General features: G+C 36.3%; 54 protein-coding genes and 1 tRNA gene (1 of these 55 running past the window's edge). 27 read left to right on the forward strand and 28 right to left on the reverse strand.

The window, feature by feature from the left end:
- Positions 1 to 10: 10 nt before the first annotated feature.
- The gene (locus BUE24_RS21600) at positions 11 to 4,408 is read left to right on the forward strand and encodes a CBM96 family carbohydrate-binding protein (RefSeq protein WP_139242082.1); all 4,398 of its coding nucleotides are present in this window, start codon (positions 11 to 13) and stop codon (positions 4,406 to 4,408) included.
- A 68-nt stretch (positions 4,409 to 4,476) separates the two neighbouring features.
- Here BUE24_RS21600 and BUE24_RS21605 read toward each other — a convergent pair whose 3' ends face one another.
- Genes BUE24_RS21605 through BUE24_RS21615 form a run of 3 tightly spaced genes read right to left on the reverse strand, consistent with a single transcriptional unit; the run spans position 4,477 to position 8,051 of the window.
- Entirely contained in the window at positions 4,477 to 5,676 is a 1,200-nt protein-coding gene (locus BUE24_RS21605) for a tetratricopeptide repeat protein (protein ID WP_073321171.1), read from the reverse strand.
- Between the two features lie 16 nt (positions 5,677 to 5,692).
- A complete protein-coding gene (locus BUE24_RS21610) occupies positions 5,693 to 7,675 on the reverse strand; it encodes a M56 family metallopeptidase (RefSeq protein WP_073321174.1) in 1,983 nt (660 codons plus the stop codon).
- A 19-nt stretch (positions 7,676 to 7,694) separates the two neighbouring features.
- Positions 7,695 to 8,051, reverse strand: coding sequence for a BlaI/MecI/CopY family transcriptional regulator (locus BUE24_RS21615; RefSeq protein WP_073321177.1), 357 nt, complete (start codon positions 8,049 to 8,051; stop codon positions 7,695 to 7,697).
- Between the two features lie 214 nt (positions 8,052 to 8,265).
- On the opposite strand from BUE24_RS21615, the gene BUE24_RS21620 reads away from it, so the two are divergent.
- Positions 8,266 to 8,766: a DUF456 domain-containing protein gene (locus BUE24_RS21620; protein WP_073321180.1), complete on the forward strand. Its 501-nt coding sequence runs from the start codon at positions 8,266 to 8,268 to the stop codon at positions 8,764 to 8,766.
- A 157-nt stretch (positions 8,767 to 8,923) separates the two neighbouring features.
- On the opposite strand, the gene BUE24_RS21625 is transcribed toward BUE24_RS21620, so the two are convergent.
- The 3 genes from BUE24_RS21625 to trxA form a co-directional block, all read right to left on the reverse strand.
- Positions 8,924 to 8,997, reverse strand: a tRNA-Asp gene (locus BUE24_RS21625).
- A gap of 86 nt (positions 8,998 to 9,083) precedes the next feature.
- Complete coding sequence (locus BUE24_RS21630) at positions 9,084 to 10,013, reverse strand: DUF58 domain-containing protein (RefSeq protein ID WP_073321183.1); 930 nt, start codon at positions 10,011 to 10,013, stop codon at positions 9,084 to 9,086.
- A gap of 81 nt (positions 10,014 to 10,094) precedes the next feature.
- Positions 10,095 to 10,412, reverse strand: a complete 318-nt coding sequence (gene trxA, locus BUE24_RS21635) for a thioredoxin (RefSeq protein ID WP_073321186.1) — start codon at positions 10,410 to 10,412, stop codon at positions 10,095 to 10,097.
- 259 nt (positions 10,413 to 10,671) lie between these two features.
- Here trxA and BUE24_RS21640 point away from each other — a divergent pair, with 259 nt between their 5' ends.
- On the forward strand, positions 10,672 to 11,034 hold the full coding sequence (locus tag BUE24_RS21640) for a P-loop NTPase family protein (protein WP_073321189.1): 363 nt from the start codon (positions 10,672 to 10,674) through the stop codon (positions 11,032 to 11,034).
- On the opposite strand, the gene dnaE is transcribed toward BUE24_RS21640, so the two are convergent.
- The 3 genes from dnaE to BUE24_RS21655 all read right to left on the reverse strand — a co-directional run bounded on the left by dnaE (position 11,031) and on the right by BUE24_RS21655 (position 18,232).
- Entirely contained in the window at positions 11,031 to 15,416 is a 4,386-nt protein-coding gene (dnaE, locus tag BUE24_RS21645) for a DNA polymerase III subunit alpha (protein WP_073321192.1), read from the reverse strand. The genes BUE24_RS21640 and dnaE overlap by 4 nt on opposite strands.
- A gap of 197 nt (positions 15,417 to 15,613) precedes the next feature.
- The gene (locus tag BUE24_RS21650) at positions 15,614 to 16,918 is read right to left on the reverse strand and encodes a hypothetical protein (RefSeq protein WP_073321195.1); all 1,305 of its coding nucleotides are present in this window, start codon (positions 16,916 to 16,918) and stop codon (positions 15,614 to 15,616) included.
- Between the two features lie 474 nt (positions 16,919 to 17,392).
- Positions 17,393 to 18,232: a DUF6252 domain-containing protein gene (locus BUE24_RS21655; RefSeq protein ID WP_073321197.1), complete on the reverse strand. Its 840-nt coding sequence runs from the start codon at positions 18,230 to 18,232 to the stop codon at positions 17,393 to 17,395.
- A gap of 341 nt (positions 18,233 to 18,573) precedes the next feature.
- Between BUE24_RS21655 and BUE24_RS21660 the strand changes: the two genes are divergently transcribed.
- From BUE24_RS21660 to BUE24_RS21670, 3 genes are read left to right on the forward strand one after another with little or no spacing between them, the layout of a single operon-like run.
- A complete protein-coding gene (locus BUE24_RS21660) occupies positions 18,574 to 19,092 on the forward strand; it encodes a 30S ribosomal protein S16 (protein ID WP_073321200.1) in 519 nt (172 codons plus the stop codon).
- A 14-nt stretch (positions 19,093 to 19,106) separates the two neighbouring features.
- Positions 19,107 to 19,634, forward strand: coding sequence for a ribosome maturation factor RimM (gene rimM, locus BUE24_RS21665; protein ID WP_073321202.1), 528 nt, complete (start codon positions 19,107 to 19,109; stop codon positions 19,632 to 19,634).
- A 14-nt stretch (positions 19,635 to 19,648) separates the two neighbouring features.
- Positions 19,649 to 20,362 carry a tRNA1(Val) (adenine(37)-N6)-methyltransferase gene (locus tag BUE24_RS21670; RefSeq protein ID WP_073321206.1) on the forward strand — a complete coding sequence of 238 codons (714 nt, stop codon included), beginning with the start codon at positions 19,649 to 19,651 and terminating at the stop codon, positions 20,360 to 20,362.
- 105 nt (positions 20,363 to 20,467) lie between these two features.
- Here BUE24_RS21670 and BUE24_RS21675 read toward each other — a convergent pair whose 3' ends face one another.
- Positions 20,468 to 20,779, reverse strand: a complete 312-nt coding sequence (locus BUE24_RS21675; RefSeq protein ID WP_073321209.1) for a hypothetical protein — start codon at positions 20,777 to 20,779, stop codon at positions 20,468 to 20,470.
- Positions 20,780 to 21,194: 415 nt separating this feature from the next.
- On the opposite strand from BUE24_RS21675, the gene BUE24_RS21680 reads away from it, so the two are divergent.
- From BUE24_RS21680 to BUE24_RS21700, 5 genes are all read left to right on the forward strand, one after another.
- The gene (locus BUE24_RS21680; RefSeq protein ID WP_073321212.1) at positions 21,195 to 22,373 is read left to right on the forward strand and encodes an acyl-CoA dehydrogenase family protein; all 1,179 of its coding nucleotides are present in this window, start codon (positions 21,195 to 21,197) and stop codon (positions 22,371 to 22,373) included.
- 274 nt (positions 22,374 to 22,647) lie between these two features.
- On the forward strand, positions 22,648 to 23,328 hold the full coding sequence (locus tag BUE24_RS21685) for a glycerophosphodiester phosphodiesterase (protein ID WP_073321408.1): 681 nt from the start codon (positions 22,648 to 22,650) through the stop codon (positions 23,326 to 23,328).
- Positions 23,325 to 24,533, forward strand: coding sequence for a BaiN/RdsA family NAD(P)/FAD-dependent oxidoreductase (locus tag BUE24_RS21690; protein ID WP_073321215.1), 1,209 nt, complete (start codon positions 23,325 to 23,327; stop codon positions 24,531 to 24,533). The genes BUE24_RS21685 and BUE24_RS21690 overlap by 4 nt, the downstream gene beginning before the upstream one ends.
- A 61-nt stretch (positions 24,534 to 24,594) precedes the next feature.
- Positions 24,595 to 25,149 (forward strand): DUF1697 domain-containing protein, encoded by a 555-nt coding sequence (locus tag BUE24_RS21695; protein WP_073321219.1) that lies wholly within the window; start codon positions 24,595 to 24,597, stop codon positions 25,147 to 25,149.
- Positions 25,150 to 25,226: 77 nt separating this feature from the next.
- Positions 25,227 to 26,009, forward strand: coding sequence for a hypothetical protein (locus BUE24_RS21700; protein ID WP_073321222.1), 783 nt, complete (start codon positions 25,227 to 25,229; stop codon positions 26,007 to 26,009).
- A gap of 46 nt (positions 26,010 to 26,055) precedes the next feature.
- Here BUE24_RS21700 and BUE24_RS21705 read toward each other — a convergent pair whose 3' ends face one another.
- On the reverse strand, positions 26,056 to 26,628 hold the full coding sequence (locus BUE24_RS21705; protein WP_073321225.1) for a TetR/AcrR family transcriptional regulator: 573 nt from the start codon (positions 26,626 to 26,628) through the stop codon (positions 26,056 to 26,058).
- 26 nt (positions 26,629 to 26,654) lie between these two features.
- Positions 26,655 to 27,128, reverse strand: a complete 474-nt coding sequence (locus BUE24_RS21710) for a TspO/MBR family protein (protein WP_073321227.1) — start codon at positions 27,126 to 27,128, stop codon at positions 26,655 to 26,657.
- A gap of 96 nt (positions 27,129 to 27,224) precedes the next feature.
- Here BUE24_RS21710 and BUE24_RS21715 point away from each other — a divergent pair, with 96 nt between their 5' ends.
- The 3 genes from BUE24_RS21715 to BUE24_RS21725 are packed head-to-tail and all read left to right on the forward strand — an operon-like array spanning position 27,225 to position 30,216.
- Complete coding sequence (locus BUE24_RS21715) at positions 27,225 to 28,310, forward strand: diphosphomevalonate decarboxylase (RefSeq protein ID WP_073321230.1); 1,086 nt, start codon at positions 27,225 to 27,227, stop codon at positions 28,308 to 28,310.
- Positions 28,311 to 28,358: 48 nt separating this feature from the next.
- Positions 28,359 to 29,294: a mevalonate kinase family protein gene (locus tag BUE24_RS21720; RefSeq protein WP_073321232.1), complete on the forward strand. Its 936-nt coding sequence runs from the start codon at positions 28,359 to 28,361 to the stop codon at positions 29,292 to 29,294.
- 13 nt (positions 29,295 to 29,307) lie between these two features.
- On the forward strand, positions 29,308 to 30,216 hold the full coding sequence (locus BUE24_RS21725; protein WP_073321411.1) for a geranylgeranylglycerol-phosphate geranylgeranyltransferase: 909 nt from the start codon (positions 29,308 to 29,310) through the stop codon (positions 30,214 to 30,216).
- Positions 30,217 to 30,280: 64 nt separating this feature from the next.
- On the opposite strand, the gene BUE24_RS21730 is transcribed toward BUE24_RS21725, so the two are convergent.
- A complete protein-coding gene (locus BUE24_RS21730; RefSeq protein ID WP_073321235.1) occupies positions 30,281 to 30,628 on the reverse strand; it encodes a hypothetical protein in 348 nt (115 codons plus the stop codon).
- A gap of 477 nt (positions 30,629 to 31,105) precedes the next feature.
- Here BUE24_RS21730 and BUE24_RS21735 point away from each other — a divergent pair, with 477 nt between their 5' ends.
- Positions 31,106 to 32,062, forward strand: coding sequence for a carbon-nitrogen hydrolase family protein (locus tag BUE24_RS21735; protein ID WP_073321238.1), 957 nt, complete (start codon positions 31,106 to 31,108; stop codon positions 32,060 to 32,062).
- 47 nt (positions 32,063 to 32,109) lie between these two features.
- The gene (locus tag BUE24_RS21740) at positions 32,110 to 32,943 is read left to right on the forward strand and encodes a pseudouridine synthase (RefSeq protein ID WP_073321241.1); all 834 of its coding nucleotides are present in this window, start codon (positions 32,110 to 32,112) and stop codon (positions 32,941 to 32,943) included.
- Here the strand turns inward: BUE24_RS21740 and BUE24_RS21745 are convergent.
- From BUE24_RS21745 to BUE24_RS21770, 6 genes are all read right to left on the reverse strand, one after another.
- Entirely contained in the window at positions 32,924 to 34,321 is a 1,398-nt protein-coding gene (locus BUE24_RS21745) for an MptA/MptB family glycosyltransferase (RefSeq protein WP_073321245.1), read from the reverse strand. The two genes, BUE24_RS21740 and BUE24_RS21745, sit on opposite strands and share 20 nt — an antisense overlap.
- Positions 34,321 to 35,793: a cellulose synthase family protein gene (locus tag BUE24_RS21750; protein WP_073321248.1), complete on the reverse strand. Its 1,473-nt coding sequence runs from the start codon at positions 35,791 to 35,793 to the stop codon at positions 34,321 to 34,323. Before BUE24_RS21750 ends, BUE24_RS21745 begins: the two co-directional genes overlap by 1 nt.
- Entirely contained in the window at positions 35,793 to 36,485 is a 693-nt protein-coding gene (locus BUE24_RS21755; protein WP_073321252.1) for a glycosyltransferase family 2 protein, read from the reverse strand. Before BUE24_RS21755 ends, BUE24_RS21750 begins: the two co-directional genes overlap by 1 nt.
- A complete protein-coding gene (locus BUE24_RS21760) occupies positions 36,485 to 36,967 on the reverse strand; it encodes a toxin-antitoxin system YwqK family antitoxin (RefSeq protein WP_073321254.1) in 483 nt (160 codons plus the stop codon). Before BUE24_RS21760 ends, BUE24_RS21755 begins: the two co-directional genes overlap by 1 nt.
- Before the next feature lie 139 nt (positions 36,968 to 37,106).
- Positions 37,107 to 38,696: a 4Fe-4S binding protein gene (locus tag BUE24_RS21765; RefSeq protein WP_073321257.1), complete on the reverse strand. Its 1,590-nt coding sequence runs from the start codon at positions 38,694 to 38,696 to the stop codon at positions 37,107 to 37,109.
- 50 nt (positions 38,697 to 38,746) lie between these two features.
- Positions 38,747 to 40,048, reverse strand: a complete 1,302-nt coding sequence (locus BUE24_RS21770; RefSeq protein WP_073321260.1) for an NAD(P)/FAD-dependent oxidoreductase — start codon at positions 40,046 to 40,048, stop codon at positions 38,747 to 38,749.
- 318 nt (positions 40,049 to 40,366) lie between these two features.
- Here BUE24_RS21770 and BUE24_RS21775 point away from each other — a divergent pair, with 318 nt between their 5' ends.
- The 9 genes from BUE24_RS21775 to BUE24_RS21815 all read left to right on the forward strand — a co-directional run bounded on the left by BUE24_RS21775 (position 40,367) and on the right by BUE24_RS21815 (position 48,795).
- Entirely contained in the window at positions 40,367 to 41,077 is a 711-nt protein-coding gene (locus tag BUE24_RS21775; protein WP_073321263.1) for a DUF547 domain-containing protein, read from the forward strand.
- 85 nt (positions 41,078 to 41,162) lie between these two features.
- Entirely contained in the window at positions 41,163 to 42,041 is an 879-nt protein-coding gene (locus BUE24_RS21780) for a hypothetical protein (protein WP_073321266.1), read from the forward strand.
- Between the two features lie 31 nt (positions 42,042 to 42,072).
- A complete protein-coding gene (locus tag BUE24_RS21785) occupies positions 42,073 to 43,071 on the forward strand; it encodes a glycoside hydrolase family 113 (protein WP_073321269.1) in 999 nt (332 codons plus the stop codon).
- Entirely contained in the window at positions 43,064 to 43,801 is a 738-nt protein-coding gene (locus BUE24_RS21790) for a hypothetical protein (protein ID WP_244548195.1), read from the forward strand. The genes BUE24_RS21785 and BUE24_RS21790 overlap by 8 nt, the downstream gene beginning before the upstream one ends.
- A gap of 64 nt (positions 43,802 to 43,865) precedes the next feature.
- Positions 43,866 to 45,125 carry a POTRA domain-containing protein gene (locus tag BUE24_RS21795; protein WP_073321274.1) on the forward strand — a complete coding sequence of 420 codons (1,260 nt, stop codon included), beginning with the start codon at positions 43,866 to 43,868 and terminating at the stop codon, positions 45,123 to 45,125.
- 59 nt (positions 45,126 to 45,184) lie between these two features.
- Complete coding sequence (locus tag BUE24_RS21800) at positions 45,185 to 46,447, forward strand: POTRA domain-containing protein (protein WP_073321277.1); 1,263 nt, start codon at positions 45,185 to 45,187, stop codon at positions 46,445 to 46,447.
- A gap of 199 nt (positions 46,448 to 46,646) precedes the next feature.
- Positions 46,647 to 46,997 (forward strand): hypothetical protein, encoded by a 351-nt coding sequence (locus BUE24_RS21805; protein WP_073321280.1) that lies wholly within the window; start codon positions 46,647 to 46,649, stop codon positions 46,995 to 46,997.
- Positions 46,998 to 47,083: 86 nt separating this feature from the next.
- Complete coding sequence (locus BUE24_RS21810) at positions 47,084 to 47,842, forward strand: SDR family NAD(P)-dependent oxidoreductase (RefSeq protein WP_073321283.1); 759 nt, start codon at positions 47,084 to 47,086, stop codon at positions 47,840 to 47,842.
- 35 nt (positions 47,843 to 47,877) lie between these two features.
- Positions 47,878 to 48,795: a helix-turn-helix domain-containing protein gene (locus BUE24_RS21815; protein ID WP_073321286.1), complete on the forward strand. Its 918-nt coding sequence runs from the start codon at positions 47,878 to 47,880 to the stop codon at positions 48,793 to 48,795.
- On the opposite strand, the gene BUE24_RS21820 is transcribed toward BUE24_RS21815, so the two are convergent.
- The 3 genes from BUE24_RS21820 to BUE24_RS24300 form a co-directional block, all read right to left on the reverse strand.
- Positions 48,788 to 49,498, reverse strand: a complete 711-nt coding sequence (locus BUE24_RS21820; protein WP_073321289.1) for a TIGR04283 family arsenosugar biosynthesis glycosyltransferase — start codon at positions 49,496 to 49,498, stop codon at positions 48,788 to 48,790. The two genes, BUE24_RS21815 and BUE24_RS21820, sit on opposite strands and share 8 nt — an antisense overlap.
- Positions 49,499 to 49,569: 71 nt before the next feature.
- Positions 49,570 to 50,316 (reverse strand): DUF547 domain-containing protein, encoded by a 747-nt coding sequence (locus BUE24_RS21825; protein WP_084549653.1) that lies wholly within the window; start codon positions 50,314 to 50,316, stop codon positions 49,570 to 49,572.
- 360 nt (positions 50,317 to 50,676) lie between these two features.
- Positions 50,677 to 51,603, reverse strand: a complete 927-nt coding sequence (locus tag BUE24_RS24300) for a DUF547 domain-containing protein (RefSeq protein WP_073321292.1) — start codon at positions 51,601 to 51,603, stop codon at positions 50,677 to 50,679.
- 113 nt (positions 51,604 to 51,716) lie between these two features.
- Between BUE24_RS24300 and BUE24_RS21835 the strand changes: the two genes are divergently transcribed.
- The gene (locus tag BUE24_RS21835) at positions 51,717 to 51,866 is read left to right on the forward strand and encodes a hypothetical protein (protein ID WP_211483332.1); all 150 of its coding nucleotides are present in this window, start codon (positions 51,717 to 51,719) and stop codon (positions 51,864 to 51,866) included.
- Here the strand turns inward: BUE24_RS21835 and BUE24_RS21840 are convergent.
- The gene (locus tag BUE24_RS21840; protein ID WP_073321297.1) at positions 51,863 to 52,570 is read right to left on the reverse strand and encodes a DUF547 domain-containing protein; all 708 of its coding nucleotides are present in this window, start codon (positions 52,568 to 52,570) and stop codon (positions 51,863 to 51,865) included. The genes BUE24_RS21835 and BUE24_RS21840 overlap by 4 nt on opposite strands.
- 225 nt (positions 52,571 to 52,795) lie before the next feature.
- On the opposite strand from BUE24_RS21840, the gene BUE24_RS21845 reads away from it, so the two are divergent.
- Positions 52,796 to 54,016, forward strand: coding sequence for an NADH:flavin oxidoreductase/NADH oxidase family protein (locus tag BUE24_RS21845; protein ID WP_073321300.1), 1,221 nt, complete (start codon positions 52,796 to 52,798; stop codon positions 54,014 to 54,016).
- 65 nt (positions 54,017 to 54,081) lie between these two features.
- Here BUE24_RS21845 and arsM read toward each other — a convergent pair whose 3' ends face one another.
- The 5 genes from arsM to BUE24_RS21870 all read right to left on the reverse strand — a co-directional run.
- Positions 54,082 to 55,050 (reverse strand): arsenosugar biosynthesis arsenite methyltransferase ArsM, encoded by a 969-nt coding sequence (arsM, locus tag BUE24_RS21850; protein ID WP_073321303.1) that lies wholly within the window; start codon positions 55,048 to 55,050, stop codon positions 54,082 to 54,084.
- Positions 55,051 to 55,068: 18 nt separating this feature from the next.
- Positions 55,069 to 55,881, reverse strand: a complete 813-nt coding sequence (locus BUE24_RS21855) for a purine-nucleoside phosphorylase (RefSeq protein ID WP_073321306.1) — start codon at positions 55,879 to 55,881, stop codon at positions 55,069 to 55,071.
- On the reverse strand, positions 55,865 to 56,491 hold the full coding sequence (locus tag BUE24_RS21860; protein WP_073321309.1) for a TIGR04282 family arsenosugar biosynthesis glycosyltransferase: 627 nt from the start codon (positions 56,489 to 56,491) through the stop codon (positions 55,865 to 55,867). The genes BUE24_RS21855 and BUE24_RS21860 overlap by 17 nt, the downstream gene beginning before the upstream one ends.
- The gene (locus BUE24_RS21865; RefSeq protein WP_073321312.1) at positions 56,488 to 56,994 is read right to left on the reverse strand and encodes a rhodanese-like domain-containing protein; all 507 of its coding nucleotides are present in this window, start codon (positions 56,992 to 56,994) and stop codon (positions 56,488 to 56,490) included. Before BUE24_RS21865 ends, BUE24_RS21860 begins: the two co-directional genes overlap by 4 nt.
- Positions 56,995 to 57,149: 155 nt before the next feature.
- Positions 57,150 to 57,671, reverse strand: partial view of a TIGR04282 family arsenosugar biosynthesis glycosyltransferase gene (locus BUE24_RS21870; RefSeq protein WP_073321314.1) — the 3' portion only. The gene runs 153 nt beyond the window's last position; 522 of the gene's 675 nt are visible here — the last part of the coding sequence; its start codon lies off the right edge, out of view; its stop codon occupies positions 57,150 to 57,152.

Here is a 57,671-nt window from a genome sequence, read left to right on the forward strand (position 1 = left end):
CAATTTAATTATGAAACTTACTAAACTTAATTGCTTAATTGCATTTTTCGTTTTGGGGTTACTGGCACAAGCCCAAACCCCAGAAGGAGAATTAAAAAGGTGGCACAAAGTTACCTTGACATTTAATGGGCCAAACACCTCAGAAACGGCCAGCCCCAATCCATTTTCAGATTATAATCTGGAAGTAACCTTTACACATCAGGCAAGTAACCGTAGTTACAAAGTTCCTGGTTATTTTGCTGCTTGTGGGAATGCAGCAAATAATGGTTGTGCTTCAGGAAATAAATGGAGAGTACATTTTGCGCCAGATCAAACAGGGGCCTGGAACTGGTCGGTGTCTTTTAAACAGGGGTCCAACGTTGCTATCAACGGCGGAGGTTCTGGAGCAGGCTTTATGAACGGTGCTACTGGATCTTTCAACGTGGCAGAGTCTGATAAGTCTGGAAGAGATTTCAGAAGTAAAGAACTTGGAAGACTGAAATATGTAGGACAACACTATTTAAAGCATGTGGGAACCAATCCAGCAAATCCAAATGGACCTTGGTTTGTAAAAGCAGGAGCGGATTCTCCAGAAAACGCATTGAACTATGTGGATTTTGATGCTACGCCAAGTTTTAATAACAATTTGAATAAGATAGGAAGCAAAACCTGGCAGCCTCACCAAAGGGATTATGTAGCAGCAGATGCAAGCGCATATACCTGGGGAAATGGTAAAGGTACCGAAATGTTAGGGGTGATCAATTACCTTTCTGGCGAAGGAGCCAATGTGATGTCTTTCTTAACCTGGAACACCGATGGTGATGGAGGAGCAGTTTTTCCTCATGTGCTGAAAGTGTCTGAGCAGGAATATGGAAATACCTCCAGAGGTCAACAGTGGAACAAAGTACATCACGATCGTTTTGATGTTTCAAAAACGGATCAGTGGGAAAAGATCATGGAGTATGCAGATAAAAAGGGAATTTACCTGCATTTTAAAACCATGGAGACCGAGAACGACAATAAAATGGATGGGAATAACTTTGGAAGAGAACGCAAGTTATACTACAGAGAACTTATTGCACGTTTTGGGCACCACTTAGCTTTGAACTGGAATTTGACTGAGGAGACTACATTGACAGATAACGTGGCCAAAGCTACGGCAGCATATATCAAAAATGTAGATCCATATGATCACAATATCGTGATACATACTTACCCTAGAGAGCAAGATCAGCGTTACAATCCATTATTAGGAAACAATTCTGAACTAACCGGAGCATCGATACAAACCGGAAAGAACAATGTACATAACGATGTAAAAAGATGGTTAGAGAAATCGAGAAACGCAGGTAAAAAATGGGTAGTAGCCAATGATGAACAAGGCCCAGCTTCTACCGGAGTTAGAGTGTCTGACAAAGAAGTGAGACATAGAGTACTTTGGGGAACTCTTATGGCCGGAGGAACCGGAGTAGAGTACTATAGCGGATATACCAACGACGATGGTGATATCAACGGTAATGATCACAGAAAACGAGGGAAGAAATATAAAGAAGGTGGTTATGCTTTAAAATTCTTTAATGATCATTTGCAAAGCACCATGGTAGATATGGTTAGTGCAGATGGTGTTACCTCGGATAACAATGACTATGTATTGGCCAAAGCAGGAAATGTATACGCTGTATATCGTCCAAATGGAGGATCTACAGGACTAAGTTTACCTGCAGGGAACAATAAGTATGATGTACAATGGTACAATCCAAGAGCTGGTGGAAACCTTACCGCCAAAACAACCTTAGGTGGTAATCTGGTAGCTCCAGATAATAATGATTGGGTAGCTTTAATCACTAGCAAAGATGGAAATGGAAACGGCGGTGGATGTGATAATACCAAAGTAGCTATTGCTTCAGAAGACGCTTACTTGCAAGGAACCACTCGTTTTAACAACGGAGATCTTCGTGTAGAGAGCGGAAACAGAGTTTCATATCTTAAGTTTACCGTGCCTTCAGCTACTGAGACGGTTACTGCAGTGAAGTTAGAATTAGCAGTGTCTTCAGATAGTGGAAGTGGATTAATTGAAGTATTTAAAGGAACTTCGAACAACTGGACAGAGGCCAATCTTTCTAACAGCAATAAGCCGGGAGAAGGGGCTAAATTAGGATCATTGAATACTAGCTATGGAGTGAGTCAATCTTATCAATGGACACTATCAGGAGTGACTCCCGGAGAAACCATTTCTCTTATTGTAAAGCAAACTGGAGGAAATGATGTTTCTTTTTCGTCAAAAGAAGGAAGTGTTGCTCCAAAGATAATCCTTGAGCTTGAGTGTAACGACGGCGGCGGAGACGGCGGAGATGGCTCTGGCGGTGATTGTGTGGCTTTGGAAGAAAATGGAGTAGTAGCTGTAGAAGCAGAGCATTTTGTAGACCAAACTAAAACTACCAATAGAGAATGGTATGCTTTTGATGCCAGTACTACAGGAACACCAACACCAGATCCAGATCCAAATCACGCTAGTGGAGCTAGTGAAGGCGGATACTTAGAGATTTTACCAGATACCAGAGTTACACATTCGGATCCTTTGGAAAATGGAGTGAGTTTCTCAAACACAGCTGGGCAAGTAGCGATTATTAACTACAAGGTGAAATTTACAAATCCTGGGAAATACTTTGTATGGGTGCGAGCACATTCTACCGGATCTGAGGACAATGGAGTACACGTTGGTATCGACGGAACCTGGCCAGCTTCTGGACAAAGAATGCAATGGTGTTCTGGTAAAAACCAATGGACTTGGGAGAGTAAGCAACGTACTGGCGCAAATCACTGTGGAGAGCCAGAAAAGATCTTCATCAATGTACCTACAGCAGGAGTACACACCATATCTTTTTCGATGAGAGAAGATGGATTTGAGATGGATAAGTTTGTACTTTCTAAAGCGTATACCAAACCTACAGGCACTGGACCGGCTGAGGTATTAGTAGATTGTGGTGGAAATAACACTGCTCCACAGGTTAATCTTTCTTCTCCGGCAAATGGAGGTACTTATCAAACCGGAGCTACTATACCATTAACCGCAGAGGCTTCGGATAGTGATGGTACCATTGCGAAAGTAGAATTTTTCGTAAACGGGAACTTGGTGGCAACAGAGAACCAGGCTCCATACGATACAACTACAACAATTGCTGCACCAGGGAACTATACAGTAACAGCAAAAGCTACCGATAATCAAGGAGCTACTGCTACTTCTGGAGCTGTAGATATTACTGTAGAGGATAATACGCCTCCACCACCGCCACCTACAATCAATATTCCTGGTAGTTTTGAAGCAGAAGGCTTTGCAACCAAGTCAGGAAGTGTACGTATCGAGAGTACTCCTGGTACTTCGGGCCAAAACCTAGGGTTTATTAACGATGGAGATTATACAGAGTATGCAGTTAATGTGGCTTCTGCAGGAGAATACACCTTTGATTTCTATGGATCGAGTGCCGGTGCAGGAGGAACAATTGATATCGTTGATGGTAATAGTGTTATCGGAAGCGTTGCGATTCCTGTAAACGGACAGTGGCATAATTACCAAAAATATTCGGTAAATGTTTCATTATCTGCAGGAGACAAGACGTTAAAATTAGCTTATCGTGGAGGTGCAGGCTACTTATTTAATGTAGATAAGATTACGGCTTCAAAAATAGAGCCGGTAGAACAAACGACTACATTATCGCCAGTTCATGACGCGTATCTTCAAGGAGCAAGCAATTACAACGAGGTTATCGTTAGAATTGAGCAAAACAGCAGAACAGGATACCTCATGTTTGATCTGTCTTCTATTAGCGGAACCGTAATCGATGCGAAATTGAAATTTACAGTGGTTTCAGATCCAGGAAATGGTAACCTTACCATCCATAAAGGAGCGTCTGATACGTGGACCGAAACTAACTTATCTAATGCTAATAAACCTGCTACAGGTACGTTGTTAGGTAGTTTGAACACTACTTTTGGATTAGGGAATGAGAAAATCATAGATTTGGATCCTGCAGCAATAACGGGAGATCAAATTTCTTTGATATTGAACATGACTTCAGGGAATGATTTTGCGTTTGGTTCAAAAGAGAATAAGAACATTGCGCAACCAGAATTGATCCTTACGTATTCTTCTTCGCCTAATGTAGCGCAGAGGGGAATTGAGGCAGATAATAGCAATATCAAAACCTATCCTAACCCAATGACCAATATGATTCAGGTTTCTGGAGCGGCGGAAGGTGCTAGAATTAAGATATTTAATTCTATCGGGATTCTGCAGAAGGAAATGGTGATCAAAGATGGTTACAATACCATTGATGTTAGTGATCTACCTTCGGGATATTATATTTTGAATGTTTTGGAGCAACATAAATCCAATACGGTTATTTCAACCCAAAAAATAATCAAGCAATAATCCAAAGCATCATGTTATAAAAAAGGGTCGCTGTTTTAAGCGACCCTTTTCTTTTTGTAAAACAAGAATTACTTTTTTGCCCCAAGACTATCTGTAGCTATTTCCTGCTCTAACTGACGTATTCTTTTTTGAACTCTTTCCTGGATAAAACGTTTAAAGGCCACCTTTGTAGGTTTATCTGTGGAATCCTCTTTTTCTCCAAATTTATCTAAGTATTTGTTGTAGTAGGAAAGCTTGATTTCAGGATCCTTGTAATATGCATCAGCAAAAGCGGCTAGTTCATACTGTGCATTAATATTACCGGGGTTTTCTTTTATTGCTTTTTTCATGTAAGCCATCGCATCTTCCCATTTTTCTTGAAATCTGTAGGTCATTGCTAGTTTGTAATATTCCCCATCCAGATTGTAATCAAGTAACTCTATAGCAGTGAGATAGTATTTTTCTGCATCCTTATAGTTTTTTAGTTTACTACTTACCTCGGCAAGCGTGTTGTACAACCTTGGGTTTTCATCATCGTAGTTAAGCAATAATTTATAATACTGTAAAGCCTCTTTATATTCATACTCTTTGTAATATGATGTTGCTAGGTAGCGATAAACGAACTCATTGACGTAATTAAGCTCAACTAGTTGTAAGAAGTAGGGAATAGCCTTATCAAATCTTTCCATTTTATAATAGTTCTGCCCAAGGACGCTGATCAATTCTACATTGTTTTTGTAGTAAGACAATCCTGTTTGGGCATATTTTACTACACTATCAAATTCTCTGCGTACCAAAAAGTGCTTGGCTACTTTATAGCAACTTTTTTGGTGCGATTGATCAAGATCAAATGCCTTTTTGTAATGATAGATCGCTGCACTATCCTTTAGCGTTTCTTTGGTGAGCCCCAATTGATATTGAAAATCTGGATTTTTAGGATGTTTGACCACCAATCCTTCAAAAATGCCGTTCGCTTTTTGAAAATTTTTGGTAGTCATCAACAATTTACCGTATTCCATTTTTGCAATTAATGCTTTTGGATTGGTTTCGATAGCTTGTTGGTAAAATACCAGGGCATCATCATAAGTGCCTTTTGCCTTATGTGATCGAGCCATTTGGGCCAATATATGATCACTTTTTGGCGTAATCTCTGTATAGGTTTTTATCGCTGCAGAGTAGTCTCCAATGGTATAGAGGCTATCTGCAGCCTTTACAGAAGTTTGTGCATTAAGCAATGCAATTCCAGCAAAAAGAACAAGAAAGAAAAGCGATACAATTTTGTTATCCATGGGTTGCAGCATGTGTTTATTCTGTAATTACTTTTAAGATATAAGTGTCTCCAAAATATTGATCATTAAAATTACTACCTAATGCTGTTTTTGCGTCAACAAAATTGTCATAACGTTCCAGATATACATAAATATATTTGTCTTTAGGGTTATTGAATGCTTTGGCTGGGAGACCAATTTTTCTAAGATTATTTAATCCTCTCTCAGCATAAGATGGACGCTTGAAAATATTGGTAACCAAATAATATCCCGATTTAACATTATGATCTTTATAATCGCCTAAGTTCTCTGTTAGTAATTGTTTGTCAGACATGCTCGCAAGACTAGTTGCTCTGGCTTCCTGCTTTTCTTTTTCCATTTTGACCCCCGTTTCTTTTATCATGGCAACTATGGGTAAAGAGTATAATACACCTACTTTTTCTCCGTTCTGCTCGCCAGGAATCATCTGTGGAATCATGGTGATTGCTCTTTTGGCCTCAGCTTCTGCTGCTGGTATAGGACCACGGGCTTGAATATCTACAATGTTTCCAGTGGTGTCTATTTTAAATCGCACATATATATTATGAACTCCTTCTAATCCTTCTCTTGCCAAGACTTCAGTTTTAAAGTTGGTAGCTACAATTTTTTGAATTTTTTGTGATACACATTTTTTGATCTCACTATTGTCGGTAAATTCCTGGCAAGATTCAAAAGAAGGAACTTTGTCTAGTACTGCGAATGGAATATCTTTTTTTACGGTATCTTGTACTACCAAAGAAGGTCTTTCGTTTTGCTTCTTTTTACTGATTGATTTGTGATATTTTTCATAGGATCGATTAACGCTGTCTAATAGCTGTTGCGCCATAGCTTCTTCCTGATTCTGTAATTGATTGTTTGTTTTCTTTAGCTCTAAACGTTTCTGAATAACATATCCAAAATACACCTGATGTTTTATGTATTGTTCTCTTGACATTATGCCGCTAGGGCTGTAAGCAAAAGCAGCATCTGTTATTTCTTGAATAGAAGCATTATTGGTAATCATTTTAGTCAATTCTTTTTCGAATTTCTTTTTCAAAACATTATTCAGGGAGTCATTAGATGATGTATAAGTAAGATCCTTTTTTATAATAGTAGGGTATTCTTTGTCTGAGAATGAAGAGAAGACAATCATTAAGATAAGAATAGGAAGAATAGCTAGATATTTAAATTTTACAATTTCCTTTGATTTGGCTTTTTGTATCATTTGTAAACGTATTTTAAGTAAGGATGTGTTAAAAAATTGATTGATGAAAGTATTTTTTTCTGTATCAAAAACTACGGTTAAAAGTTGCTCATAGTACTTTCTTTTTCCTATTACAGAAATACTTTTGGCATCTGCGATAAATTCATGTAAAGTGTTTATTCTAGATTGATAGATGTACACCAAAGGGTTAAACCAGAAAATAATCTTTAGGAATTCAAACCATAACAGATCTAAACTATGTTTTTCTTTGAGATGTATTAATTCGTGAACGATAATCTGTTCTTTTTCATCTTCTGAAATGTATTCTCCTATATAAATGGTTTTTAAGAAAGAAAAAGCATCCTTACTATCTGGAATTGTGTAAAGTGTATATCCATTGATTAAGGTGCTGGTTGATTTTTTTCTAATGTTTCTTAATGCAAGATTTCTTTTAATAAAAAGAAAAGTCATAAATATCAAACCAATTACATACAAAAGAAATGGCCAATGAATATGATCAACAAAATTTGTCAATGAGAAAACTTGAGTCGATGGTGCGGTAACATTTTCAAGGGTTGGATCTCCTAAAATTAGTGGAGGTAAAGAAATTACATATTCATCTGGTACTGCTTCTCGTATGCTTCCAATTTTAATGAAAGGTAATAGGATTCCCAAAATAGAGGTGCCGATAAGATAAATTCTATTCAAAGAAAAGAAAGTGTCTTTTTTATGAAATAAGTCATATGCTATCAAAAATAGCATTTGAAAAATGATGATGTATATAATATCCTGTACCATGGTTTTGTGCTATTTATTATTAATCTTCATCCAATTCATTCAAAATCTTCTCTAGATCCTTGATATCCATGTCATTCTTTTTTACAAAAAAGGAAACCATATTTCTGAAAGACCCATTGAAATAGTTGTTCATTAGTTTTTTGAGTGATTGATCGCTATAATCCTCTTTCATCACCAAAGGGAAGTAGATATATCCTTTACCCTTTTTTCGATGGGATACAAAGGCTTTGTTTTCGAGAATTCTAACGATAGTAGAGATCGTATTATATGCTGGTTTGGGTTCTGGCATCTGTTCTATAATGGTGGCTACATTGGCTTCTTCTAGTTGCCATAATAGTTGCATTACTTCTTCTTCTGCTTTTGTGAGTTGCTTCATGTGTTTTTAATATTACTTTAGAAGTCACATGGAAATCGCCACTAATCATTATTGCTGAGAATTAGTTTAATGATCAAGCTCATTTCATAAAAATCTAAAAATTGTTGAGAACGTTTGGAACAAATATAACTAAATTTTTAGTTTAAACTAATTTTTTAGTTAAAAAAATGTAACAAACCGAGATAGTTATCGTCAAATAGGTAAAAAGACAGATATGGATATTGCCTTATTAATAATTGGCTTTCTTCTTTGTTTATTGGGGCTAATCGGTAGCTTTCTACCGGTATTGCCGGGTCCGTTTACTTCGTGGGTTGGATTGCTTACGCTTAGTTTCTCGGATGCTATTCCACAAAACTGGACATTTTTGGGTATTACCCTTGGGGTAGCTATTTTGGTATGGATACTGGATTATATTGTACCTGCCTTAGGTACCAAGAAGTTTGGGGGTACCAAATACGGGATGATAGGTAGTTCTTTGGGGCTTATCGTTGGGATCCTGTTCTTAGGACCTTTTGGAATCATTATAGGGCCTTTTGCGGGAGCTTTTTTAGGTGAGTTTATAAGAGATAGTTCTGAAACTTCAAAAGCGCTAAAAGCAGCGTTTGGGTCATTTATCGGCTTTTTGACTGGTACCTTTATCAAATTTATAGTAGCCGTTGCCTTTTTGGTGTTATTTATCCAACAGGTTTGGGATCATTGGTCTAATTTTTTCTAGAAAAGAATAGTGTAGAATTAAAAAAAGCCTCTCCAAGTTTAAATGGAAAAGCTTCTCATTGGTTTACTACTAAACCACTCACGACAAGCGTGAGACAACACAACATTTTTAATTGCTAAAAAAAGCTTCAATAAGGATTGAAGCTTTTACAATTTTGCGGTCTGGACGGGACTCGAACCCGCGACCCCCTGCGTGACAGGCAGGTATTCTAACCAACTGAACTACCAGACCAGTGCCTTATTGCGGATGCAAATATACACCTCATTTTATTACCCGCAAATGTTTTTTTAGTTTTTTTTTGCTTTCATAAAAATAGATTAAGCAAATTTCTGTCTTTCAACCAAGTATGTAGTAAGTATTTTATTGAAATCTTTTGTGGTATCTGCCAAAACATATTTAATGTCGTATTGAGCACATTTCATTTTAAGATCATAAAAATACGAGGATACTACATTTTTATAATTCTCTTTGATATTATCTGCGTAGAGATTGATAAATTCTCCGGTTTCTACATCGACAAATCGAGTAGGGTTATTGTTAAAGTCAAAATTAATTTCTTTCTCGCTGTCTATAGTATGAAATAGAATGACCTCGTGTTTATTGTATTTCAAATGCCTTAACGCTTCAAATAGCTTTTCTGGACTGGAAGAGGCCTGAAGCATATCCGTAAACAAAAATATCATAGACCTGCGGTGAATCTTTTCAGCTATTTGATGTAAAAATCGAAAAGTGTCTGTGTTTTTCTCAACGGGTGGGTCAGTGATGGTATGATTTAACTGATTTAAGAGCATTTGATGATGTCTTTCACTTCCTTTTTCTGGTGCATAATAATCATATTCATCACTATAAATGCTCAATCCAATAGCGTCACGTTGTTTTTTCAGGATATTCATCAGGCAAGCAGCAGCCAAAACCGAAAAACTAATTTTGTTTAAAGAGTTTATACTATGCTCATTGATTTTAGGATAATGCATAGAAGAGGAGTTGTCCAAAATGATGTGGCATCGCAAATTGGTTTCTTCTTCATAACGTTTGGTGAAAAGTTTATCCGTTTTGGCAAAAAGTTTCCAATCGATATGCTTGGTGCTTTCGCCGTTGTTGTACACTTTGTGTTCTGCAAATTCTGCAGAAAATCCGTGAAATGGGCTTTTGTGCATACCAGAAATAAAACCCTCTACTACTTGTTTGGCAAGTAATTCGAGATTAGTAAAACCTCCCGTTTTGTTGATTTCTTTCTGGATATCCATTCGAAGCGTATTGATTTTTGTGAAAATAAAAAAGGTTTGACAATTCGTCAAACCTTTTGCTTTTTTTTATTAAGTATGCTCTTACAATAAAGAATCTAATGCGTCAGCATATACATTTTTTGGAGATACTCCTACTTGACGTCCAACAACTTCTCCGTTTTGGAAAACTAATACCGTAGGGATGTTTCTTACTCCGTACTTAGCAGCAAATTCCTGATTCGCATCAACATCAACTTTTCCTACTACTGCTTTTCCTTCGTATTCGTCACTAATTTGCTCGATGATAGGACCTACCATTCTACATGGGCCACACCACGCTGCCCAAAAATCAACCAATACCGGTTTGTCACTTTTAAGTACTACTTCATCAAAAGTAGCGTCTGTTATTTCTAGTGCCATAGTTATTTATTGTTTTAAAAATTTCTATTTACTTTAATTATTCACAAAATTAGTCAATAATTCTGCCAAAGCTTACAAACGTAATATTTGTTTTGCCTATAGAGGCATTTGTTTTTCTGATACAAAATCATACTCTGCCTCAATGAGGGAATATACTGTAATTTACAATTAAAAAAAATAATTGCCTCAAAATCGTGTTTTGAAATATGTCGGGAAGAAAGAAAAAAAATAACGGTATCTTTATATCAGATTAACTAACATGCCCAAAGAAATCCAATTACCATATTGCAATCTGGTGTTCAAACAAACACATGCGATTTTAGTCATGCACCAGGGATCTGCCATAACCATCAAAACAGCTGCAGAGATTACCGATCTGTTGGCATCACATTACCAGGAAAGAAATTTTATTTTTATTACCCACCGCAAATATCCGCATGATATTGATCTTGATGTCTATAAGGGTAGAATACTAAAGAATATGATTGGTTTTGCAATAGTTTCTAGGAATCCAGAAGAAATAAAACGTGCGATGAAAGAACAACCCCTTTGGAATGAGGCGTTCACTTTCTTTAATGAACTGGATGAAGCGGAAAACTGGGCGCTGAGTTTTTTTGATTAATTCAACTTATAATACACCGATTCATTTTCTAAAGCACGCAACAATTCCTGTGATATATTTACTTTCTGTTTTCGACTTGGCATATGCAATTTTAATTGTTCGGCCATTTCGTAAATCACAAAATTCAGAGTGTGGCTACCAGAGTGTTCGGTAAACAACTCTTTTAATTGATCAATTCTTCCGTCTGACAATTCGTTAATGTCTAACTGAATCGTTAGCTTTCTGGCATAGCTTTCCATCACATCGTGTAATAGCTGAAAGCTATTGAATTGGATTCTGGGATCTCCTTTTTTTCCGGTATCCCGGTTTACCCATCCTTCTTTGATAAATGCTTTGGAGTATACAAACGTGCTTTTTACCAAAAAGGGTCGATGTTTTAAATATTCTTCGCCAAATATTCTGAATTCGTGCGCGGTGTTATAATCTTCAATAGTAAACGTAGCCCATCCTTTCCCATTTTTTGAAGTACGATGTTCTACATTGGTGATCACTCCACCAAAAGAAAGCTCTCGATTCACATTGCTTTCTAAATCTGCAAAATTTAATAGTGTGGCATTACAGAAATATTTCATTTCATATTTAAAATCGTCTAGTGGATGCCCTGATAAATAAATCCCTACTACTTCTTTCTCTCTTGCTAATTTCTCCATGGTTCCCCATTCTTCACAAGGAGGTACAACAGGCTCTGGGATCTGCACTTCGCTGGATTCTCCAAATAAACTTACTTGCGAGGAATTTTCACTTTCCTGATATTTGGATCCGTATTTCATTGCTTTTTCGAGAAAGGTAATTCCATCTCCTTCTTCATGGAAATATTGCCCTCTGTGTGTGTCAGAAAATGAATCAAACCCTCCTGCCAGTGCCAAACTTTCAAAAGCTTTTTTGTTGGCAGCTCTAAGGTCGATACGTTTAGCGAGATCAAAAATAGATCGGTAAGGACCGTCTTCTTTACGATTTTCGACTATGGTGGCTACAGCACCTGTTCCTACTCCTTTGATCGCTCCCATACCAAAGCGAACCGCTCCGTCTTTGTTTACCGAAAACTTACGGTAGGATTCATTTACATCTGGCCCTAGTACATCTAGTTTCATTCGTTTACACTCTTCCATAAAGAAAGTGACCTGCTTAATATCATTCATGTTATTGGATAGTACTGCTGCCATATACTCTGCAGGATAGTGTGCTTTGAGGTATGCTGTCTGGTATGCGATCCATGCATAACAAGTAGAGTGCGATTTGTTGAATGCGTATGCAGCAAAAGCTTCCCAGTCTTTCCAGATTTTCTCAAGTCTGTCTTCAGGATGTCCTTTTGCGGCTGCTTGTTGAATGAATTTGGGTTTCATTTTGTCAAGTACCGCCTTTTGTTTTTTACCCATCGCTTTACGCAATACATCAGCTTCACCTTTGGTAAAATCTGCTAACTTTTGAGAAAGTAGCATCACCTGCTCCTGATATACTGTGATTCCGTAGGTTTCTTGTAGATACTCTTCGCAGGCTTCGAGGTCATAAATGATTTCTTCGGTCCCGTGCTTCCTGTTAATAAAACTAGGGATATATTCTAGTGGACCCGGGCGGTACAGTGCGTTCATGGCGATGAGATCCGCAAATACTGTTGGTTTTAGCTCTTTCAAATATTTTTGCATCCCAGGGGATTCATATTGGAATATCCCTACTGTTTCACCACGCTGGAAAAGTGCATAGGTCTCTTCGTCATCCAAGGGAAAATTCTCTGGGTCCAGCTCGACACCATGTTTAGCTTTTACGATTTTGACGGTATCCTTTATTAAGGTCAAAGTTTTAAGACCTAAGAAATCCATTTTTAGTAGTCCTGCGCTTTCTACAACCGAGTTGTCGAATTGCGTACAGTACATATCAGAATCCTTGGCCAAAGCCACAGGAACGAATTTGGTAATATCATCAGGTGTAATAATTACTCCACAGGCATGAATTCCGGTATTACGAACGGATCCTTCCAGAACTCTAGCCTGATTCAAAGTTTCAGCTTCGAGATCGCTACCTTCTGCGATGTTGAGTAATTCGTTTACTTTTTCTAATTCGTCACTTCTGAATTTTTTCTTCAATGTAGCTTCGTCAACACCAAAAATTTTACCTAGTTTAGACATGTTTGGAATCAACTTGGCAATGCGATCTGCATCTCCTAATGGAAGATCCAGTACCCTAGCGGTATCCCGTATAGAAGATTTGGCAGCCATGGTACCATAAGTAATAATCTGTGCTACCTGATTAGCTCCATATTTCTCGATTACATAATCCATTACTCGTCCTCGTCCTTCATCATCAAAATCAATATCAATATCGGGCATACTTACACGATCCGGATTCAGGAAACGCTCAAAAAGTAAGTCGTACTTAATTGGATCCAGATTTGTGATCCATAAACAGTAAGCAACTGCTGAACCTGCTGCAGATCCTCGGCCAGGTCCCACAGATACGTCCATGTCACGTGCTGCACGAATGAAATCTTCAACAATCAAGAAATATCCTGGATATCCTGTTTTTTCAATTACTTTGAGTTCAAAATCTAGACGTTCATCAATCTCCGGAGTGATTTCTCCATATCTTTTTTTAGCACCTTCATAGGTGATATGTCTTAAATATTTATTTTCTCCACGTTTCCCTCCATCCAATTTATCTTCTTCAAATAAGAATTCATCGGGAATATCAAAGGCAGGTAATAGTACATCTCTAGCAAGTACAAAAGGTTCAATTTTGTCAACAATCTCTTGAACATTAATAATTGCTTCAGGTAAATCTTTGAAGAGGTTTTTCATCTCTTCTTGAGATTTGAAATAATATTCCTGATTAGGTAATCCATAGCGATATCCTCGACCACGACCAATAGGAGTAGCTTGCTTTTCACCATCTTTTACACACAATAAAATATCGTGTGCATTAGCATCCTTCTTCTCGCAATAATAGGTGTTATTGGTAGCAACGGTCTTTATTTGATGTTTCTTAGCAAACTCAATAAGTACTTGGTTAACTCTATTTTCGTCTTCCTGATTGTGGCGCATGATTTCAATATAAAGATCATCTCCAAACTCTTGGTGCCACCAGAGTAATGCTTCTTCAGCTTGTTTCTCTCCAATGTTTAAGACTTTGCTAGGAACTTCGCCGTATAGATTTCCTGTTAGAACAATGATATCATCTTTATATTCTTTGATAACTTCTTTGTCAATCCTAGGTAGGTAGTAGAAACCATCTACGAAGGCAATAGAAGACATCTTTGCTAAGTTGTGATATCCATTCTTGTTTTTGGCAAGCATTACAATTTGATATCCATTATCTTTTCTAGATTTATCTTTGTGGTTTTCGCAGACAAAAAATTCTACACCAACAATTGGTTTTATTTCTACGCCTTCGGGTTCTTGCCCATTTTCAATAGCTTCGGCATTAGCGGTTTTTACACTTTTATTATGATTAGATACTGCTTGAACAAAGTGGAAAGCTCCCATCATATTGGCATGATCTGTCATTGCTACAGCCTTCATCTTATGTTGTGCAGCTACTTTTACCAAATCGGGAATACTTGTTGTGGATTGTAGGACAGAAAATTGAGTATGATTATGCAGGTGTGCAAAACCAACTTCATCAAGAGCGGCAATATTTTCATTAATTTCTTCTTGAGAAAGTGAAGTTGTGCCTTGCGCGGTAATTTCTTCACGAATTTTTTGAGAAGCCTTCTTGAGATTTATGTGCTTAAGTCCAATTAATTGTATGGGTTCGGCATTGACTTCTTTAAAGTTGTGGAAATAGTCTGGTTGTACGTCCAGTTCTTCAATCGTAAAGATTTCTTTACGAATCAGTTCCAAAAAACATCTCGTGGTAGCTTCTACATCGGCAGTTGCGTTATGCGCTTCGTTAAAACCTATACCAAATAAGTGTTCGTGCAATTCGGTAAGTGTAGGGAGTTTAAATTTGCCTCCACGACCTCCAGGGATTCTACAAAGCTCAGCTGTAGTTTCTGTACAAGTGTCTAGTACGGGTAACTCCTGAAGATTATTCGATACACCAAGTCGGTAAAACTCGGCCCCCATAATATTGACATCGAACCCAACATTTTGACCAACCACAAATTTGGTCTTCGAAAGAGCAGTATTAAATTTTTCCAGAACTTCTTGTAACGTTATCCCATCTTGTTCTGCAAGCTCGGTGGATATACCGTGTATTTTTTCTGCGTCATAAGGGATATTAAATCCTTCAGGTTTTACAAGGTAATCCTGATGCTCAATACAATTTCCCAACTCGTCATGTAACTGCCACGCGATCTGGATACACCTGGGCCAGTTATCAGTGTCACTAATAGGTGCGTCCCAGCGTTTCGGTAATCCAGTAGTTTCGGTATCGAAAATTAAATACATAGAAGTTTATTTACAAGAAAGTGTATCCCTAACAATTAACTCTCAAAAATACATAAAATAATAGGTTGGATTTTCGAAAAGTTATCCAGAATTATTAACTAAGTAAAAAACAAAAAAAGCTTGGCTGATTTTGTAGCCAAGCTTTGAGATATTCCAAGAAATATTTTTTGCTAATTCTATTTCAATGATATCTATTATTAATTATTACGAGGTGATCCTATTTGAGTTCCGATAACACTTGCATCTGGTTGTGTAATAACCGGACAGTTAATGATAGCTCCTGTTGCAGTAAGCAAGTTGGATAATGAGTTATCCAGTGGACTTGGATTTATATTTCCTCTGAAAGGAATTAAAGTTCCATCTGCCAAAAGATCATTAATTTGCTCAAAACTTTGTAGGATTGGACGATCTTCTGCCGGAATTGTAAATTCTGTAATATGTGCATCCCACATTGGAGCGTATCTCTCATCGCTAGGATCAATTGGGAAAGTGTTTGTAGGATCGTTTTGCTGACGATTACTTAGAGAAGCTGTGTTTAAACCTTGGAAACCATTTGGGTTATTGGCTTCAGGCAATACTCCATTTGCAGTTGGACTAAATGGTAGCATAGATCCTCCTGGGAACAATCCAAAAGTTGGTAATTGTGCCAATCTAGGTGCAAAAACCCCTAATTCTATCGTTGCTGGTGCAGGATCTGAAGTGTCTGTTACAATGTGGAAGTAATATGGTCTTCCGTCATGCCATCCGTCTAATAATTGCAATACTACGGAAGCTTGATCTGGAGCAAAATTAGGATTGTTTAAGTCATCCTCTTGCTCTTGCTCGTTACCTGCTGGATTCGGTATTCTATCATGAATTCCAGTGCTGTTCGCAACAGGTTGTGCATTGATTACAATACCACTTGGTAATACTACGTATGAAGACCATGCTGCATCAGCAATAGCACCAGGGTTAACTTCTGCAGGAGGGAACCCGAATAACAATCCATCTTGTCCTCCGGCAACTAGAGATCGTTTTGGTGAAAAATCAACAGATCCCTCAAATACCAATCTTCCATCATCCGTAAAAGTTGCATTTTGCTCTCCTCCGGATCCGACAGCGGCCGCCATTCTAGGGGCAAAAATTACTCCCAAGTCTCTAGCCATTTCTCTGTCTGAAGCTTCAGTGATTACATAATATAACTCTCTTGGCCCATTTGGTGTGGTTTCCCAACCACGGAACATAGGAAAACGCGCTGTAGGTCCTGCTGGTACTACAGATCGATCTACACGAAAGTCAATACCCAATACACTCGGTAAAAATACATTCTGTGCATCAGTAAAGGTTAGTGCAGGATTATCTGCATCATAGGGGATACCTCCATCCTCTCTGATACTTTCTAATAACAAACTTGCTTCAGAAGGATCTGGATTTGGTGGTGGGATCACTGCATCATCATCACTACAAGACGCAGCTAAAAAAGTAACTAATAGGCTTAAGAATACGGTCTTTAAATTTTTCATTTTTCGTTTTTTTTGTGTGTTTATATTTCATGAAAAACAACTGGCCAATCGTTTTTGTGGTTCAAAATCAAAACCATTCGATTCTGATATAAATTGAGACGACCACAAGAATTAGGACTTACACCAAAAAAAACCTAAATAATAGAAGAAACTTATTGTTAATTTTTTTTCAATAAGTAAAAAATATGAGTGTTTATGAGGGATAAGAGCTCAAAAAGTAGCTTACAAAGATGATTGTTAAAGTGCTAATTTTATCATTTTATTAAGAGTTAATTAACAAAAATCAGCTCTTTTTTTTATGCTCTTGAAAGAGTCAAATGTTAGCTAGCTAACTTATTTTACTGGGGTTTCGGAAGGTTTGCGTAGTTGTGAGTGGTAATTTTGGATCTTTTGAATGCGAAATTTGGGAGGTATAAAAAATAAAAAGCGCTTACGGTCAAGATAAGCGCTTTTCGGGTCAAGTTGAGATTGAGTTTAATAACCAAAATCAAAGAAACCTTCAGTTACTTGTGTACCGCTTCTGGTTTCAAATTCGAAACTTCCGCTGATACATTGTGTATCTGTATTATGTTCACTAATTATTAATGTTCCTGACAATGCAGATGATTTATCACCTCTCCATGCATAAGTAGCACTGTAATCACCAGATCCAGTTAATGAATATGTTCCTGGTGTTGTATCTGCAGGCATTACAATTACGATTTCACTATTTTCATTAGTGGCTCTTATTAATATGGAGGCATCTTTTACACCAAAAATATCTGCAGTATGATCGTCGGTAATCATCTCGTTACCATCAACAAGTGCTGTCAACGAAGCATTTAATAAACAAGGGTTGATTTCTATTTCTGGCTCCTCGTCGACATTTCCTGATTCTAAAGGTAGTCTATAGAACCATCCGTGATTGAAGTCTACTATGTCACCATTATCGTCCTTAAGATTTTTAAAATAGAAATTACCAGAAATTTCATTGTTATAAATTTCAGTAATGATCACTTCTCCAGCGGTCTCTCCATCTACAGGAATGAATTTTTTTTCATAATCCTTGTAACTAACCTTGCTTACTGTTTGTTGGTCTAATTTATAAGTTCCAAGTTTGGTAGAAGAAGTAGTGAAGCTTATTGTTCTTTCTCCTTCACTACCAGAAATTACCAAAGTGCCATCATCATAGATAACAGCCTTTTTTATGGAAGTTCTAAATGTTTCTCCTTCTATCTCTGCCTGTAATGAAGGGTCATTAATTACGATGTCTTTAGAACAAGACGTAATTATAAGGCATAGAAGTACATAAAATAGAGTAGTTATTTTAGTCATAGGCTTGGGGCTTTGCAATTTAGACTATGGTATTATCATAGTCACGTGTTTACCCTACAAACATATAATGAAAATCTGAGTAAAACAATTTTTTGGTCGAAAAAAAGCATATTTTATCGATGAAATACACAATTATGTTCTTTTTTGCAGAAAACGAGTTTTATTTATACGAATTTTCTTGTGATTTTCTAAACCTGTAAATTTCATAGTGTTTCATGAATTTTAAAGAAGAAGAACAGTATAAATCAAATAAATAGCTAAATCGTATATTGTTTGTTTCAAAATACTTACCTTTGCGCCCTTAATTATAAACCGGGTCGTGTACCCAAAAATTAATTTATATGCCTGTTAAAATTAGATTACAGAGACATGGTAAAAAAGGGAAGCCTTTTTACTGGATCGTAGCAGCAGATGCTCGAGCTAAAAGAGATGGTAGATTTCTTGAAAAATTAGGAACTTACAATCCAAACGTAAATCCAGCGAGTATCGATTTAAATATCGATGGAGCTGTACAGTGGTTGCAAAATGGAGCGCAACCAACCGATACTGCCAGAGCAATCTTATCTTACAAGGGAGTAATGCTTAAAAACCATTTACTTGGTGGAGTAAGAAAAGGAGCTTTGACTGAAGAACAAGCGGAGGAAAAATTCCAGGCTTGGGTTGCAGAAAAAGAAGGTAGTATCAATTCTAAAAAAGATGCACTTGCTAAAGCTGATGCTGATGCAAAAGCTAAAATTTTAGAAGCTGAAAAAGAAGTTAATGCTAAGCGTGCGGCCGAGGCTGCTCAAGTTGAAGCAGAGGCTAATGCAGAAGAAGCTGCAGCAGAAGTAACCGAAGAAGCTAGCAACGAAGAAGAATAGTTGCTTTATTTATGATGAAGAAAGAAGATTGCTTCTATCTAGGTAAAATCGTAAGTAAATTCAGTTTTAAGGGGGAGGTACTGATCAAATTGGATACCGATGAGCCCGAAAGTTATGTAAAAATGGAATCAGTTTTTGTTAACTACAACAATAACTTGGTTCCATTTTTTATTGAAAAAAGCAAACTGCATAAAAGTGATTTACTACGTGTAAAATTTGAAGATGTAGATTCTGAAGAAGATGCCGATGATCTGATGAAAGCAGAAATATATCTTCCGTTATCCTTACTTCCAAAATTAGAAGGAAATCAGTTCTACTACCACGAGGTAATTGGTTTTACAATAATAGATACTTCCTTTGGAGAAGTAGGTGTCATCAAAGCGATCAACGATAGTACAGCTCAAGCATTGTTCGAGATAGATCGAAAAGGAACCGAAATTCTGATCCCAATGAACGATGAGTTTATCGATAGCGTAGATCGAGATACAAAGACGGTACATGTAACCACTCCAGAAGGGTTGATCGATTTATACTTGCAATAGAATCTGGGAGACCTATGGATAAGCCTTTTCAATTCAAACAATTTACGATTCAGCAAGACCGCTGTGCCATGAAAATTGGTACAGATGGGGTGTTGCTTGGCGCCTGGGCGCCAATAGACGACACTGTTAACTCTATCTTAGATGTTGGTACAGGTACTGGTGTAATTGCCTTGATGATGGCACAACGAAGTCAGGCTCAAATTGTAGATGCTCTGGAAATCGATGCTGATGCCTATGAACAAGCTGTAGAGAATTTTGAAGCTTCATCCTGGGGAGATCGCTTGTTTTGTTACCATGCTTCTTTTCAGGAGTTTGCGCAGGAAATCGATGAGCAATATGATCTACTGATTAGTAATCCTCCTTTTTTTGCTGAAGATTATAAAACCGATAGTGATCAAAGAGATTTGGCAAGGTTTCAGGATGCGCTCCCGTTTGATCATTTGTTGATCGGAGCATCAAAATTATTATCTGAAAGTGGCAGATTGGCAATCATTGTCCCATTTCAGGAAGAAGGAAAAGTGGTAGATATCGCTGAACAAGTAGGGTTGTTTGTACAAAAAAATACCAGGGTCAAAGGTGCTCCTGGTACCAAGATAAAAAGAAGTCTATTAGTGTTTACTAGAGATAGAAAGGAAGGAGAAGTAGAGGAGTTGGTAATCGAAAAATCCAGGCATGTATATACAGATCAGTACATCGATCTAGTCAAAGATTTCTACCTAAAAATGTAAAATAAGAAAAGGAAAGCCACAAAGCCTTCCTTTCCCGAAATCCAATCACTCTACAAAGCTTAATTCGCTAAATGTGAAAACAGCGTGAATTAAGATCGTACACTATTATTTTTTCGTGATCCAATTTCCATCAGCATCACAATATACCTCCATCTCTTTATCTCCTTGTTTTAGGATCAATTTGAACTCAGAAGCATCTTCCTTGGCTGCAGCACTTTCGATAGAAGCTCCTGCAAAATCTTTTGCAACCGCATCCAAGACCTTTTGTGGAAGATTTTCTACAGCCAAATCGATATATTTATCCTGAACCGGAGTTACAGTTTCTGTATCGTTTGAGGCAATTTCTTGAGCATTAATGCTTTGTGTTCCTACTAATAACCCTAATGCTAATACTGGCAATACAAATAATTTTTTCATCGTTTAATCTCTTTTAGGTTTTAAAAATTTAATTCGTTTTATCTAGTAGAAGAATTATGCCATAAGAAGATTAAATGTGTGTTTTTGGTGTATCTATTTGATTTTCAATTTTTTGAATATAGAATGAACGTTTTCATAAAAATTGTTAAGGAATTCTTATTTGTGTAGAAAAAGAATATTGACTGCGGAATTCATACACGAATTTTATACTTAATTATAGTACAAAGAGGTGTCTCAAGTTGAGGTTTTTGAACTGTAAAACGATATAGAGGAAAGTCAAATTTGTTTTGTTTTAAGGTTCTTCTAAGAGAACTAACATTTTTTAAAGCAAAGGAAAATAAAACCTGTTCTATTTTGATTATTTGTTAATGAATCTCACTATTTTTGAAGATATCATAAATTAATATTGTTGTATATGAAGCCAGATCTTTTTGAAGCTCCAGACTATTATCAAATCGATGAATTACTCTCAGACGAGCATAAATTAGTAAGAGATGCAGCTCGTAGCTGGGTAAAACGAGAAGTTTCGCCAATTATAGAAGAATATGCACAACGTGCAGAATTTCCTAACCAGATTATCAAAGGTTTGGCAGAAATTGGAGCCTTTGGTCCTTATATCCCTGAGGAATATGGAGGAGCTGGGCTGGATCAAATTAGTTATGGTTTGATTATGCAAGAGATTGAAAGAGGTGATTCTGGAGTACGTTCTACTTCGTCGGTACAATCCTCATTGGTAATGTATCCGATCTGGAAATATGGAAATGAAGAACAACGTAAAAAATATTTACCCAAATTAGCTTCAGGAGAGTTCATGGGATGTTTTGGTCTTACCGAACCCGATCATGGATCCAACCCTGGTGGGATGACTACCAATTTTAAAGATAAAGGAGATCATTATTTATTGAATGGAGCCAAACTATGGATATCCAATGCGCCATTTGCAGACATTGCAGTGGTTTGGGCCAAAAATGAAGAAGGAAGGATTCATGGACTTGTCGTAGAAAGAGGTATGGAAGGATTTTCAACCCCTGAAACCCATAACAAATGGTCGCTGCGAGCATCTGCCACTGGAGAGTTGATTTTTGATAATGTAAAAGTGCCCAAAGAAAACCTGCTACCGAATAAAAGTGGATTGGGAGCACCTTTGGGATGTTTAGATTCTGCTAGATATGGGATCGCTTGGGGTGCTATTGGAGCTGCTATGGATTGTTATGATACTGCATTGCGATATGCCAAAGAACGTATTCAGTTTGATAAGCCAATTGCCGCTACCCAGTTACAACAAAAGAAATTGGCCGAAATGATCACCGAGATCACCAAAGCACAGTTGATGGCCTGGCGTTTAGGAGTCCTTCGAAATGAAGGAAAAGCAACTTCTGCCCAGATTTCTATGGCGAAACGAAATAATGTAGAAATGGCCATAAAAATAGCAAGAGAAGCAAGACAAGTGCTCGGAGGTATGGGAATCACAGGAGAGTACAGTATCATGAGACATATGATGAATTTGGAAAGTGTAATTACTTACGAAGGGACACACGATATCCACTTGTTGATCACTGGTATGGATATTACCGGGATGCCGGCTTTTAAATAATAATTATAAAATTCTCCTACACCTCGGTGTAGGAGAATTTAGGGAATTGCAAAAAAACAGTTAATCGTCAAAAGCAAATAAATTGACTGTATAGCTTCAAATCCGATGTCTCGTCCTACCCTTGCATGGATATTGAAGCTGATATTCCCATAGAAGAATAATTGTTTAGGTACTCATTATACCTTATTCATAAACCTATAATTCATCTACAAGGCAATAGTACAGCAGGAGAGTTTCAAATTCTGAAACTGAGGATTTTTTTTCGAAAATGGATATGAAAATATTTGGTCATCGAGGAGCTGCCGGATTGGTAGCAGAAAATACGCTGGAATCAGTAAAAGAAGCCTTGCGTTTCAAAGTAGATGGTATCGAGATTGATATCCATCAGTGCCGTTCTGGAGAGTTAGTCGTGATTCATGATGAAACTTTGGAAAGAACCACCAATGGCAAAGGAGAGGTTTCTGATTTTACACTACAAGAATTACGACAATTCAGTACCGAAGAGGGTTTTTTGATTCCGACCTTGCAGGAAGTGCTAGCGCTCATTGATGGCAGATGTGAATTAAATATTGAGTTGAAAGGGAAACACACAGCGTTACCTACTTTGCAGTTATTGGAAGAGTATATTCCAAATTCAAGTTGGCAAAACGCTGATTTTATCTTATCTAGTTTTGATCATGAACAGTTAAGACAACTTAGAGCAGTTACTTCAAAATACCGAATAGGTGTGCTCACTGAAGAAAGTATTGCGATTGCTCTACCGGTTGCAAAAGAATTAGAAGCCTTTTCTGTCCATCCATCAATTCGGAACCTTACCGAAGAAGAAGTTATATTGGCAAAAGACGAGGGTTTTAAGGTATTTGTATGGACAGTAAACGATATATCGTTGATTCGTAAATCAAAATCGTGGAATGTTGATGGAGTGATCACAGATTTTCCGAATTTTGCACTATGAACTATGATTTGATTATTGTGGGTGGTGGCGCCGCGGGTTTTTTTACCGCGATCAATGCTGCAGAACACAATCCAAAATTGAAAATTGCTATTCTGGAACGAGGAAAAGAAGTATTGTCGAAAGTACGAGTTTCTGGAGGTGGGCGATGTAATGTTACTCATGCCGAATTCATTCCTAACGAACTGGTAAAAAACTACCCCAGAGGAGAAAAAGAATTAAAAGGACCTTTCCATACCTTTATGACAGGAGATACTATCGAATGGTTTGAACAAAGAGGTGTTGAGTTGAAGATAGAAGAAGATGGTAGAATGTTTCCGGTTACAGATTCTTCAGAAACTATCATCAATTGCTTTTTGGGAGAAACCAAAAGATTGAATATAGAGGTGTTAACCAATCAAGCGGTAAAAAAAATTCAACCAAAGGATGATTATTGGAGGATAACTACGAATACAAGTGATTTTGAAGCCAAGAAATTGATGATTGCCACAGGTAGCAACCCCAAGATATGGAAAATGCTTAAAGATTTGGGTCATTACATTGTTGATCCGGTTCCGTCGCTGTTTACCTTTAACTGCAAAGACTCGAGGATTAAGGAGCTGATGGGTGTGGTTACTCAAGCATCTGTAAAGATTCAGAACTCCAAATTATCTAGTGAAGGCCCATTATTGATTACGCATTGGGGGATGAGTGGTCCCGCCATTTTGAAATTGTCGGCCTGGGGAGCTGCAGAACTACATGCCCTAAATTACAATTTCGAAATCAAGGTAAATTGGAGGGAATACTACACTTTTGATGAAACCCTTGAAGAACTGAAGATTTTTAAAACAAAAATGGCTAAGCAACAGGTTTCAAAATATACACAGTTTGAGTTGCCGAAAAGACTCTGGCAAAGCCTGGTTACAGCAGCCCAAATTCAATCGTATCAAAAATGGGCAGACGTGAATAAAAATCAACTTCAGGCACTTGCCAGAGAGTTAACCGCAGGTATTTTCACCATAAAGGGAAAAAGTACCTTTAAAGAAGAGTTTGTAACTGCGGGAGGAATAGATTTGAAAGAGGTTAATTTCAAGACTTACGAAAGTAAAAAACATAAAAACTTATATTTTGCTGGAGAGGTGCTGAATATTGATGCTATTACCGGAGGATTTAATTTTCAGAATGCTTGGACTGGTGCTTTTATTGCCGCGCAAGCTATAAATTCGTAATACAAGTATCTTTCGGTCTGGAGATTATGACAGAATAAAAATTAGATATACCATAACCAAGATGCAAAAGTACATAGCGCTATTAAGAGGAATCAATGTAGGTGGCCATAAGAAAATAAAGATGGTCGATCTAAAATCCATGTTTGAGAAATTGAAATTTAGTAATGTGACTACCTATATACAGAGTGGGAATGTCGTTTTTGAAAGTGAAATAGCAGATCAACATATCATTGCCGAAACAATCAAAAAGGGAATTAAAGATACATTTGATTTTGATGTTCCTGTTTTGGTATTGTCTGCCGATGTGCTGCTATCGATTTATCATGCTAATCCTTTTTTTACACAATTAGAGAACGAAGAACTGGACGAGAAAAAAATGCTGTTTACGTTTTTAGACAGTCTTCCAGATAGATCTCGAATTCATGAAATTTCAGCAGCTTCGCACGAAAAAGAGAAAATTGAAATTAGAGACGAGGTGATATACTTCTATGCGGGTAATGGCTACGGGAAAACAAAACTGAGTAACAATTTTTTCGAAAAAAAACTAAACTGTAGCGCTACTACTCGTAATTTGAAAACTGTGGTTAAATTGTTGGAATTAAGTAATTTGTTATAGGTTTTAATAGGGTGTTAACTAGCTATTCTGAGCTTTTTTTCGTAAATTAAAGGAGTTTAACCAATACCTCGTTAACTATGAAAAAAATTACCCTTTTCCTTGTTCTTCTTTTTGTTTTTGATGGATCGGCTATCTGGGCCAATAATGGGCAACCGATTGAAAAATTGCTATCTGAGTATATCAATAAGATGAATGCCCTTACACAAGGAACCAATAAAATGGATGTATTAGAGCTGTTTGATGAGAAATATAGTGGAAATACCGTATATGTAAACTTATCAGGCGCATTGGTAAGGAAAAACTATAGTAAGAAGGATATATCGTCCCAATTAGATGATATTATTGATGATAATAACTACAAGTTCAGGTTGACTCTGGATAAAGTAGTATTTAAAACCCAAAAGGAACGAGCAGGAACCATTTCTGCAGTAGTTAATTTCGAATCTTTTATCGATAAGCGGTTGGCAGAAAAAGGAACAATGTTGATGGATATGGTTGCCATTCGAGCCAATGGAGGATGGAAAATCGTACAAAATAATATGGTTCGTGTTTCTGAAGCCAAAGATATAGGAGAATGCGTTTGCTACTTGTATGGTAAAGGTACTACCAAGTTTGTCACCGAAGTATATTTTCCTACAGGGTTAGAATACAGTCAGGAATTTGATGCATTTCAGGTAACCACCAAGGATAACAAGAGAATTATCAAATCTGATAATAAAGAATTTTATTGGAGCAGAGATACCGGCAAACTTACCTTCAAAGGAGGGAATATTGGCAGAGCAGAAAATTCCAGAAAAGCCGTGGAATTTGTCTTAAAAAATCTGTATAAAGATTCCTGCGTGAACATTGTGTTTAATTAGCATCAAGAATGATATAAATAAAACCCGCAAAACGCGGGTTTTTTATTTAATTGATAATCGTCGAATCTTTCAAAAAACCTCTCCACGAGATTTCTATCGCCTGATTAATATGTTTTTCCTGAAGTTTTAACTGCTCGTTTTCGTGTATTTTCACTAGAGACACTACATTTCCAAAGAATAATTCTTCCATAACAAGGGTATTGTATGCCTTGAAGATTTTCTTTTTAATCCCTTTCTTAAAATACTCCTGAATTTCATTGTAGTAATCACGTGCCCTGTCTTTAAGAGATTGTGGGATCTCTGGAGAACGGGCAATTTGTTCGGAAAATATAAACGCCAAAGGGTTATTGATGAAATAATAAAATAAATTGAGCCACATCACGGTAAATTGCTTTTTTAAATCGTCTTCGGGTACATTTCTCATAACTACGGTACCAAAATCCTGAGTAAGCATTAGATATAACTCTGTTATAATTTCTTCTTTATTCTTAAAATGATGATATACTGTTCCGTTTGCAACGCCAGATTCTTTAATAATTTGTGAAAGAGAGGTTGCATTAATCCCTTGTTTAGTAATTAATTCTAGAGTAGTCTGTAAGACTATTGCTTTTTTGCTCATACAAAAACTTATTCCTTATTCTTCATTTAATTTAATCGCCATATGCCAAAATTTAATGCAGTCGCAAAAGCAACCCAGGCAATATAAGGGATAAGTAGGTAAGCGGCAGTTTTGTTTACAACTTTAAACCATCTAATGGTAAAAAATAACAGGATAAAAAGGGCAATAATATCCAGTAATGCAATTAATGGGTTTTGCAATCCAAAGAAAAAAATGGACCATGCAGCATTCAGTAATAACTGAAACCCAAAATGATATAACGCAATTTTTACCCATTTATGATAAAAACCTTTGCTCCATACAATTCCTGCTGCAACACCCATCATAATATATAAGATCGCCCATACTGGCCCAAAAAGCCAGTTTGGTGGGGTAAATGAAGGCTTATTAAGTGTTTGATACCACGTATCGATAGATGTCTTAGTAGCAATACTACTTAAAAAACCTATTAAAAGGCATAATACTACGGCAATACCAATACGAAATAACTTTATTTTCATTAAAATGAGTTAGTGCAATACTAAAATAGCAATTTATTTTAACTACTTATACTTTTAAGTCCTATACAGCACTTATATTTGCTTAAATTTTATCCCATGAACGATTATCTTGAATTTACTTCTTCTGTTGGTGCAAATTTACCAAAAGAAGGAATAATAAGCTGCTCTTCTCCCAGTAATATTGCATTAATCAAATATTGGGGTAAACGTCCAGTGCAGTTGCCCGAAAATGCATCGATCAGTTTTACACTGGATGCATGTAAGACAACAACTTCACTTAAATATGTGCTTCAAGATCTAATTTCAGAGGATTTTAATTTCACCTTACTTTTTGAAGGAGAACCCAAACCTGAATTCCGCCCGAAAATTAAGAAGTTCTTCGAACGTATCGAAAAATATGTTCCTTTTTTAAAAAAATACACTTTTACTATTGAAACCAGTAATACATTTCCACATAGTAGTGGGATAGCTTCTTCGGCAAGTGGTATGAGTGCATTAGCATTCTGCGTCATGCAGTTAGAGCAGATGATACATCCTGAAATGACCAATGAAGAATGTTTGCAAAAAGCATCATTTTTGGCACGATTAGGGTCTGGGAGTGCCTGTCGCAGTATAGAGGGACCTATGACAGTTTGGGGGAAGCACCAGGAGATAACTGGAAGTAGTGATGCCTTTGCGGTCAAATTTCCGTATCCAATACACCAACATTTTGAAAACTATCAGGATACGATTTTGTTGATAGACAAAGGCGAAAAACAAGTAAGTAGCACTGTAGGTCATGATTTGATGCATGGACACCCTTTTGCGTCCAAGAGATTTGAACAGGCTACAGAAAACATAACAAAATTAAAAGAGGTATTGACCTCTGGGGACCTTGATGCTTTTATTCAGATTGTCGAGAGTGAAGCCTTGACGCTACACGCTATGATGATGACTTCATTGCCCTACTTCATTTTGATGAAACCTAATACGCTGTCGGTAATTGAGAAAATTTGGGCATATCGTAAAAAAGCCGGATCCAAGATATGTTTTACTTTGGATGCAGGTGCAAATGTTCATGTTTTATACCCAAATTCGGAAAAAGAACAGGTTTTAGAATTCATTACTAGCGAGTTAGTTGCGTATTGCCAGAATGGGCAGTATATTTGCGATAAAGTAGGATGGGGAGCAAAAATATTGTAACTTTATCCTAGTAAGGCGACATATAAGATATAGATATACCCAGAACTAATGAAAGGACCACTATTTTATTCTAAGATATTATTGTTTGGAGAATACGGAATTATTAAAGACTCCAAAGGACTTTCTATACCTTATAATTTTTTCAAAGGCGCCTTAAAAGTTGCTGATGATTTGGATCAGGAAGCCAAAGATTCTAACCAGAACCTTAGAAATTTTGCAAAATACTTAGCAGAGATTCAGGAGCAAGGTGTGGTCAAGTTTGACTTGCAAAAGCTTCAAGAAGATATCGATGCCGGGATGCATTTTGACAGCAGTATACCTCAAGGTTACGGAGTTGGGAGTAGCGGAGCATTGGTAGCTGCGATCTATGACAAATATGCTGAAGATAAAATCACAGTTCTTGAGAATTTAACCAGAGATAAGCTATTAAAGCTGAAAGAGATTTTTGGATTGATGGAGTCGTTCTTTCACGGCAGCAGTTCTGGATTAGATCCGTTAAATAGTTACTTAAGCTTACCAATTTTAATACATTCCAAAGATAATATTGAGCCTGCAGGGATTCCTTCTCAGAGTACAGAGCACAAAAAAGGAGCAGTTTTCTTGTTAGATAGCGGTATTGTTGGTGAAACTGCACCAATGGTCAGTATTTTTATGGAAAACATGAAGCAAGAAGGTTTCAGAAACATGCTTAAGGATCAATTTGTGAAGTATACTGATGCTTGTGTTGATGATTTTCTTAAAGGAGACGTAAAATCTTTGTTTTCTAACATCAAGCAACTTTCACATGTAGTTTTGGATAATTTCAAACCAATGATTCCAAAACAGTTCCATACGCTATGGAAAAATGGAATTGAGACCAACGATTACTACCTTAAACTTTGTGGTTCTGGTGGTGGTGGTTACATCTTAGGTTTTACTCAGGATTTTGAAAAGGCTCAAGCTTCACTTAAAGACTACAAGTTAGAAGTGGTTTACAACTTTTAGAGATTAACTCATGTTGTTGAGTAGGAGAAATAAACTCTTTTTTTTAAAACTATTGAGTTTGTTTTCTGTGGTGCGTGGTTATAACATTCTAATCATCATCATTGCTCAGTATCTTACCTCTATTTTTATTCTGGCTCCTCATATCAAGCTGAGAAATGTTGTTTTTGACCCTAATCTTTTTGTGATTGTATTAGCGTCTGCTGGAGTAATTGCAGGAGGATATATCATTAATAATTTCTACGACAAAGAAAAAGATCTCATCAATAGACCCCAAAAGACGATGCTTGATCGTTTGGTAAGCCAGCAGACTAAACTTACTGGGTATTTTCTTTTAAATTTTTTGTCAGTAGTATTGGCAAGCTATGTGTCTTTTAGGGCGGTGGCTTTCTTTTCGCTTTACATTTTTGCAATTTGGTTCTATTCACATAAACTAAAGAAATTTCCAATTGTTGGGAATACAGTGGCATCTATCCTTGCTATCATTCCGTTTTTTGCGGTTTTTATCTATTACAGAAACTTTGATGAGGTCATTTTTGTACATGCTACCTTTTTGTTTTTGATGCTCATGATTAGAGAAATGATAAAGGATTTGGGGAACTTGAAAGGAGATATGGCACAAAATTATAAAACTATTCCTGTAGCCTATGGAGAATTGACTTCAAAACGAATCATAAGTGTCCTTATTTTAATTTCTTGTGGGCCTATCTACCTCTTGTTAACCAGATATGAGATTGGGTATATGTATTTGTATTTTTATCTGTGTGTGGCACTTCTTTTTATTTTGCTACTTGCGCTTTGGATATCAAAAGGGAGAACGCACTATGTTTGGTTACACAATATCCTGAAATTAATTATTGTAGCTGGTACTTTTAGTATTGTTCTTATCGATGTTAATATGATTTTGGATCGAATTCTCTGGTAAAATAAAACAGCTGTAGTAAAAAACCACAGCTGCTTAATTCTTCTTGTTCTTTATTGATCGAAAACTACGCTTGTGGCTTTACGATTTTTAAAGTTAATTGGAATAACTTGTTTCCGATTTTTACATTTTCAAGATCCACTTTCTTATAGTTTAATCTTGCTTTTACGTAATCTTCAATGATTTCTTTTTCTGCATCTACAGAAAGTACTACGATTTCTCCTTTGTTATTCAAAACAAATTCGATATCAGCTGTTAGTTCTTGTTTTTCTACTTTGATTTCTGGTCTCTCTAATAATACTGCTATTTGATTTCTTAGATCTTTTTCAGCATTTTTAGTAGGGTTCTCATTAGAAGCAAATAATGAACTTGTTCCTAATACAATTGCTAATACTACTACGGCTAACTTTTTCATTGTTTTTGGGTTTTAAGATTTGAGATTATTAAATAAATATTGTTGTTTTTGTTTTACAGGACAAATTTAGATCGAGCGTATATTTTTTTTGAGGTTTGTAGTTTATTAGAACGTGTCATTAGGATTACGTTTAAGTTAAAATGTGTGTGTTTTAACGTAAATTAAACTTTGATTAAAACATACTTTTTATATGTTTACTTTTCGAGGTTAATAGTAGAATAGATTTTAGTGTTGCTGTATTCTTAGTAAAGGATTCAAAACGATGCGAATTTTTCGTTTTTCAGACCTTTCTAATGTTTCCTTAATGTTAAGAAATACTTTTTTTGAATTTCTTAAAAATGAATTTAAACCACTATAAATCAGTTTTTTACATGTTAATTTATTGTTAATGAAATCTTAGGATTTCTCTAATGATGCATGAAGAAAGGATCAGTAGATTTTTGATCAAAGTTTAATAAAAAAAGCTAAAACTAGTTAATGGAAAATCAATTACTAAAAGTCGCTTTGGCGCAAATAGCACCAGTGTGGTTAAACAAAGAAGGGACCCTACAAAAAATTGAAAACTCGATGCGAGAGGCTGCAGCTCAAAAAGCCGAATTAATCATTTTTGGAGAAGCTTTATTACCAGGGTATCCTTTTTGGGTTTCTCTCACCGATGGGGCTCAATTTGATAGTGCCGTACAGAAAGAAATACATGCACACTATGCTCAAAACGCTGTTGTAATTGAACAGGGAGATCTGGATACCGTTTGTACCATTGCCAAAGAACATAATTTAGCGGTCTATCTGGGGATCATAGAACGTCCTTTGGATAGAGGAGGTCATAGTTTGTATGCTTCCTTAGTTTATATTAATCAACAGGGAGAAATCAAATCGGTGCACAGAAAGTTACAGCCTACCTACGAAGAGCGATTAACGTGGGCTCCAGGAGACGGAAATGGCCTAAGAGTACACCCTCTTAAAGCATTTACTGTTGGAGGGTTGAATTGTTGGGAAAACTGGATGCCTTTACCTAGAACAGCTTTATATGGTCAGGGAGAGAATCTGCATATTGCTGTTTGGCCAGGGAGTGATTATAATACCAAAGACATTACGCGCTTTATTGCGAGAGAATCCCGATCTTATGTTATATCCGTGTCAAGCTTGATGCGAAAAGATGATTTCCCGAAAAACACCCCGCATCTTAATGAAATTCTGAAGAACGCTCCGGAAATTTTAGGAAACGGAGGATCTTGTATTGCCGGACCAGATGGTGAATGGGCGATGGAGCCTGTATTACACACAGAAGGCTTATTGATAGAAACACTCGATTTTAACAGAGTATTGCAGGAAAGACAAAACTTTGACCCGGTAGGGCATTACTCAAGACCAGACGTGACGCAGCTAAGTGTAAATCGCGAACGACAAAGCACAGTGTGGATTGATGAAGAATAGTTGTTTTCCTTGTTTCTAAAGAACTATCTTTGCACAAAAATAAATACATGAGTCGAGGAGGTAATTTTGGCAAAGGAAATAACAGAGGGAAATTTGGGGGTAATTCAAAAAGAAGACCATCTTCAAAAAGTGGTGCGCCTGAAAGGAAACCAAAGAATGTGGTAAAACAAGAATCTGATGAGATTCGACTCAATAAATTTGTAGCTAATTCTGGAGTATGTTCCAGAAGAGAAGCAGATCTGTATATCCAAACAGGAAGTGTGTGGGTAAATGGAAAACCAGTGACCGAGATGGGATATAAGGTAAAGCTTACCGATGAGGTCAAGTTTGATGGTCGTCTCATCACTCCCGAGAAGAAAGAATATATTTTATTGAACAAGCCAAAGGGTTTTATCACCACAACAAGTCCAGAGAAAAATAAAACGGTCATGGAGCTTGTGGCAAACGCTTCAAGAGTTAAGCTTAAGCCCGTGGGGAGATTAGAACGCAATACTACAGGTTTGTTGTTATTTACCAATGATGTTGACCTGGAGAAAAAACTAACGCATCATAATACCGATGTGCGAAAGATTTTTCATGTAGAGTTGGATAGAAATCTTAAGTTCGAAGACATCGAGAAGATCCAAAATGGTGTGAAGCTAGACGAGGGCTATATCGAAGTTGAAGAAATCTCTTATATCGAAGGCGCTTCAAAAAAAGAAATAGGAATCCAATTGAGCTCTACAAAAAACAATATCATACACAAACTTTTTGAGCATTTCAGATATGATGTGATCAAATTGGATAGAGTAATTTTTGGTGGCCTGACAAAGAAAGACTTGCCTCGCGGTCATTGGAGAAAACTAACCGAACAAGAAGTGATCAATCTGAAGATGTTGTAAGTACCTCATGAGTTTTGTTTCCTCGCATCTTATAAATTTCCCAGATTAAAAATCCAAAAACAATTAGATATTCTAAAGCGACCATCCATAGGTTTTCTTTAAAATCAGGATGAATATAAGCCGTATAGCTAAATACAATGGTAAAAGACCATATCACAGGAAATCTATACTTGGTAAATACGCATAATGCTAATGGTACGGCCAAATACCATGGATGTACTGTGGTCGATAAAAAGTAATATGCACAAATACCGAGCACCATTGCCGTTATCATTTGTGGTGTGGATTTGTTTTTTCTGAAAAATGTGAGGATCAAAAGAATACTTATAGTTACCAAAGGAAGGATTTTACCAGCAGTTTCTATCACGTTCCAACCTACAATTTGATAACCAATCCAGCGTATGATAAAGTAAATACTGGCATTAAATTCAAAATTCTGAAACCAAAGACTAATGGTTTTGGTAAAGTTTTGTACAAAAGCTTCAGACAAAAACGGAACAAAAGTCAAGACTACTGTTGTTAAAACTATAACGTAAAACCCTGTTAATCTCAATAGCCCCTGAAGAGGTTTTGATTTTTGATTCTCTTTTTGCGTTAAAACAAACTTCTGAAAGAATATTGGCAAGAAAAGCATAGGGATTAACTTTACCGAAATAGAAAATGCAAAAATGACTCCAGCCCAATACCAATATCCTTTGTGTAAAAGGTATAAAGCCCAAACTAAGAAAAATACCATAATGGCTTCAAAATGAAGGTTTCCGGTAAGTTCGATGATGATAAATGGATTTAAGATATACCAGAATATATGATGTGTTGGTATTTTGAGTGATGCTAACAGCTTTTTTCCAAGGAAAAAGGTGCCGACATCAGCCAAAATAAGTAGTATTCTAAATACCATAGCAGATCCTAGAATACTTTTATTGGCAAAAATTGCAGCAATCAAATAGCCTAATTGGCTAATGGGGGGATAATTGGTGAAATGACTTCCATTTAGTGTTCCCATACCTGTATAGAGCTCTGCAGCCTGATCGATAGGAGCATTGCCTTGGGCAATCCAAACTTCGGGTAAGGATAGGTATGGATTGTATCCTTCTAATAACATTCTTCCGTCCCAGATAAAACGATAAAAATCTTGCGATAGATTAGGGATAGCAAACAAAAACACCAATCGAAAAAGTAGGGCAGCAATGGCAAGAAATCTCCATTGAGTAGTGTTTTCCTGGATGAGCTTATAGTATATAACAAACAAGCCTCCCCAAAGGAAAATCATTTTTACAAAATCAGTACGAACCAGTTGGTAGGCAAAACTCCAATAGAATAATAATCCCAGTACAACAAGAAGTATGGAAAACTTATGGTATTTCCATTGTTGTAACATTATAGCTTAGAGGTTACCGACTTAAAGAATACAAAACCAAAACCAAGGAATAACATGATGTGGAATAAAAACAGACCAAAATCCTGTAATTCGAATGCACTATACAATGCAAAGCCAAAATAAGCCATCAGCAGGGCTTCTATAATCGTATTCCCTGAAATATTTTTGTTGATATATTTATTTCCTTTCCAGGAGTCCTTTAATGATTTTACATTGAACTTTGGAGTACGTACGAATTCACTTTTCTTTCCAAAATGACCTTCAAGTACTGCCATCGAATTGTGAACAGAGAATCCCATTGCAATAGAGAAAAAAGTAAAAAACATTTTGATGTATTCCATAAAATTCCAGAATCCTTTTCCGTGTATTTTTTTGAAAGTGAACCAATAACAAAAGAAAAAGATTACAGTACTCAGTGCAAAGAAGGCGATCACATTAAAATACCAGCTAAACATCGGGTTGCTGTTCTTGATATACATCACTGGTACACTTAAAACAGCTACCAATAATACTAACAAAAACATGCTACTATTTAGTAAGTGGAAAAAGCTATGAAACTTTGTTTTGAAAGGAACTGACTTGTCTTTAAGTAGTTTCCAGTATAATTTTTGGAAGTTTTCTGCAGCACCCTTATTCCATCTAAATTGTTGCGAACGCGCAGCGCTTATCACTACCGGTAATTCTGCAGGGGTTTCTACTTCCTCCAAGTATTTAAATTTCCATTTCTTCAACTGTGCGCGGTAACTAAGGTCAAGATCTTCGGTAAGTGTATCTCCTTGCCAGTTTCCAGCATCTTCTATACATTTCTTTCTCCAAACTCCTGCAGTACCATTAAAATTGATAAAATGATCTTTATAATTTCTTCCCACCTGCTCCATAGTAAAGTGGAAATCCAGAGCAAATGCCTGAATTTTGGTCAACATCGAATAATCTCGATTAATATGTCCCCATCGAGTTTGTACCACTCCAATATTCTCATCTTTGAAGTAAGGAATAGTTTGTAATAACCATTTCTTACCGGGTAAAAAATCGGCATCAAATATGGCAATAAACTCTCCTTTGGCAATTTTAAGTCCTTCTTTCAAGGCTCCGGCTTTAAATCCAGATCGATCTTCTCTTCGGATATGCTTTATATCTAATCCTGTTTTCTGAAGTTTTTCGATATGAGCAGCTGTAGAAACCACAGATTCATCTGTAGAATCATCAAGTACCTGAATTTCTAGTTTGTCTTTTGGGTATTCTAACTCTGCGATATTATCCAGTAAACGATCCATCACGTACAATTCGTTAAAAACAGGTAACTGTACAGTAACATGAGGGATTTCTTCTGGATTGGAAAAATCAAAAGTGGGAGCATTATCAGGTTGCTTTCGTGCTTTTAAATAATTAGAAAGCAGATTCAGTTGTGCCAAACTATACATAAAAATAATGAGTAGGGCCAATGTATACGTTATAATGATAGCAATATCCATTATGAAAAGCTATATTTAAAAATCCAACTTAAAATCTTAACGCCTGCAAATATAGCACCTTTTATGGTTCCTGAAACTTTTGAGACACCAATTCTCTTTTTATAGCGAACTGGGATTTCGGTATAACTATAGTGCTTTTTTAATGCTTTTAGTTGCATTTCTACGGTCCAGCCATAGGTTTTATCTACCATTTCTAAGTCAAGAAGTTTGTCGTACTTAATAGCTCTAAAAGGACCAAGATCGGTAAATTTTGCATTAAAAAAAAGTTTCATTAAACTGGTTGCTAACCAATTACCGAATATTTGCGGAAAAGTCATAGAACCAGATTCTCGCAGATTTTTTACTCTGGCACCGATCACAAGGTCTATATCCTTTTCTATTATGGGGTTGACAATTTTTGTAAGTTCTTCGGGATAATCGCTGTAATCACCATCCAAAAACACCACTATTTCGGGTTTAACTTCTTGCGCTGCGATATGCTCCATCCCTTTCAAGCAAGCAAAACCATATCCTTTTTGAGGTTCTTTCAGTACTGTGGCTCCAGCATTTTCTGCCACACTTTCGGTATTATCTGTAGAATTATTACTCACTACGATCACCTCCTGAACAATGTCAGGAATTTCTTTAATAACATGAGCAATAGAATCTTCTTCGTTAAAAGCTGGTATGATTACTTTTATGATTGGTGGCATTATAATGAAGCGTTGGGGTTGTCTCTTTTAAAGCTGAAAACGTCGGTCCACTCACCGGTTTTAATATCATTTACATAACGTTCTGCTTTGAAAAGTTTGCTGTTTCTATACAGTAGACAATATCCTTCTTTTTTATTGTTTTTATATTGGTATTTTCGCGTTATTCCGGCTGCAATATCGTAAATAATCCACCATTTCTCGGCTTTGTCATCAATAAAATGCCCTTCTTTTACTAATTCTTTGGTTTTAGAATAATAATACCAATAGCCATGTTTCTTGTTATTCTTAAAGTGTCCTTCTTTAGAAACAATACCATTGGGATAGTAAAAATGCCAAAAATCTACTTTAACTCCATCGTTTAACCAACCTTCGGCTTTTACTGTACCATCTGCGTAATAATCGTAATGATATTCTTTTTGCGAAAACGCAGTGAGGCCAGAAAATACAACAGCTAAGATGAGAAGTAGTGATTTATGAATCATGATGTATTAGTTAACAACACTGCATTAGACGAAAGCTAATCGGGATACTAACATTTTTTTTAAAGTTAATGAATTAAAAATGCCACACCTAATTTTTGGATGTGGCATTTGTATGAAGAAAGTATTCCAGTATGTATGCTTATTTATTGTTTACGTAATTCATCAAATCCACATCATTACCTAATAAAACTTCTGTAGGATTGATTCTACCTTCTAGCTTGTCATTCTCTAATTTCAGTACTCCTCTTGGACATACTGCAGAGCAAATTCCACAACCTACACAACTAGATCGTACAATATTCTCACCTTTTTGAGCATAAGATCGTACATCAATTCCCATCTCACAATAGGTAGAACAGTTTCCGCAAGAAATACATTGTCCTCCATTTGTAGTAATTCTGAATTTTGAAAATAATCGTTGTTGAAATCCTAGAATTGCCGCCATAGGACAACCAAATCTACACCAGGCACGATTACCTAGTATGGGATAAAATCCTGTACCGATCACTCCAGAGAATATGGAACCGATATATAAACCATAAGCAGATCTCATCGTTCCAGCCTTGATTAAAAATACTTCGTTTGTAGTCCCGGAAAAATGCATCACTACAAGAGCAATGATCACTGCAAAATACCCTATTGCACCATATCTGGCATCTTTACCTAATTCTTTTCTTTTAAATAATAAAACTCCGGCAAAAACAAGGGTCAAGAAAACGGCAACGCTAATCAAGAATACATCTTTTGTTAGCCAATATTTTTTGGGATCATATCCTAAATAGGTATACACAACGGCGGTAGTCATTACGACAGAAAAAACAAGTACGGTATGAATTAACCATCTTTCTAATTTCCATGCACTTACTTTTTTGCTGGATAATTGTCTGAACGCATCTCCTGCAGTTTCGGCCAATCCGCCACAACCACAAACCCATGAACAATACCATCTTTTCCCGTATTTATAGGTAAGAAATGGAGAAATTACAAAAATGGATAATATACCAAGTGCTAAAAGACTAAGACCAATAGTTTCAGTCTTGATAAAGGCATCTATTCTGTATTGATCAAAGTTATAATAATTCAATGGCCACATATTCTTAAGGTCATAGTAAGGCACATCTGAATTCATAACATACATAAATTCGGGTATCAAAAAGGCAAAACCTAATTGAAAAAACATTACAGAAACAGTTCGCAACTGTTGGTATCTATTATGTCTGTATTTCAGAATGAATTTATATCCAAAAGCAAGAATAGCTATAGTGTATAAGGTTCCATACACGAACCACTGGCTTGCTGGTCTACCACTTAATAAATTACTCAGGGGATCAAAAAGTGAAATCAATCCTGTATTGGCTTCTCCGTTTGTGCCCATCCCCAATAATTCTGGATAAAAGTACAAGACGATATAAAATGCGGTAAGTACTACTCCTGTAAGCCATCCTAATACTCCTCTAGAAGACATCGACTTGAACCAAACACCGTCATTTTTGATTCCTTCAAGCTTAGTGAGATAAGCATTGTTGGCAAATAAAACCGTACCCAGGGTAATCAAGCCCAAAGCAGCAGTTAAGAAGATTCCTTTGTTAGGGAAATTGGTGTTGACAAGAGCCAGTATCATGATAAACATTCCTACAAAGCCAATAGCTAGGGCTACTTTTTGTTTGGTTGTAATTCCCTTTGCATCTGGGCTAGCAAGAGACATACTATGATTTAATTTATTACTCATTTCTAATATTTTTTAGTCAAAAGACTTTTGTTGTTTTGATTTTTTGAAGATTAAGCGGTTTGAAATTGATGACTGTTATAAGCCGAAAGAATTTGGGATTCATGTTTTTTGTAGAATTCCGGATCAAAATTAGCTTCAGCCAGATTTGTCATAACATAATCCACATCTCTTTTTTCGGTCAGCCAACGATCAAAAACCTCGTGTCTCATTCGTATCCCAAAGGTGTTGATCCCCAAAAATTCTTTGGTGTCCTTATGGAAGGATACAGTGATACATTTGGTGTCGTCTTCATGTTTCCAATGAAATTGTTGTTCGTATTCTTGTGGTCTACCAAATACCCAACCATAGGTTTGATATTCAATATCCATAAATTTTGCACTATTAAACCAATGTCCAGGTTTGTATTCAATTCGATTTCCGCAGATTGTTTGTGCTACAGTTTCGCCCATCATACGTCCAGTATACCAAACGGCTTCAATAGGTCTTCGCATTCCAATGGATTCGTGTTGTTCGGCACAGTCTCCAATAGCATAGATATTAGGGATATTGGTTTCTAAAAACCGATTTACTTTGATTCCACGGCCTAATTCTATCCCAGATTCTTTTAAGAAATCAATATTTGGAGATACTCCGGCAGTTAATCCAACAACATCACAATCAATTACTTCTCCGGTTTCTTGTACGACGACCGCTCTGGCTTTACCATTTTCGTCGGCCAAAATTTCTTTTAGGTTAACTCCTAATCGTAAATCAATATGATGATTTAGAATATGTCTATTGATCATTGCGCTTTCTCCAGCAGGTAATACACCATTCCAGAAACTATCTTCTCTTACCAAAAAAGTAACTGGAATACTTCTGGAATGTAACATTTCGGCTAATTCGATTCCGATCAATCCACCACCTACTACTACAGCTCTTTTACATGTTTTATTATCCGGAGCATAATTCTCTAGATTCTCCAGATCCTGTTTGTGATACATTCCCATAACACCATCCAAATCCTGACCTGGCCATCCAAACTTATTGGGTTTTGATCCTGCTGCGATAATAAGCTTGTCGTAGCTCATGGTCTCTCCAGAATTAAAGACTAATTCGTTGGATTCATGCTTTACTTGAGATACAAAACCTTGTTTAAGTTCGATATTGTTCTTTTCCCAGAACCAATTTTCATAGGGTTGTGTATGTTCAAACTTCATATGCCCCATATATACATACATCAACGCTGTTCTGGAAAAGAAGTAATCTGTTTCGGCAGAAATAATGGTGATTCTTTTGTCAGACATTTTTCGAATATGCCGAGCAGCAGTGACCCCCGAAATACCATTTCCGATAATAACGATGTGTTCCATAAGTGATAGTTGTTGATTGTCAATTTTTAATGAGAAGTGAAAACTTCCCAAAGTAAGTCGTACATAAATATAAGAACTTAAGAGCTTCAAATAATTTAGAATCAGTCTAAAAACAACTGGGTTTGTAAGGAACGAGAACTAAATCGAACATGGTTCACTTTGTTTCTGGATGTAGAAAACAAATTGAACAAAATCAAAATTTATTTGTAAGCAGCACATTTTGGGTGCGACTGATAGACCGTTGCCAAGGTAATCAAGAATTGTAGAAAATTAGGATTTATCTTCATTATAAAGGATGAATCGACAAAAAAAATACTCATGAAAAAAGTAATCATTATCGCAATATTGTTGATCTCCCAATTAGGGTTTTCTCAAAGTACGTCGGAGTTTTTCAAAAAGGCGGACGCATTTTTTAAAACCTATGTGGTTAACGGTAAAGTAAACTATACAGAGATCAAGAAAGACCCCTCTTCATTAAATGAATTGATCGATCAGGCCGCAAAAATTCGAGTTTCGAAAAGTGAGCCTAAAACATTTCAAGCCTTTTATATTAATGCGTATAACTTGGCAGTGATAAAAGGAGTAACGAATAAATATCCAGTAAAATCACCTTTGAACATTAAAGGGTTTTTTGATAAAACCACCTACAATCTAGGAGGTAAGCAAACCACGCTTAATGATTTGGAGAATAAGATCCTTCGTAAGAATTTTCCAAAAGAAGCTAGGTTTCATTTTTCTCTGGTATGTGCCGGTTTAGGATGTCCCCCAATTATTTCTGAAGCATATACCCCTGAATCTTTAGATAAACAATTACAACGTCAAACGACCAAAGCACTTAATAACCCAAGGTTTATCAAAGTAAAAGGAAACAAAGTACAGTTGTCTCAAATCTTTGAGTGGTACAAAGAAGATTTTACCCATAACGGGTCAGAAATTGATTATGTAAATCAATTCAGAAAAGAAAAGATTCCTACCAAAGCTAAGATCTCTTACTACCCGTACAACTGGAATTTAAATGCAATCAAATAAATAATCATAATAATTAACTACATGTTGTTAAAATTAGGGAGTGATATGCCCTGTGTGTTTTAGTAATATGATAAATACTCAAAAAATGAAATCAACTAAAAACATCGTAACCACTTTTTTACTTTTGTTCGCGATCACTGTAGGGTTTGCACAAGACGAAGATGATCAGGGAGGTTCGGTAATTCAAACATTAACACCTTCAAAATTAATAGGTAAAGGTCAATACGATATTAAATGGTTCAATAACCTATATACGCAAACAGAAAGTACCTTTACAGATGGTGACGAACCCAGACAAACATTCTTTACTTCGACGGTAGAGGCATATACTGGTGTTGGGAATAACAAGCGATGGAATTTGGGAGTTATCCTTGAGTTTAGATCAAATGTAGTAGCAGACAGAGATGCACTAGAGGTTTTTCAATTTGATGGAGAAAGTAACACAGCTAGATCTGGGTTTACATCTTTTGCTCCTTCGGTGAAGTTTGTCCCCCTTAAAAACGTGAATAACTTCTCGATCCAAAGCTCATTTTTTATCCCATTAGTGGATAACGAAACGGAAAACGGAGTATTTCTTGATCAAAATGGATTTATCTGGCAAAATCGTTTCTTCTATGATTATACGTTTCCAGGAAATAAGTTCCAATTATTTACTGAGCTCAATTCTGAATTGAACTTCGGAAAAGAAGAAGACAGTTTTGCAAACAACAGTTTGCGTTTAACTCCGGGAGTATTTTTTAGTTACTTCCCAAGCTCAAAATTTACGGTGTTGGCTTTAGCTCAACATTCAGAATTAGTGGATTTGGGGAATGATTTTGATCAAAGCTTTACAGCACTAGGAGGTGGAGCAAAGTATCAGCTTACGAACGAATTAAACATAGAGGCATTATATACCAATTTTGTAGATGGAAGAAACACTGGATTGGGTGAAACTTTTAATATAGGTTTAAGAGCCGTATTCTAATAAAATTGTATTTTCAGCAGTAAAAAAACGAATGAAAAAGGTTTTTTTACTGCTTTTTACAATCATTGTTAGTGGATGTTCGGGTCAGCAAAACAAGATTAATGGGATTAGTTTTGTTGGCTCTCCACAAGAGATAGGTCCTGAAACTATCGATCCCGTGGTACAACTTAATGCCAATTGGGCTGCTGTGATGCCCTTTGGGTTTCTTAGAAATCTTGAAACACCAACTGTAGTATTTAATATCGACAGACAATGGTGGGGAGAGCGTAGGGATGGTGCCAAAAAAACCATAGAACTACTTAACGCCCGAGGTATAAAGGTGATGTTAAAGCCACAAATCTGGGTTTGGAGAGGCGAGTTTACTGGTGATATTAACATGAAATCTGAAGAACAATGGAAACAATTAGAGAAATCATACAAGGACTTTATTCTTTTGTACGCCAATTTAGCTCAGGAAATGCAAGTACCAATTCTATGTATCGGTACCGAGCTGCATACGTTCGTGCAAACCAGACCAAAGTATTGGAACGATTTAATCAAAGAAATCAGAGGTATTTATAAGGGTGAGTTGACCTATGCCGAGAACTGGGATCAGTTTGAAAAAGCTCCTTTTTGGAGCCAGTTGGATTATATCGGGATAGATGCATACTTTCCTGTCTCAGATAGTCATACACCAAGTATAGAAGAACTAAAGTCGGGTTGGCAAAGACATAAAGCAAAGATTGTAGCTTTAAAGGATAAAATAAAAAAGCCTGTTTTGTTTACAGAATTTGGATATCGAAGTATCCATTATACAGGCAAAGAACCTTGGGACTCGAGTAGAAATCAGGAACAAACTAACCTTGAAGCGCAAAACAATGCATTATCAGCATTGCACGAAGAATTCTGGCAAGAAAAATGGTTTGCCGGAGGGTTTTTATGGAAATGGTATCACAATCATGATGATGTTGGTGGGAATAATAATAATCGTTTTACCATTCAGAATAAACCCGCAGAAGCATTAATTAGATCTTTATATAAAATTGAATAGATATCTATCATATAGTATAGGTTTGGTAATCATCTTTTTCTTTTCGTGTAAAAGTGATGATGATCAGGTTGCAGACAATACATTGGCTGCTCTGGTAGCTGTCAATACTATAGAAATTGATAACGTGATTGCTTGTGCCAGCTCATCTCCAGACCAACAAAATGAAACCATTACCTATCTCTATCCCAGACCTGGAGCTACAGATATCAGATATTTTGAAACTTCTTCTTTAGATGTGGATAAAAATGATTTTACTGCCTACCGCAGCGTAGCTATAACTCCTACTGATTTTTTTAATGGATATCTCAAAAAATTCAATAGAATTTCAGACAATGAAAAATGGGTGATTATTACCTTTTTCGAAAATGGAGTACTACATATTTCTAATCCCATTCGGCTGAAACATCTTACAAAACCTACAGAATTTAGTGATCAGGTAACTGTCGATACTGGTGTTGCAGGAATGCCAATATTTAGTTGGAATGATGGGTTTTTTGATGATAACAAGATATATTTTCAAGTTGTTTCTGATCGTAATGACGAACTATTATCAGGTACATATACTTTCGAAAGGCAATTTCAATACTACAAATTAGATAATGTTGTCCTTAATATTACCAGAGATACTCCACCTACTTTAGAGGTAGGAGAGGATTACGGATATACATTGATGGGGGTGAGCGAGGATAATTGGGTCAATCTTTTGCTTCAAAGGCAATTTCAGCCTTGATTTATCCCATAATCTTGTAAGCTAAGCCATACTCATTCGTCTATAGCAGTACAAAAAAATTGCTATGAAGAAGATCCTAATTTCTCTGATTTTCTTGATGACTTGTTGTGCTTTTTCTCAAGATGCGGTAGTTGCAGAATTACGCATTAATGGATTAAAAAGAACCAAGGAATCTTTTATAAGAAAATTAGTTAAGGTAAAACCGGGTGCTGCCTATGATTCGTTACGTGTAGCTACCGATATAGAACGTCTAAAAAGACTTCCGGGAGTCGCCAATGCTGAGTCAGAGCTGCAAAAAGAAGGATCTGATTATGTGATTACCTATACTATTGAAGAAAACTTCACCATAATTCCTGGGATCAATATTGCTACCGATAACAATGATGAGTTTGCGTTTCGGGTTTCGCTTTTCGAATTTAATTTATTAGGAAGAAATCAGATTTTAGGAGGGTTTTATCAACGAGATGTCTTCGATTCTTATGGGGGATATTGGGAGGCTCCTTATCTTTTTACCAATAAGTTTGGATTTGGAATCAATTACAAAAACCTGGTCTCTCAAGAGCCTGTTTTCTTCGAAAATGACAATACTGTAAATTACCGTTTTGATACCAAGACTTTTGAAGCAAATCTGTTATACGAATTTAATTTTCACAATAGAGCAGAAGTAGGGATTAACATCGCCAGCGAAGAATATGATTTTCTGGAAGGTGATCTGCCTTTGGGAACTCCAACTCGGCTTACGGCAGATAAAATCACATATAGAGGAGAATACGAGTATAATGATATTGATATCGATTATCAGTATGTGTCTGGTTTTAGGAGCCTGTTAGATGTACGTTTCGTAACTGGCGGCGAAGGATTACTCAACGACTTTTTTATCGGAAGAAATGATTTTGAATATTTCAAAAAAGTCGGAAAACTGGGTAACTGGGCAAGTCGACTACGACTGGCTTATGCATCAAATGATGATACTCCTTTTGCTCCTTTTGCTGTAGATAACCAATTAAATATTCGTGGCGCAGGTAACACTATCGATAGGGGTACTGCAGCCATTGTTTTGAATACAGAATATCGCCACACTTTTTACGAAAAAGGCTGGTTCGTGATACAGAGTAATGTTTTTATTGATACAGGAACATGGCGTAATCCAGGAGGAGATCTGGTAGAATTAGTAGATGGCAGCACCTTGCGATTTTACCCTGGTTTAGGAATACGTTTGATCCACAAACGTATTTTTAATGCTGTTTTTAGATTGGATTATGGTTATGGTATTGGTGATGATGCTACCAACGGAATTACCTTTGGGATTGGCCAATATTTTTGATTTAGAGTGTAATAAGACTTACATTTGTGATAAAAATTGCTTCATACAAATCGAACTAAATGCGAAAAAGACTAATTCTTGTCTTACTTACCCTATTGTATTGCTTTTTTGGTCAAGCCCAGGAGAATACCATCTCAGAAATTGTTATTCAAGGGAATAAAAAGACCAAGACTTCGGCACTACTCAAATTAAGCTCTATAAAAAAAGGAGCTACATTGGATTCGCTGCTTATTGAAGAAGATATCAAACGATTAAAAAGATTACCTTCTATCGCGCATGCCTATTATCAGGTGCATCAAAAAGAAGAAGGATATCAAGTAGTTTATGGAGTTGAAGAAAACTTTACGATCATCCCTTCTGCTAATCTTTACACTACTAATGACGACGAGTTTGCCTTCAGATTGGGATTGTACGAATTTAATCTATTAGGCCGTAATATTACCTTGGGGGGATTGTATCAATATGATATTTATAGTTCTTATGGGATCAATTTAAGAGCTCCATTTTTGTTTAGTAAGAAATTTGGATTGGCTTTAAATTATAGTAACCTCACTACCGAAGAACCTGTTTTTTTAGAGAATGGAACTGCAGATTATAAGTATAACAATACTTCATATGAATTATTAGGTCTCTATCAGTTCAACTTTCAGAATAGAATAGAACTCGGGGTAAATTACTTTAATGAAGATTATGAGTACAAAAGAGGAGTAACTGCAGAAGGGATTCCTCAGGATTTTGATGTGAATAAGCTCTTGTTCAAGCTTATTTATGAGTATGATAATTTGGATTATGATTATCAATATGTTTCAGGTTTTAAAAGTACGTTTAATGCGCAATATGTAATTAGTACACAAAATGTGCTCCCTGATTTCATCATTTGGTGGAATGACTTTTTATATCATGCTCGTATAGGAAAAAAAGGAAACTGGGCCTCGAGACTTCGCCTAGGTCTGGCGTCTAATGATGATTCTCCATTTGCTCCTTTTGCAGTAGATAATAACTTAAATATTCGAGGTGTAGGAAATACCATTGACCGAGGAACCGGTGTAATTGTATTAAATACAGAATACAGGCATACGTTGTACGAAAAAGATTGGTTTGTACTGCAAAGTAATATGTTTATCGATGGGGGAAGTTGGCGAAATCCTGGTGGAGATTTTGGAGATTTTGGGGATTCTCAAAACTTTCGATTGTATCCTGGAGTAGGTCTACGATTTATACATAAAAGAATCTTTAATGCCACTTTTAGAATCGATTATGGGTATGGAGTTACAGAGGATGCTACCAATGGTTTTGTTTTTGGCATCGGGCAGTATTTTTAATCCATGAGATAAGTCGTGTGATTTTAAAGGAATCGTTGGTTAATTTAAACCTTGCTTCAATAGATTTTAGAAATTTCACATCAGATGTGTCACTATCAAGAGCGTATTTTGTAGGTTGTTTGTTTTTGTGATTAGTGATGCAATTAAAAATGATTACATTTAAGTATAATCAATTGTTAATTTCAAATTATACGTATAGATGAGAAAGTTTTTAATGGCAATTTTAATCCTTGCATTAGTACCTGCTTGCAGTAGTAATGATATTACTGGCGAATATACCTGTGAAATGCCCGATGGAACATTTGGATCAGTTTTGAAATTCAAAAAAGGAGGCAAGTTATTTTTGGATTTGGTCAAACAAGAGTGGGTAGAACGATCTCCTAACTTGGGTGATAAGCTCAACGTTGCAGGAACCTACGAAATCATCGATGATAAGATCGTAATCAAGTATTTTGATGGATATCAAACCCATACCTTGTCCAAAGTTGGCGACAAGTTAACTTCAACTACCAATACGTTTCGATTGTGTACTTGCCAAACAAAATTGTAGATATAGGCAATACAAACGAAGATTTGGATAAAAAACGATGCTAGAATTAGCTCAACTTTGTATTGTAATTTTTAAAAACAATAAAGATGAGTCAAAAAATAGCAATTATCACAGGAGGTAGCCGTGGATTAGGAAGAGACATGGCATTAAATTTAGCCAAAGACGGAGTGCATATTATCTTTTCGTATCATCAAAATGTTACCAAAGCCAACGAGGTTATTTCTGAAATTGAAACATTGGGTACAAAGGCCACCGCTTTTCAATATGATGCAACAAAACCATTATCAGGAAAAGAGTTTATGGATGAGGTAAGTGCTTACCTTCAGGACACACAAGGGAATACGAATTTCGATTTCTTAATTAACAATGCAGGTACAGGCTTGCATAGCTTGATAAAAGATACTACAGAAACTCAGTTTGATGAAATGATGAATATACACTTGAAGAGTATATTTTTCTTGACCCAAGTAGCTCTACCCTTTATGAATGAAGGAGGTCGTATTATCAATATCTCTAGTGGCTTAGCCAGATTTAGTTTCCCAGGGGCTTCTGTCTATGCCATGATGAAAGGTGGAATTGAAGTATTTACAAGGTATCTGGCAAAAGAATTGGGAGATCGAAAAATCACTGCAAATGTAGTAGCACCGGGCGCTATTGCTACAGATTTTGGAGGAGGAGTGAATCGCGATAATGAAGAAAAGAGAGCGATTATTTCACAGATAACTGCCTTGGGCAAAGTCGGCGAACCTGAAGATATTGGAGGTGTAGTGGCCTTTTTATGTTCGGACAAAGCAAGTTGGGTAAATGCACAGCGACTTGAAGTTTCTGGAGGGATGCTTGTCTAGTGTAAAATTAACTGTGAATTCTTACCTTTACTATAATGGCAGCAATACATCGACTTTCGACCATAAGCGACTATCATAATTTTGCAAATCTTCCCGCACCAGAACATCCACTGATTAGTTTGGTGGAGTATAGTCGGGTGCAATATCCGAAAGATGTTAAGGGGATAAAACTAGTACAAGAGTATTATTCTATCGGTTTGAAACGCAATGTACCTTATAAGTTTTTCTACGGTCAGCAGAAGTATGATTTTGACGAAGGGTTGATGACGTTTATTTCGCCAAATCAAGTGATGAGTATGGATAAAAATCCAAATATAGGATCCAAAAAACCATCAGGATGGTTACTCTTTATCCATCCTGATTTTATTTGGAATACATCCCTGGCTAAAAGGATTAAATCCTACGGATTTTTTGGATATTCTGTTCATGAAGCTTTGTTTTTGTCAGAAAAAGAAGAGCAAATGATGATTCGTATTTTAAAGAATATTGAATTAGAATACCAGGCAAACATTGATAAATTCAGTCAGAAAATCATTATTTCTCAGTTGGAGTTATTGCTTAATTATGCAGAACGTTTTTATGAGCGACAATTTATCACCCGAAACAAATCGAATCACCATGTTTTGGAGCAATTAGAAATTGTACTATCTGAGTATTTTGATCAAGATAATCTAGTAGAACTAGGACTACCGAGCGTAGAATATGTTGCTAACAGATTAACGCTTTCTCCCAACTATTTGAGCAGTATGTTGAAATCTTTAACCGGAATGAGCACACGACAACATATTCAAAATACGATCATTGAAAGAGCAAAAGAACAGCTTTCGGTTACCCAACTCTCTGTGAGTGAAATTGCTTATAATCTGGGTTTTGAGCGACCTGCTTCGTTTACCAAATTATTCAAAAATAAAACCAACCAATCACCTTTAGCATTTCGGAAGACTTTTAATTGACCACCTTTTCTTTATAGTATCGATAGAGATCCTCTGAAGAAGCACCTAGCCATCTTCGCATATGGATGTTCAAAAAATGATACTGTAATCTCCATACCCCAATTTCTCGATACCTTCTCGCTGAAGTAATTACGTTTTTAGGGATAATGACAAACTTATTGATTTCAAAAAGCCGATCTACAAGATCATTGTCTTCATAAACGATATAAGCTTCATCATATCCACCAATTTCGTCGAATAATTCTTTGGTAATAAATTGACTTTGATCTCCGCCTCTACATTTTTTACTTTCGAATTGTGTGAGCCAACCCAGAAATAATAACCAAGGATGATGAGAATCAAATTTCATTCTAAAACACCCAGCAGGATTGCTATTAGCAACTTCGGTCACAATATCATGGTCAAAATGTTTTGGAGGATAAGAATCTGCATGAAGAAAATACAAGATGTCACCCATAGCATTTTGCGCTCCGGTATTTAGTTGTACTGCTCTTCCTTTTTTTGAAGAGATCAATCGAACAGGTACTTCACTCTTGATGGCGTATTGATTGACGACGTCCTGAGATCCGTCGATACTTCCTCCATCTACGACAAGAATTTCTTGTACATGATTATTATTGGATCTATTTTGAATTAAGTAAGAAAGCAGCTTACCAATGGTAGCTGCTTCGTTAAGTATAGGAATAACAATCGATATTTTCAATTTTGGAGTCTTAGAATTAGGTTATAAATTTACATATTTAAGTCCCAAATTTATCTGTTGAGGTACTATTTTTAGTCAACAACAAAAGCTGGTGTTACTTGTGCTCCTTTATTTAATCCCCAATCGTAATCTTTGTATCCTTTGTTTGGCTGATTCGTGATTTTTACTGCAGAATATCTGTTGATAAAGTCTTTTACATCTCCACCATTTACTTTGAAATCCTTTTTATACCAACTGAAAATTTTAGAAACTTTCACCTCCTTTTCCGTAATCACATTGCGTGTTGGGTCATTGATAAATTTTTCAGTTTGCTGATCCAGAGCCGTATGCAAATTCTCTGCTGTGTATGCTCTATTCCACACTACTGGACAAGAAATAGAAGCACAGTTGATAGCAAAGTGGATTCTTGGATCTCCATACTTTCTTAGAATTTTATGCTCTAATTCTCCTAGACTGTGCCATACACCATCAATCTTGAAAAATTTCTTCCCCCATGGGTTATCAATATCTTTAATACTTTTTACTGGATAACTGTCGATTACTAATTTTATAGTGTACGCATTATATGCATTGATCCAGTACGCTAGTTTTTCTTCTCTAGACCAGTCTTCCTGTGGCGGATTTTCAGAAAGTTGTTGGAAATATCTATATAATTGAGAACTATCTCTCATAAAACCGTCATAATCTACTTTTCCGTCTTCAGAAACGTTTAGTAAAAGTGCTTGATCCCAAACACTATGGTCAAATTTATCTTGTGCGTTGATTTGAGTAAAAAATAAAACTGCTATTAGAACGAATATATTTTTTGGAGCTTTCATCTCTTTGTGTTTTTAAATTGAATGGTTAATACTTAATTGTTTTTTTATTGTCGTAACCTGATCAGTTAATGTGGGAATTTAGTAGGGAATTAAGAATTAACCTTACACAAAGTGCAGGTTTTTATTGTTTGTTGTAGGAATTTGATAAATAAAGAAACAGAGAGTTTTATGCAAGTAATCTCGAAATAAAAAAACATAAATAACTGAAAAACAGTAGTTTGTGTTTTCAGCCATTTTTAGCTAAGATCAAACCAGGCAAATTTTACTCATTAAAGATTTATAAAAAAATTAACTTTTTGATTTTAAAGGTATTAAAAAGGTTGTAACGAGTTATAAGGCATAAGAAAAAGCTATGAATTATTATTCATTTAATGCCCAATCATACTTTAGGAAACTCTTTTTGGCGGTGTTACTAATGGTAACCTTAGAGTATTTATTTAAAAAATCGATAATAGTACCTTCCTTTTTAAAATCCTTCGCAAACCAGGAGAAAATTTTGGATATCTCAATCTTGTCTTTGGATATTTGATTTCGACTCGTATCATTAATAAAGGCAATGGTTAACCTTTCTAACTCTTGATTTACATTTTGAGCGGTAAAGGCTTTATTGGATAATGCTGGGCAAGAATATGAGGCACAATTAATCCCAAAATGAATTCTTGGATCTCCCATTTTTCTCAGCATTCGATGCTCTACATCATTAAGCGTATACCATTTTTTACCGATCCTAAAGAAACGAAGATCCCATGGGTCTTTGATATCTTTTATACTAGCCAATGGATAATTATCTATGATAAGTTTTACCGTAAATGCATTATACACATTTAGCCAATAGGCTAGTTTTTCATTTTTACTCCAGGATTGTTTTGGAGGATTATTGCTTAAAGAAGTCAAATAAGCTCTAAAGGCTTTTCCATTTTGTTTGAACCCTTTATAGTTTACCATTCCATCTTTCGAAATATACTTACCCAATAATATGTTCCATGGTTTATGGTCAAAAGAGGTGTTTTCTGTTACTGCCTTTATAGGTTCTTGTTTTTCTTTTGTTGTTTTGGGAATAGAGTCAGTTATAGGAATAACATCCTCGGATTTTTCTTCTTTTATTTCTTCGGGAATGATGGTATCCGCAGCTTTCTCTTCTATAACAACTATGTCAGGAGAATCAGTATCCTTTTCAGCAGTTATGTTTTCGGCAATAGGCGTTTCTTGAGTGGTCTGGATTGCGGCTTTACTTGTAGTACAAGAAAAAGACATCCCTACCAATAGCATAAAAAGTACTCTGTTCATAGTTCGTTTATTTATTGGGTTAAACCTGGTTTTGGGCTACATTTCGACGAATATTGTATGTGTTTCCATACATATGTCTTATGCATAGATGTAATACTATAAATCAATCTATTTTGCAGGAAGTTAAGACCAAAATTCAGGCCACACTTGGTAAGTCCAAGTATTTTGGGGCAAACGTTGGTGGTTTCCTACGTGCAATTTTTCCGGTTCCCGTGCGAAGTTCTTTTGGTCGAATTCGATTAGGTAACCTTTCAGGAATTTAATTATTTAAATCCCAATTATAAGTGATGTAACCATCTTTAGGTATTTCCGAAATTTTTACATCAGAGTATTTGTTGATAAAGCTTACCACATCTCCTCGGTTAAAATCATCTTTATACCACTCAAAAATCTGAGAAATTTGCACTTTGCTAGGGGTAATAATATTTCTTGTAGGGTCGTTAATAAACTCCTTGGTACACTTTTCTAATGCCATGTTTATATTTTCGGCAGTGTAGGCTCTGTTCATTAGTTTAGGAGAAGAAAATGATGCACAATTGATTAGAAAATGAATTCTAGGTTCATTAAATTTTCTAAGTATAGTGTGTTCTATGTCATCAAGACTGTATCGTTTATCTTTTATTCTGAAAAACTTTTGATTCCAAGGATCATGTAACTCATTGATATCTTTTACCGGATAATTATCGATAATCATTTTTACAGCAATAGAGTTGTAAGCGTTAATCCAGTAGGCAAGTTTTTCGTCTTTGGACCACTCGTCTGTAGGGGGATTTTCTGATAAAGACCTAAAGTATTTATAGAACAAAGGACTGATTTTCATAATACCTTCGTAATTTACTTTACCCTGTTCGGTCACATTGAGGATAAGTATTTGATCCCATACCGTATGATCAGGCCTTTTTTGAGAGAAAGTCTGAGCAGTGGTTAACAACAAAACAAGTATTGCGAGTATTCTATATCTTTTCATCTTTGTTAGGTTTAAGATTTGTTCAATTAACTAAAAATGAATTGGTTTATATTTTTTACATCCATAAAATAACGAAATTTATCGATAAAACGCAAACTTTACGGGTTAAACGTATGATTTGTAAGTAAAAACTTGTTTTAATTGTTAAAATTTTAACAATTGTTGACAAATAGGGATTGTAATATCCTACAGGATTATGTATTATTGTAATCGAACTATTTTTATATGATTAGTACAGAATTGAAACTTCCTTGTGGGGCAACTATCAAAAACAGGCTAGTTAAATCTGCAATGACAGAGCGGATTAGTGATAAAAAATTTGAACCCACTAAAGGTCATAACAGACTCTATAAAATGTGGGCTGATACAGGCGCAGGTTTATTGATTACAGGAAACGTAGTGATTGATCGTAAACATTTGGAATCTGCAGGTAATGTATGCTTTGATACCGAAGACATGTTACCCAAAATAAGTGCTTGGGCAGGTGCGGCAAAAGCAAATCACAATCAAGTGTGGGTACAGATTTCACATTCTGGTAGACAAACTAACAAATTTAGTACAGGAAGACCGTTAGCCCCTTCAGAGGTACAACTTAAAAAAATGGGGCTCTTCGGAAAACCCAAAGCAATGACGGAAGCCGATATCCAAGAGGTGATTCTTGGTTTTGTGAGAGCAGCAAGAATTGCGAAAAAAGCTGGCTTTACCGGAATTCAGGTGCACGCGGCACATGGGTATTTGTTAAGTCAGTTTTTGTCGCCACGAACCAATGTTCGTAAAGATCAATGGGGAGGTAGTATTGAGAATCGAAGTAGATTGCTAATCACTATTGTGAAAGAAATTCGTAAAGAGGTAGGGCCAGATTTTCCGATAGCCGTAAAATTGAATTCTGCAGATTTCCAAAAAGGAGGATTTACAGAGGAAGAGTCTCTTGAAGTGGTAAAAGTGTTGGACAATGAAAAGATTGATTTGTTAGAGATTTCTGGAGGGACGTATGAGAAACTCGCTTTTTTTATCTTAAATGAGGAAGGGAAAGAGGTAAAAGAGAGCACCAAAAGAAGAGAGGCTTATTTTATTGATTTCGCAAAAAAAGTTAGGGCAATTACAACACTACCTTTGATGATCACAGGTGGTTTCAGATCGTATGATTTTTGTAATGAAGTCTTGCAAAATGGCGAAGTAGATCTCATTGGTATGGGGCGTCCGTTTATTACGAACAACGACGATATTCCTGGATTTTTGAAAGGAGAGGTTAAAGTACTTGAAAATTTGGTATTAAGAACCGGAATGAAACAATTTGAAGATGCTGCAGAAGGTGGGTTTTATGCCAGGCAATTGATACGATTTTCTAAGGGGAAGGGATTGAAACGTAATATGAGCCCACTCTGGTGTTCGATGTTTTTAATTATTTACGAGTTCAGAAAAGCGATGGCCAAGAAATTTGCATAACAGAGAAGCCGAAAGCAAATACAATTGCTCCCGGCTTCATGATTATAGTTAATTAGCCTTGAATTTTAGCAGCATCCTCCTCCATCGTAATGATAGGTGGATTCGCTAATAAAAATATCATCTCTGCCAAGGTCTGCTAGTGCACCGGCAGTTTTATCGCATACAGCGATAGGCTGGTTTTTTAATAAAACATGTCCTTTTTTATCATCAAAATAATCTTGATCTCCATAATAGATAGCAGCTTTACCTGTAAATACACAAGGCCCATCCTCTGGCATTGGATCTTTGATGGCAGCAACTTCTATAGACTCGATATAGATCAATTCGTCGGTATCATAATTTTTTGGATCCAAAATACGATACGGTTTACGTGCTCTAATTTCGATGGTACCAAACCCTACATCTGTTAGTGCTTTTACGTAATCAGCAATCGGTAAGCTTCCACTTAGACAAAGTGCTCGTAACCGTTCGTCGTTACGAAGGTTGTCATTCATAGGCTGCTCACAAGTAGGATCACTCATTACTAACCTACCATGTGGCTTCAAAACACGGTACATTTCTTCGATAGCTTTCTTTAAATCTTCTTCTTTGAAGATATTAAAAAGACAATTTTGAGCTGCTACATCCACACTGTTATCTTCGAGAGGAAGATTAAGTGCATCTCCATATCTAAGATCTACAAATTCACTTTTGAACCAGTCATTTTGTGCTTCAGCTTCTTTAAAGTTCTTTTTGGAAGCATCCAACATTTCCTGAACCACATCAACACCAATTACACCGTGCTTTTGACGAGAGAAATACGAGAACTGTAATAATTCCATTCCACCACCTACACCAACATAAAGGATTTTGGGGTTATTAGTCAAATCTCTTGCGTTTACCGTACTACCGCAGCCGTAATTCATTTCCTGCATGATTTTAGGAATTTTAAGGCCTGGTAATTCCCAGATAGGATTTGTGGTACAGCATAACCCAACATCTGGGGTTATGGCTGCTTCTTTATATACATCATGTGTTGTATCTAAATAACTCATAGTTCTTTCTTTTTTTGTTTACATAGATTTTATTAGCTCTTTGAAAAGGAGAATCAGATTAGGTTCTGCTTTTCCAGCCATTTGGATAATTTCTTCGATATTAACAGGTTTCAGGTTGTCTGGATCACACTCGTCGGTTAAAACGGATACCGCTGCAACGGGAAGATCCAGATGATTGGCTACAATGATTTCTGGCACTGTACTCATACCAACAGCATCGGCACCTATAATTTTCAAGTAGCGATATTCTGCTCTGGTTTCAAGTTGTGGCCCTACAACAGAGGCATACACACCTTTGTGTAGTGTTATATTGTGATTGGCTGCAATAGCCTCTAATTTTGAATTGATTTCTGGATGGTAAGGAGCACTCATATCGGTAAAGCGACTTCCAAGTTGTTCCACTCCTTTAAAAGCCAGAGGGGATCCTCCCTGAAGATTGATATGATCGTCAATTAGCATTAGTTCTCCTTTTTTGAAATCCAAGTTGATCGCACCTGCAGCATTAGAAACCAATAATTTTTTGATCCCAAGCTGATGCATAATACGCACCGGGAATGTCACATCCTGAAGAGAATACCCTTCATACAGATGAAACCTCCCTTGCATAACAACCACCTTTTTTCCTTCGAGCTTTCCATAAATTAATTTTCCTTTATGAAATTCTACTGTGGCTGTTGGGAAATTAGGAATGTGATTGTAACTGACTTCCTTGATCACCTCGATATTATTCAATAACTGACCTAATCCGGTTCCTAAGATAATTCCGATTTCAGGGGCTTCAAACCCTTTATCTTTTAAATAATCCGTAGTTTCTTCAATGTATTTGATCATCTGTTTGTTTTAAAAATTTTTGAAATGCAGGAATATCTTTGATATCCTCATAATAATCCACATCATTTCGTATGTCTAATAATTTATGGTTATGTTGTTCTATGTCATGTAATGTATCTCTAAAAACAGTGTCGGTACCCCAAGCTTTGTTTTCAAAAACAGCATTGTTTAGTGATTTCATTCCCAACAAGTAATATCCTCCATCTTGGGCTGGCCCGACTACATAATCGTGATGTTCTAGCTGCTCAAAAGCAAATTCTAGATCTCTTTGATCAAGGTCATACATATCACTACCTATAATGATAATCTTTTCAAAACCTTGCTTAAATCCGTTGACAAATGCGTATTTCATTCGGGCACCCAGATCTTCTCCAAATTGTTCTTTCTTTTGGTATATGGTTGGATCCCAAATATCATTTGGGTTTATAGATACCGAGTAGTGTACCTCTTTTACGCATGTTAACCCTTCTGTAATAGAAACGGTATGTTGCAAAAGCATTTTGTACACATCTAAAGCTGCCTGATCTCCAATAGTGGCTGCTAGTCGTGTTTTGCACTTGCCCAGTTCTGGGTTACGGGTAAATATTAATAACAAGTTTTTTGTATTCATTCCTGATATCTTTTAGTGCCTTTTTCTAACCATTTTTCCCATTCTTCAGAAAAGGGATGCACTTGGTCTGTTCGTTGTTCTTTACTATTGAAAACAGGATAGCCATGATTGATCCATTCAAAAATTCCGCCGTATAAATTATATACATTGTGATATCCTGCTAGTTTTAATTTTTCTGAAGTCACTTCTGATCGAATCCCAAGGCTACAATACACTACAATTTTGGTGTCTTTATCGATTTCCGGGATTTCAGAAACTTTAGTGATATCAAATTGATCGTATCCTACATAAATAGCATTTTTTAAATGGCTAACCTTGTATTCGCCTATTTCTCTAGAATCAAGAACCACAATGTTGTCGATTTCATCCTTGATGTCTTCGATGGTTACATATGGGATGCTCTCGGTATTATACATCGTCAATAATTCTTCAATAGAACCCTGACCTGAATGAATCCAAGGGAATAAGAAACAAAGTAGAATGATACCTTTTTTTACAAGCATATAGTTAGCGCAATATTTTGCTATTGAATATTCATTATGGTGTTTTTGATGACTATTCTCAATGGTATTCTGAGAATATCTGGGTCTTTATAAGTTATAACTGATTCGCAAATCAAGACTTCTTTTGAATCACGAAAAAAGACCATTAAGGAATGTTACGGAGTAGGCGATCCTTTGTTATAAGCAATCGTATGATATATGGTAGTGTTTTCTAGAGAAACTACATTTTGAATACTTTTAGAATGAGAAAGAATGAGTTCCAAGGCTTTTAGAACCCCAAGTGATAATCTCCTGCTAAATTTTTGAATAATTTTTAAATCAGAAACACTATCGATGTCATATAGTACCTGAAGCTTTGAGATAGCTACCTCACAAGCTCCAAGAGTGGCAATGAGATTTACAGTAAGTGTTCTTGATTGCCAGGGTAAATTTAAAAACAAAGAAGGAACAAAATGGGTATTACATAATCCCATCAAATAAAATCCTCCATCAACAGAAGGGCCAATTACAAATTTATCTTCCTCTAGCAATTGGGCAGCTTGCAGCAAATGTGTTTTATTGAGTAGAGGAGTATCGTTACCAATAGTAATTACTTTTTCGTATCCTTTCTTAAAGATACTTTGAACAGCATTTACAAAACGTTCTCCAAAGTCAACTCCGTATTGTTGTTCTTCGGT

Source organism: Aquimarina spongiae, assembly GCF_900141785.1.
Classification (GTDB): domain Bacteria; phylum Bacteroidota; class Bacteroidia; order Flavobacteriales; family Flavobacteriaceae; genus Aquimarina; species Aquimarina spongiae.

Coding starts and splice junctions, on each gene's coding strand:
- BUE24_RS21755 (WP_073321252.1), bottom strand. CDS start 36,485: ATGCCACCAATCATAAAAGTAATCATACCAGCTTTTAACGAAGAAGAT.
- BUE24_RS21670 (WP_073321206.1), top strand. CDS start 19,649: ATGGATAAGCCTTTTCAATTCAAACAATTTACGATTCAGCAAGACCGC.
- BUE24_RS21795 (WP_073321274.1), top strand. CDS start 43,866: ATGAAGAAGATCCTAATTTCTCTGATTTTCTTGATGACTTGTTGTGCT.
- BUE24_RS21780 (WP_073321266.1), top strand. CDS start 41,163: ATGAAATCAACTAAAAACATCGTAACCACTTTTTTACTTTTGTTCGCG.
- BUE24_RS21775 (WP_073321263.1), top strand. CDS start 40,367: ATGAAAAAAGTAATCATTATCGCAATATTGTTGATCTCCCAATTAGGG.
- BUE24_RS21695 (WP_073321219.1), top strand. CDS start 24,595: ATGCAAAAGTACATAGCGCTATTAAGAGGAATCAATGTAGGTGGCCAT.
- BUE24_RS24300 (WP_073321292.1), bottom strand. CDS start 51,603: ATGAACAGAGTACTTTTTATGCTATTGGTAGGGATGTCTTTTTCTTGT.
- BUE24_RS21865 (WP_073321312.1), bottom strand. CDS start 56,994: ATGCTTGTAAAAAAAGGTATCATTCTACTTTGTTTCTTATTCCCTTGG.
- BUE24_RS21750 (WP_073321248.1), bottom strand. CDS start 35,793: ATGGATATTGCTATCATTATAACGTATACATTGGCCCTACTCATTATT.
- BUE24_RS21600 (WP_139242082.1), top strand. CDS start 11: ATGAAACTTACTAAACTTAATTGCTTAATTGCATTTTTCGTTTTGGGG.
- BUE24_RS21845 (WP_073321300.1), top strand. CDS start 52,796: ATGATTAGTACAGAATTGAAACTTCCTTGTGGGGCAACTATCAAAAAC.
- BUE24_RS21730 (WP_073321235.1), bottom strand. CDS start 30,628: ATGAAAAAGTTAGCCGTAGTAGTATTAGCAATTGTATTAGGAACAAGT.
- BUE24_RS21765 (WP_073321257.1), bottom strand. CDS start 38,696: ATGAGTAATAAATTAAATCATAGTATGTCTCTTGCTAGCCCAGATGCA.
- dnaE (WP_073321192.1), bottom strand. CDS start 15,416: ATGTATTTAATTTTCGATACCGAAACTACTGGATTACCGAAACGCTGG.
- BUE24_RS21660 (WP_073321200.1), top strand. CDS start 18,574: ATGCCTGTTAAAATTAGATTACAGAGACATGGTAAAAAAGGGAAGCCT.
- rimM (WP_073321202.1), top strand. CDS start 19,107: ATGAAGAAAGAAGATTGCTTCTATCTAGGTAAAATCGTAAGTAAATTC.
- BUE24_RS21705 (WP_073321225.1), bottom strand. CDS start 26,628: ATGAGCAAAAAAGCAATAGTCTTACAGACTACTCTAGAATTAATTACT.
- BUE24_RS21825 (WP_084549653.1), bottom strand. CDS start 50,316: ATGAAAGCTCCAAAAAATATATTCGTTCTAATAGCAGTTTTATTTTTT.
- BUE24_RS21620 (WP_073321180.1), top strand. CDS start 8,266: ATGGATATTGCCTTATTAATAATTGGCTTTCTTCTTTGTTTATTGGGG.
- BUE24_RS21685 (WP_073321408.1), top strand. CDS start 22,648: ATGAAAATATTTGGTCATCGAGGAGCTGCCGGATTGGTAGCAGAAAAT.
- BUE24_RS21650 (WP_073321195.1), bottom strand. CDS start 16,918: ATGAAAAATTTAAAGACCGTATTCTTAAGCCTATTAGTTACTTTTTTA.
- BUE24_RS21785 (WP_073321269.1), top strand. CDS start 42,073: ATGAAAAAGGTTTTTTTACTGCTTTTTACAATCATTGTTAGTGGATGT.
- BUE24_RS21770 (WP_073321260.1), bottom strand. CDS start 40,048: ATGGAACACATCGTTATTATCGGAAATGGTATTTCGGGGGTCACTGCT.
- BUE24_RS21605 (WP_073321171.1), bottom strand. CDS start 5,676: ATGGATAACAAAATTGTATCGCTTTTCTTTCTTGTTCTTTTTGCTGGA.
- BUE24_RS21720 (WP_073321232.1), top strand. CDS start 28,359: ATGAAAGGACCACTATTTTATTCTAAGATATTATTGTTTGGAGAATAC.
- BUE24_RS21615 (WP_073321177.1), bottom strand. CDS start 8,051: ATGAAGCAACTCACAAAAGCAGAAGAAGAAGTAATGCAACTATTATGG.
- BUE24_RS21640 (WP_073321189.1), top strand. CDS start 10,672: ATGCCCAAAGAAATCCAATTACCATATTGCAATCTGGTGTTCAAACAA.
- BUE24_RS21610 (WP_073321174.1), bottom strand. CDS start 7,675: ATGGTACAGGATATTATATACATCATCATTTTTCAAATGCTATTTTTG.
- BUE24_RS21735 (WP_073321238.1), top strand. CDS start 31,106: ATGGAAAATCAATTACTAAAAGTCGCTTTGGCGCAAATAGCACCAGTG.
- BUE24_RS21710 (WP_073321227.1), bottom strand. CDS start 27,128: ATGAAAATAAAGTTATTTCGTATTGGTATTGCCGTAGTATTATGCCTT.
- BUE24_RS21815 (WP_073321286.1), top strand. CDS start 47,878: ATGGCAGCAATACATCGACTTTCGACCATAAGCGACTATCATAATTTT.
- BUE24_RS21760 (WP_073321254.1), bottom strand. CDS start 36,967: ATGATTCATAAATCACTACTTCTCATCTTAGCTGTTGTATTTTCTGGC.
- BUE24_RS21630 (WP_073321183.1), bottom strand. CDS start 10,013: ATGGATATCCAGAAAGAAATCAACAAAACGGGAGGTTTTACTAATCTC.
- BUE24_RS21745 (WP_073321245.1), bottom strand. CDS start 34,321: ATGTTACAACAATGGAAATACCATAAGTTTTCCATACTTCTTGTTGTA.
- BUE24_RS21700 (WP_073321222.1), top strand. CDS start 25,227: ATGAAAAAAATTACCCTTTTCCTTGTTCTTCTTTTTGTTTTTGATGGA.
- BUE24_RS21805 (WP_073321280.1), top strand. CDS start 46,647: ATGAGAAAGTTTTTAATGGCAATTTTAATCCTTGCATTAGTACCTGCT.
- arsM (WP_073321303.1), bottom strand. CDS start 55,050: ATGAGTTATTTAGATACAACACATGATGTATATAAAGAAGCAGCCATA.
- BUE24_RS21680 (WP_073321212.1), top strand. CDS start 21,195: ATGAAGCCAGATCTTTTTGAAGCTCCAGACTATTATCAAATCGATGAA.
- trxA (WP_073321186.1), bottom strand. CDS start 10,412: ATGGCACTAGAAATAACAGACGCTACTTTTGATGAAGTAGTACTTAAA.
- BUE24_RS21860 (WP_073321309.1), bottom strand. CDS start 56,491: ATGAATACAAAAAACTTGTTATTAATATTTACCCGTAACCCAGAACTG.
- BUE24_RS21675 (WP_073321209.1), bottom strand. CDS start 20,779: ATGAAAAAATTATTTGTATTGCCAGTATTAGCATTAGGGTTATTAGTA.
- BUE24_RS21690 (WP_073321215.1), top strand. CDS start 23,325: ATGAACTATGATTTGATTATTGTGGGTGGTGGCGCCGCGGGTTTTTTT.
- BUE24_RS21800 (WP_073321277.1), top strand. CDS start 45,185: ATGCGAAAAAGACTAATTCTTGTCTTACTTACCCTATTGTATTGCTTT.
- BUE24_RS21855 (WP_073321306.1), bottom strand. CDS start 55,881: ATGATCAAATACATTGAAGAAACTACGGATTATTTAAAAGATAAAGGG.
- BUE24_RS21740 (WP_073321241.1), top strand. CDS start 32,110: ATGAGTCGAGGAGGTAATTTTGGCAAAGGAAATAACAGAGGGAAATTT.
- BUE24_RS21840 (WP_073321297.1), bottom strand. CDS start 52,570: ATGAAAAGATATAGAATACTCGCAATACTTGTTTTGTTGTTAACCACT.
- BUE24_RS21655 (WP_073321197.1), bottom strand. CDS start 18,232: ATGACTAAAATAACTACTCTATTTTATGTACTTCTATGCCTTATAATT.
- BUE24_RS21810 (WP_073321283.1), top strand. CDS start 47,084: ATGAGTCAAAAAATAGCAATTATCACAGGAGGTAGCCGTGGATTAGGA.
- BUE24_RS21715 (WP_073321230.1), top strand. CDS start 27,225: ATGAACGATTATCTTGAATTTACTTCTTCTGTTGGTGCAAATTTACCA.